The organism is Acidocella sp. C78 (genome assembly GCF_907164655.1).
In genome coordinates this window covers 1-53,668 of sequence record NZ_CAJQZK010000004.1, presented here as the reverse complement: position 1 = coordinate 53,668, position 53,668 = coordinate 1, and the positions used below count along the sequence as shown (strand labels likewise).

At 66.3% G+C, this 53,668-nt stretch carries 57 protein-coding genes and 2 pseudogenes (1 of these 59 cut by a window edge); 22 read left to right on the top strand and 37 right to left on the bottom strand.

Annotated features, from left to right (window positions below; genetic code table 11):
• On the bottom strand, positions 1 to 35 hold the beginning of the coding sequence (soxC, locus tag ACIDOCELLA78_RS000000100830; RefSeq protein WP_201727972.1) for a sulfite dehydrogenase. The gene continues 1,216 nt to the left of window position 1, outside the view; the window shows 35 of its 1,251 coding nt (coding positions 1-35); its start codon is at positions 33 to 35; its stop codon lies beyond the left edge, outside the window.
• 115 nt (positions 36 to 150) lie between these two features.
• Here soxC and ACIDOCELLA78_RS000000100825 point away from each other — a divergent pair, with 115 nt between their 5' ends.
• Both ACIDOCELLA78_RS000000100825 and ACIDOCELLA78_RS000000100820 read left to right on the top strand, forming a co-directional pair.
• Entirely contained in the window at positions 151 to 744 is a 594-nt protein-coding gene (locus ACIDOCELLA78_RS000000100825; RefSeq protein WP_201727971.1) for an isoprenylcysteine carboxylmethyltransferase family protein, read from the top strand.
• Between the two features lie 59 nt (positions 745 to 803).
• Positions 804 to 1,583 carry a class II aldolase/adducin family protein gene (locus tag ACIDOCELLA78_RS000000100820; RefSeq protein ID WP_201727970.1) on the top strand — a complete coding sequence of 260 codons (780 nt, stop codon included), beginning with the start codon at positions 804 to 806 and terminating at the stop codon, positions 1,581 to 1,583.
• A 197-nt stretch (positions 1,584 to 1,780) separates the two neighbouring features.
• On the opposite strand, the gene ACIDOCELLA78_RS000000100815 is transcribed toward ACIDOCELLA78_RS000000100820, so the two are convergent.
• From ACIDOCELLA78_RS000000100815 to ACIDOCELLA78_RS000000100775, 9 genes are all read right to left on the bottom strand, one after another.
• Positions 1,781 to 1,990, bottom strand: coding sequence for a hypothetical protein (locus ACIDOCELLA78_RS000000100815; protein WP_201727969.1), 210 nt, complete (start codon positions 1,988 to 1,990; stop codon positions 1,781 to 1,783).
• A 60-nt stretch (positions 1,991 to 2,050) separates the two neighbouring features.
• Positions 2,051 to 3,472: a cytosine permease gene (locus ACIDOCELLA78_RS000000100810; RefSeq protein WP_249675179.1), complete on the bottom strand. Its 1,422-nt coding sequence runs from the start codon at positions 3,470 to 3,472 to the stop codon at positions 2,051 to 2,053.
• A gap of 38 nt (positions 3,473 to 3,510) precedes the next feature.
• The gene (locus ACIDOCELLA78_RS000000100805) at positions 3,511 to 4,014 is read right to left on the bottom strand and encodes a prepilin peptidase (RefSeq protein ID WP_201727968.1); all 504 of its coding nucleotides are present in this window, start codon (positions 4,012 to 4,014) and stop codon (positions 3,511 to 3,513) included.
• A 71-nt stretch (positions 4,015 to 4,085) separates the two neighbouring features.
• The gene (locus ACIDOCELLA78_RS000000100800) at positions 4,086 to 4,436 is read right to left on the bottom strand and encodes a carboxymuconolactone decarboxylase family protein (protein WP_201727967.1); all 351 of its coding nucleotides are present in this window, start codon (positions 4,434 to 4,436) and stop codon (positions 4,086 to 4,088) included.
• A gap of 14 nt (positions 4,437 to 4,450) precedes the next feature.
• Positions 4,451 to 5,866, bottom strand: coding sequence for a bifunctional enoyl-CoA hydratase/phosphate acetyltransferase (locus ACIDOCELLA78_RS000000100795; protein ID WP_201727966.1), 1,416 nt, complete (start codon positions 5,864 to 5,866; stop codon positions 4,451 to 4,453).
• A 12-nt stretch (positions 5,867 to 5,878) separates the two neighbouring features.
• Positions 5,879 to 7,312 carry an alpha/beta hydrolase gene (locus ACIDOCELLA78_RS000000100790; protein ID WP_249675176.1) on the bottom strand — a complete coding sequence of 478 codons (1,434 nt, stop codon included), beginning with the start codon at positions 7,310 to 7,312 and terminating at the stop codon, positions 5,879 to 5,881.
• Complete coding sequence (locus tag ACIDOCELLA78_RS000000100785; RefSeq protein ID WP_249675174.1) at positions 7,198 to 7,692, bottom strand: poly-beta-hydroxybutyrate polymerase N-terminal domain-containing protein; 495 nt, start codon at positions 7,690 to 7,692, stop codon at positions 7,198 to 7,200. Before ACIDOCELLA78_RS000000100785 ends, ACIDOCELLA78_RS000000100790 begins: the two co-directional genes overlap by 115 nt.
• Before the next feature lie 34 nt (positions 7,693 to 7,726).
• Positions 7,727 to 8,503: an enoyl-ACP reductase FabI gene (fabI, locus tag ACIDOCELLA78_RS000000100780; protein WP_201727965.1), complete on the bottom strand. Its 777-nt coding sequence runs from the start codon at positions 8,501 to 8,503 to the stop codon at positions 7,727 to 7,729.
• Positions 8,504 to 8,507: 4 nt separating this feature from the next.
• Complete coding sequence (locus ACIDOCELLA78_RS000000100775) at positions 8,508 to 8,759, bottom strand: hypothetical protein (protein WP_201727964.1); 252 nt, start codon at positions 8,757 to 8,759, stop codon at positions 8,508 to 8,510.
• A gap of 158 nt (positions 8,760 to 8,917) precedes the next feature.
• Here ACIDOCELLA78_RS000000100775 and ACIDOCELLA78_RS000000100770 point away from each other — a divergent pair, with 158 nt between their 5' ends.
• Positions 8,918 to 10,750 (top strand): heavy metal translocating P-type ATPase, encoded by a 1,833-nt coding sequence (locus ACIDOCELLA78_RS000000100770; RefSeq protein WP_201727963.1) that lies wholly within the window; start codon positions 8,918 to 8,920, stop codon positions 10,748 to 10,750.
• 114 nt (positions 10,751 to 10,864) lie between these two features.
• On the opposite strand, the gene ACIDOCELLA78_RS000000100765 is transcribed toward ACIDOCELLA78_RS000000100770, so the two are convergent.
• The 3 genes from ACIDOCELLA78_RS000000100765 to ACIDOCELLA78_RS000000100755 form a co-directional block, all read right to left on the bottom strand.
• The gene (locus ACIDOCELLA78_RS000000100765; protein ID WP_201727962.1) at positions 10,865 to 11,368 is read right to left on the bottom strand and encodes a DsrE family protein; all 504 of its coding nucleotides are present in this window, start codon (positions 11,366 to 11,368) and stop codon (positions 10,865 to 10,867) included.
• Positions 11,369 to 11,488: 120 nt separating this feature from the next.
• Entirely contained in the window at positions 11,489 to 12,073 is a 585-nt protein-coding gene (locus ACIDOCELLA78_RS000000100760; protein WP_201727961.1) for a Spy/CpxP family protein refolding chaperone, read from the bottom strand.
• 87 nt (positions 12,074 to 12,160) lie between these two features.
• On the bottom strand, positions 12,161 to 13,489 hold the full coding sequence (locus ACIDOCELLA78_RS000000100755; RefSeq protein WP_201727960.1) for a Zn-dependent hydrolase: 1,329 nt from the start codon (positions 13,487 to 13,489) through the stop codon (positions 12,161 to 12,163).
• Between the two features lie 29 nt (positions 13,490 to 13,518).
• On the opposite strand from ACIDOCELLA78_RS000000100755, the gene ACIDOCELLA78_RS000000100750 reads away from it, so the two are divergent.
• On the top strand, positions 13,519 to 15,012 hold the full coding sequence (locus ACIDOCELLA78_RS000000100750; protein WP_201727959.1) for a CoA-acylating methylmalonate-semialdehyde dehydrogenase: 1,494 nt from the start codon (positions 13,519 to 13,521) through the stop codon (positions 15,010 to 15,012).
• A 66-nt stretch (positions 15,013 to 15,078) separates the two neighbouring features.
• Here the strand turns inward: ACIDOCELLA78_RS000000100750 and ACIDOCELLA78_RS000000100745 are convergent, their stop codons facing one another.
• On the bottom strand, positions 15,079 to 15,798 hold the full coding sequence (locus tag ACIDOCELLA78_RS000000100745) for an NRDE family protein (protein WP_201727958.1): 720 nt from the start codon (positions 15,796 to 15,798) through the stop codon (positions 15,079 to 15,081).
• 13 nt (positions 15,799 to 15,811) lie between these two features.
• Complete coding sequence (purB, locus tag ACIDOCELLA78_RS000000100740) at positions 15,812 to 17,149, bottom strand: adenylosuccinate lyase (protein WP_201727957.1); 1,338 nt, start codon at positions 17,147 to 17,149, stop codon at positions 15,812 to 15,814.
• Between the two features lie 96 nt (positions 17,150 to 17,245).
• Here purB and ACIDOCELLA78_RS000000100735 point away from each other — a divergent pair, with 96 nt between their 5' ends.
• Genes ACIDOCELLA78_RS000000100735 through ACIDOCELLA78_RS000000100715 form a run of 5 tightly spaced genes read left to right on the top strand, consistent with a single transcriptional unit; the run spans position 17,246 to position 21,302 of the window.
• Positions 17,246 to 17,860: a YjbE family putative metal transport protein gene (locus ACIDOCELLA78_RS000000100735; protein WP_201727956.1), complete on the top strand. Its 615-nt coding sequence runs from the start codon at positions 17,246 to 17,248 to the stop codon at positions 17,858 to 17,860.
• On the top strand, positions 17,857 to 18,942 hold the full coding sequence (locus ACIDOCELLA78_RS000000100730) for an ABC transporter permease (protein ID WP_201727955.1): 1,086 nt from the start codon (positions 17,857 to 17,859) through the stop codon (positions 18,940 to 18,942). Before ACIDOCELLA78_RS000000100735 ends, ACIDOCELLA78_RS000000100730 begins: the two co-directional genes overlap by 4 nt.
• Positions 18,939 to 19,688: an ABC transporter ATP-binding protein gene (locus ACIDOCELLA78_RS000000100725; protein WP_201727954.1), complete on the top strand. Its 750-nt coding sequence runs from the start codon at positions 18,939 to 18,941 to the stop codon at positions 19,686 to 19,688. The genes ACIDOCELLA78_RS000000100730 and ACIDOCELLA78_RS000000100725 overlap by 4 nt, the downstream gene beginning before the upstream one ends.
• 22 nt (positions 19,689 to 19,710) lie before the next feature.
• The gene (locus ACIDOCELLA78_RS000000100720; protein WP_201727953.1) at positions 19,711 to 20,700 is read left to right on the top strand and encodes an MlaD family protein; all 990 of its coding nucleotides are present in this window, start codon (positions 19,711 to 19,713) and stop codon (positions 20,698 to 20,700) included.
• The gene (locus ACIDOCELLA78_RS000000100715; protein ID WP_201727952.1) at positions 20,697 to 21,302 is read left to right on the top strand and encodes an ABC-type transport auxiliary lipoprotein family protein; all 606 of its coding nucleotides are present in this window, start codon (positions 20,697 to 20,699) and stop codon (positions 21,300 to 21,302) included. The genes ACIDOCELLA78_RS000000100720 and ACIDOCELLA78_RS000000100715 overlap by 4 nt, the downstream gene beginning before the upstream one ends.
• Before the next feature lie 10 nt (positions 21,303 to 21,312).
• On the opposite strand, the gene ACIDOCELLA78_RS000000100710 is transcribed toward ACIDOCELLA78_RS000000100715, so the two are convergent.
• The 6 genes from ACIDOCELLA78_RS000000100710 to ectA form a co-directional block, all read right to left on the bottom strand.
• On the bottom strand, positions 21,313 to 22,542 hold the full coding sequence (locus tag ACIDOCELLA78_RS000000100710; protein ID WP_201727951.1) for an MFS transporter: 1,230 nt from the start codon (positions 22,540 to 22,542) through the stop codon (positions 21,313 to 21,315).
• 142 nt (positions 22,543 to 22,684) lie between these two features.
• Positions 22,685 to 24,151 carry an aspartate kinase gene (locus tag ACIDOCELLA78_RS000000100705; RefSeq protein WP_201727950.1) on the bottom strand — a complete coding sequence of 489 codons (1,467 nt, stop codon included), beginning with the start codon at positions 24,149 to 24,151 and terminating at the stop codon, positions 22,685 to 22,687.
• Positions 24,148 to 25,083, bottom strand: coding sequence for an ectoine hydroxylase (gene thpD / locus ACIDOCELLA78_RS000000100700; protein WP_249675172.1), 936 nt, complete (start codon positions 25,081 to 25,083; stop codon positions 24,148 to 24,150). The genes ACIDOCELLA78_RS000000100705 and thpD overlap by 4 nt, the downstream gene beginning before the upstream one ends.
• A gap of 25 nt (positions 25,084 to 25,108) precedes the next feature.
• Positions 25,109 to 25,507: an ectoine synthase gene (locus ACIDOCELLA78_RS000000100695; RefSeq protein ID WP_201727949.1), complete on the bottom strand. Its 399-nt coding sequence runs from the start codon at positions 25,505 to 25,507 to the stop codon at positions 25,109 to 25,111.
• A 30-nt stretch (positions 25,508 to 25,537) separates the two neighbouring features.
• On the bottom strand, positions 25,538 to 26,842 hold the full coding sequence (ectB, locus tag ACIDOCELLA78_RS000000100690; RefSeq protein ID WP_201727948.1) for a diaminobutyrate--2-oxoglutarate transaminase: 1,305 nt from the start codon (positions 26,840 to 26,842) through the stop codon (positions 25,538 to 25,540).
• 11 nt (positions 26,843 to 26,853) lie between these two features.
• Positions 26,854 to 27,348, bottom strand: coding sequence for a diaminobutyrate acetyltransferase (gene ectA / locus ACIDOCELLA78_RS000000100685; RefSeq protein ID WP_201728055.1), 495 nt, complete (start codon positions 27,346 to 27,348; stop codon positions 26,854 to 26,856).
• A gap of 247 nt (positions 27,349 to 27,595) precedes the next feature.
• Between ectA and ACIDOCELLA78_RS000000100680 the strand changes: the two genes are divergently transcribed.
• Positions 27,596 to 28,093, top strand: coding sequence for a MarR family winged helix-turn-helix transcriptional regulator (locus ACIDOCELLA78_RS000000100680; protein ID WP_249675168.1), 498 nt, complete (start codon positions 27,596 to 27,598; stop codon positions 28,091 to 28,093).
• A 71-nt stretch (positions 28,094 to 28,164) separates the two neighbouring features.
• Here the strand turns inward: ACIDOCELLA78_RS000000100680 and pcaC are convergent, their stop codons facing one another.
• Both pcaC and ACIDOCELLA78_RS000000100670 read right to left on the bottom strand, forming a co-directional pair.
• Positions 28,165 to 28,569: a 4-carboxymuconolactone decarboxylase gene (pcaC, locus tag ACIDOCELLA78_RS000000100675; RefSeq protein ID WP_374223234.1), complete on the bottom strand. Its 405-nt coding sequence runs from the start codon at positions 28,567 to 28,569 to the stop codon at positions 28,165 to 28,167.
• Positions 28,567 to 29,334 (bottom strand): annotated as a pseudogene (locus tag ACIDOCELLA78_RS000000100670) (alpha/beta fold hydrolase); the annotation flags it as partial. The pseudogene ACIDOCELLA78_RS000000100670 and the gene pcaC, both read right to left, overlap by 3 nt.
• Positions 29,335 to 29,523: 189 nt before the next feature.
• Here ACIDOCELLA78_RS000000100670 and ACIDOCELLA78_RS000000100665 point away from each other — a divergent pair.
• The 4 genes from ACIDOCELLA78_RS000000100665 to ACIDOCELLA78_RS000000100650 are packed head-to-tail and all read left to right on the top strand — an operon-like array spanning position 29,524 to position 33,647.
• A complete protein-coding gene (locus ACIDOCELLA78_RS000000100665; protein WP_201727946.1) occupies positions 29,524 to 30,852 on the top strand; it encodes an extracellular solute-binding protein in 1,329 nt (442 codons plus the stop codon).
• Between the two features lie 13 nt (positions 30,853 to 30,865).
• Entirely contained in the window at positions 30,866 to 31,744 is an 879-nt protein-coding gene (locus ACIDOCELLA78_RS000000100660) for an ABC transporter permease subunit (RefSeq protein WP_201727945.1), read from the top strand.
• Positions 31,741 to 32,577: a sn-glycerol-3-phosphate ABC transporter permease UgpE gene (gene ugpE, locus ACIDOCELLA78_RS000000100655; RefSeq protein ID WP_201727944.1), complete on the top strand. Its 837-nt coding sequence runs from the start codon at positions 31,741 to 31,743 to the stop codon at positions 32,575 to 32,577. The genes ACIDOCELLA78_RS000000100660 and ugpE overlap by 4 nt, the downstream gene beginning before the upstream one ends.
• Positions 32,577 to 33,647 carry an ABC transporter ATP-binding protein gene (locus ACIDOCELLA78_RS000000100650; RefSeq protein ID WP_201727943.1) on the top strand — a complete coding sequence of 357 codons (1,071 nt, stop codon included), beginning with the start codon at positions 32,577 to 32,579 and terminating at the stop codon, positions 33,645 to 33,647. The genes ugpE and ACIDOCELLA78_RS000000100650 overlap by 1 nt, the downstream gene beginning before the upstream one ends.
• Before the next feature lie 4 nt (positions 33,648 to 33,651).
• Here ACIDOCELLA78_RS000000100650 and ACIDOCELLA78_RS000000100645 read toward each other — a convergent pair whose 3' ends face one another.
• Positions 33,652 to 33,825 carry a hypothetical protein gene (locus tag ACIDOCELLA78_RS000000100645; RefSeq protein WP_249675166.1) on the bottom strand — a complete coding sequence of 58 codons (174 nt, stop codon included), beginning with the start codon at positions 33,823 to 33,825 and terminating at the stop codon, positions 33,652 to 33,654.
• Positions 33,826 to 34,003: 178 nt separating this feature from the next.
• On the opposite strand from ACIDOCELLA78_RS000000100645, the gene ACIDOCELLA78_RS000000100640 reads away from it, so the two are divergent.
• Positions 34,004 to 35,680 carry an IS1634 family transposase gene (locus tag ACIDOCELLA78_RS000000100640; protein ID WP_201727475.1) on the top strand — a complete coding sequence of 559 codons (1,677 nt, stop codon included), beginning with the start codon at positions 34,004 to 34,006 and terminating at the stop codon, positions 35,678 to 35,680.
• A gap of 94 nt (positions 35,681 to 35,774) precedes the next feature.
• On the opposite strand, the gene ACIDOCELLA78_RS000000100635 is transcribed toward ACIDOCELLA78_RS000000100640, so the two are convergent.
• The 5 genes from ACIDOCELLA78_RS000000100635 to ACIDOCELLA78_RS000000100615 all read right to left on the bottom strand — a co-directional run bounded on the left by ACIDOCELLA78_RS000000100635 (position 35,775) and on the right by ACIDOCELLA78_RS000000100615 (position 38,100).
• Positions 35,775 to 36,200 carry a peroxidase-related enzyme gene (locus ACIDOCELLA78_RS000000100635; protein ID WP_249675164.1) on the bottom strand — a complete coding sequence of 142 codons (426 nt, stop codon included), beginning with the start codon at positions 36,198 to 36,200 and terminating at the stop codon, positions 35,775 to 35,777.
• Positions 36,201 to 36,285: 85 nt separating this feature from the next.
• Complete coding sequence (locus ACIDOCELLA78_RS000000100630) at positions 36,286 to 37,155, bottom strand: LysR family transcriptional regulator (protein ID WP_201727942.1); 870 nt, start codon at positions 37,153 to 37,155, stop codon at positions 36,286 to 36,288.
• A 5-nt stretch (positions 37,156 to 37,160) separates the two neighbouring features.
• Entirely contained in the window at positions 37,161 to 37,601 is a 441-nt protein-coding gene (locus ACIDOCELLA78_RS000000100625) for a peroxiredoxin-like family protein (protein WP_249675162.1), read from the bottom strand.
• Positions 37,559 to 37,816 (bottom strand): hypothetical protein, encoded by a 258-nt coding sequence (locus ACIDOCELLA78_RS000000100620; protein WP_249675159.1) that lies wholly within the window; start codon positions 37,814 to 37,816, stop codon positions 37,559 to 37,561. The genes ACIDOCELLA78_RS000000100625 and ACIDOCELLA78_RS000000100620 overlap by 43 nt, the downstream gene beginning before the upstream one ends.
• A gap of 134 nt (positions 37,817 to 37,950) precedes the next feature.
• Entirely contained in the window at positions 37,951 to 38,100 is a 150-nt protein-coding gene (locus ACIDOCELLA78_RS000000100615) for a hypothetical protein (protein WP_249675157.1), read from the bottom strand.
• A 284-nt stretch (positions 38,101 to 38,384) separates the two neighbouring features.
• On the opposite strand from ACIDOCELLA78_RS000000100615, the gene ACIDOCELLA78_RS000000100610 reads away from it, so the two are divergent.
• Entirely contained in the window at positions 38,385 to 39,017 is a 633-nt protein-coding gene (locus ACIDOCELLA78_RS000000100610; protein ID WP_201727941.1) for a cytochrome b/b6 domain-containing protein, read from the top strand.
• A 5-nt stretch (positions 39,018 to 39,022) separates the two neighbouring features.
• Positions 39,023 to 39,742 carry a molybdopterin-dependent oxidoreductase gene (locus tag ACIDOCELLA78_RS000000100605; RefSeq protein WP_201727940.1) on the top strand — a complete coding sequence of 240 codons (720 nt, stop codon included), beginning with the start codon at positions 39,023 to 39,025 and terminating at the stop codon, positions 39,740 to 39,742.
• Here the strand turns inward: ACIDOCELLA78_RS000000100605 and ACIDOCELLA78_RS000000100600 are convergent.
• The 3 genes from ACIDOCELLA78_RS000000100600 to ACIDOCELLA78_RS000000100590 all read right to left on the bottom strand — a co-directional run bounded on the left by ACIDOCELLA78_RS000000100600 (position 39,718) and on the right by ACIDOCELLA78_RS000000100590 (position 41,608).
• Entirely contained in the window at positions 39,718 to 40,068 is a 351-nt protein-coding gene (locus ACIDOCELLA78_RS000000100600; protein WP_201727939.1) for a chaperone modulator CbpM, read from the bottom strand. The two genes, ACIDOCELLA78_RS000000100605 and ACIDOCELLA78_RS000000100600, sit on opposite strands and share 25 nt — an antisense overlap.
• Entirely contained in the window at positions 40,065 to 40,985 is a 921-nt protein-coding gene (locus ACIDOCELLA78_RS000000100595; protein WP_201727938.1) for a DnaJ C-terminal domain-containing protein, read from the bottom strand. The genes ACIDOCELLA78_RS000000100600 and ACIDOCELLA78_RS000000100595 overlap by 4 nt, the downstream gene beginning before the upstream one ends.
• Positions 40,986 to 41,053: 68 nt before the next feature.
• Positions 41,054 to 41,608 carry an HPF/RaiA family ribosome-associated protein gene (locus tag ACIDOCELLA78_RS000000100590; protein ID WP_201727937.1) on the bottom strand — a complete coding sequence of 185 codons (555 nt, stop codon included), beginning with the start codon at positions 41,606 to 41,608 and terminating at the stop codon, positions 41,054 to 41,056.
• A 245-nt stretch (positions 41,609 to 41,853) separates the two neighbouring features.
• On the opposite strand from ACIDOCELLA78_RS000000100590, the gene ACIDOCELLA78_RS000000100585 reads away from it, so the two are divergent.
• From ACIDOCELLA78_RS000000100585 to ACIDOCELLA78_RS000000100570, 4 genes are all read left to right on the top strand, one after another.
• Entirely contained in the window at positions 41,854 to 43,740 is a 1,887-nt protein-coding gene (locus tag ACIDOCELLA78_RS000000100585; protein ID WP_249675154.1) for a methyl-accepting chemotaxis protein, read from the top strand.
• A 352-nt stretch (positions 43,741 to 44,092) separates the two neighbouring features.
• Positions 44,093 to 45,343, top strand: coding sequence for a TadE/TadG family type IV pilus assembly protein (locus ACIDOCELLA78_RS000000100580; RefSeq protein WP_249675153.1), 1,251 nt, complete (start codon positions 44,093 to 44,095; stop codon positions 45,341 to 45,343).
• Positions 45,344 to 45,394: 51 nt separating this feature from the next.
• Complete coding sequence (locus ACIDOCELLA78_RS000000100575) at positions 45,395 to 45,895, top strand: TadE/TadG family type IV pilus assembly protein (protein WP_249675151.1); 501 nt, start codon at positions 45,395 to 45,397, stop codon at positions 45,893 to 45,895.
• An 82-nt stretch (positions 45,896 to 45,977) separates the two neighbouring features.
• A complete protein-coding gene (locus ACIDOCELLA78_RS000000100570) occupies positions 45,978 to 46,460 on the top strand; it encodes a TadE/TadG family type IV pilus assembly protein (RefSeq protein WP_249675147.1) in 483 nt (160 codons plus the stop codon).
• A gap of 27 nt (positions 46,461 to 46,487) precedes the next feature.
• Here ACIDOCELLA78_RS000000100570 and ACIDOCELLA78_RS000000100565 read toward each other — a convergent pair whose 3' ends face one another.
• From ACIDOCELLA78_RS000000100565 to pcaF, 3 genes are read right to left on the bottom strand one after another with little or no spacing between them, the layout of a single operon-like run.
• Positions 46,488 to 47,144, bottom strand: a complete 657-nt coding sequence (locus ACIDOCELLA78_RS000000100565; RefSeq protein ID WP_201727934.1) for a 3-oxoacid CoA-transferase subunit B — start codon at positions 47,142 to 47,144, stop codon at positions 46,488 to 46,490.
• Entirely contained in the window at positions 47,144 to 47,830 is a 687-nt protein-coding gene (locus tag ACIDOCELLA78_RS000000100560) for a 3-oxoacid CoA-transferase subunit A (protein ID WP_201727933.1), read from the bottom strand. Before ACIDOCELLA78_RS000000100560 ends, ACIDOCELLA78_RS000000100565 begins: the two co-directional genes overlap by 1 nt.
• A 4-nt stretch (positions 47,831 to 47,834) precedes the next feature.
• Complete coding sequence (pcaF, locus tag ACIDOCELLA78_RS000000100555) at positions 47,835 to 49,037, bottom strand: 3-oxoadipyl-CoA thiolase (protein ID WP_201727932.1); 1,203 nt, start codon at positions 49,035 to 49,037, stop codon at positions 47,835 to 47,837.
• A 295-nt stretch (positions 49,038 to 49,332) separates the two neighbouring features.
• On the opposite strand from pcaF, the gene katG reads away from it, so the two are divergent.
• Positions 49,333 to 51,519 (top strand): catalase/peroxidase HPI, encoded by a 2,187-nt coding sequence (gene katG, locus ACIDOCELLA78_RS000000100550; protein ID WP_201727931.1) that lies wholly within the window; start codon positions 49,333 to 49,335, stop codon positions 51,517 to 51,519.
• A 51-nt stretch (positions 51,520 to 51,570) separates the two neighbouring features.
• Here katG and ACIDOCELLA78_RS000000100545 read toward each other — a convergent pair whose 3' ends face one another.
• Positions 51,571 to 52,563: an ABC transporter permease gene (locus ACIDOCELLA78_RS000000100545; protein WP_201727930.1), complete on the bottom strand. Its 993-nt coding sequence runs from the start codon at positions 52,561 to 52,563 to the stop codon at positions 51,571 to 51,573.
• Between the two features lie 16 nt (positions 52,564 to 52,579).
• Positions 52,580 to 53,526 (bottom strand): annotated as a pseudogene (locus ACIDOCELLA78_RS000000100540) (substrate-binding domain-containing protein).
• Positions 53,527 to 53,668 lie beyond the last annotated feature (142 nt).

The following is a 53,668-nucleotide window of genomic DNA, read 5'->3' as shown; positions in this document are numbered from 1 at the left end:
AGCCTGAAAAGGCTCCTTCGATCGGTTTTGGACATTTCCCCTCGCAGCAGCAAAATTCTTCCCGATACGTGTCAGGAGCGATATTTTTCTGTCTTCCTCACATTCATATAGTAAATTGAATATGTCAAACAGAAAATATGTTGCCGGATCATGATCGCCATTCTTCTCTACACGCTGCTTTGGGCAAGCTTCGGCGCGGGGCATAGCTACCTTGCAACGCCGGGTGGGCAGGCGTTGCTGTCGCGCCTCGCGGGGCCGGGCGACCGCCTGGTTTATAACGCGATCGCTGCGGCGCATCTCGCGGTGGTGCTGGGGATCGGCCAATCCTTGTTCCCCGGTCATGGCTTCAACCTGCCGCGCGGGATCATCGTTCTCGGCTGGATCGCGGCAAGTGCGGGGGCCATTGTTCTGGGTCTGGCCGGCCGGAATTACGATCTCGCCCGCTTCACCGGCCTCGCCCAGTTCCGCGCCGGCAAACCCGACCGCGATTCTCCACCCGAGCCGCTCGCAACCGGCGGCATGAATGCGCTGATACGCCACCCGCTCTATCTTGGCCTCGTTTTGATTCTCTGGGGCCTTGCGACGTCGCCATTCCGCCTCGTCACTGCCACCGCCGCAACGGCCTATCTGCTCATCGGCATCCGCTTCGAGGAACGAAACCTGCTGCGCCTCTACGGCGACGCCTATCGAAGCTACCGCGCCAGGGTGCCGATGCTGTTGCCGCTCCGCTGGAAGCGGCGCTGAATTTACTTGACGCAAACGGCAATAGCCACGACCCTGCCCGGAGAGGGAGGACCACCAGCATGAACGTGACGACAAAGATCAATCCGCCTGATGGCATATCGGCCGAAGAATGGCAGATCCGCTGCGACCTTGCCGCTCTGTACCGGCTGGTCGCACATTTCCGGATGACCGATTTCATCTACACCCATATCAGCGCGCGTGTGCCCGGGCCTGAACATCATTTCCTCATCAACGATTACGGCGTGATGTTTCACGAGATGCGGGCTTCCGACCTCGTCAAGATCGACCTTCACGGCAACCGCATCGAAACGCCCGGCATTTCCGCACAACGCGTCAACCAGGCCGGCTTCACCATCCATTCCGCCATTCATATCGCCCGGCCCGACCTTGTCTGTGTCGTGCATACCCACACCGCCGCCGGCATCGCGGTCGCAGCGCAGGAACAGGGGCTGCTGCCGATCAGCCAGCACGCGATGAAATTCTATGGCCGCCTGTCCTATCATGGCTACGAAGGCATTGCGCTCGACCTCGACGAGCGCGAGCGCATCGTCCACGATCTCGGCCAGAACAAGGCGATGATCCTGCGCAATCACGGCCTGCTGGTCGGCGGCCGCAGCATTCCCGAGGCGTTCCACGAGATCTATTTCCTCGAGCGCGCCTGCCAGGCGCAGGTCGCCGCCATGTCGGGCGGCGCGAAGCTGGTGATCCCGCCGCGCGAGGTCTGCGAGCATACCGCCGCCCAGTTCAACAAGGACGAGGCAAACCGCATGGCGCATTACGAGATGGCATGGCAATCCGCCCTCCGCCTCATCGAGGGAAACGGCGACTACCGGAGCTAGTGTCCTGCTTCCGAAATTCATGGGTGAATTTCAGAAACGAGCAGGACATTAAATGATTGATTTTCCTAGTGTCCCGAATCTGAAATCCGGTGGATTTCAGATTCGGGACACTAGAGCATCATCCGATCAGATGATGATACTCTGATTGCCAATACGATAGACCACGACTTCCGATCCGGACGGATCAGATGTCGTGGTCAAAACCCGACGATTTCGGTCCTGATCTCGCGGCTGTGCCGGTCGAACAGCGCAAGCCCGAGGTCCTTCTCCCGCGCCGCCCGCGTCGCTTCCAGGTAGAGTGCGAGCGCCTTGCGGATCAACAGCGCCTTGTCGTCAGGCGTGGCCGCGCATTGCTCGATCTGTGCATGCAAATCTTCTGACAGGATCAGATTCAAGCGGACGGCCATCCATGGTTCCTTGCGGCATAAAGTTTCCGTTTCAGGAACTTAGACTACGCAGATTCGAAATCAAGCGGCAGCAATCCTTACTCTTGCTGTCAGTGCGAGATACACGACACCCGAAACCACGGCGGAAACCAGGAAGGAGATATCGCCAAACCCGGGATGCGCCGCGGCGAAACTTCCGACGAAGAGCGGATACTGGTTGAAGAAGGGAACGCTCGCCGCAATGCCCGCGATCCAGGCGATGAAAGCGGCATTCGCCCCGCTTATCCGGCTGTGCCGGCGCGAATAATGCGCCAGCATCGTGACGGCAATCCACGGGGCGGTCCAGTATCCAAGGAAAAAAAGAAAACTCTCGTAACTCTTGATGAAATGGGTGGCGGCGAGAACCGAGATCGCGGTGCCGATCGCGCCGCTCAGCAGCGCGGCCTGGTATTGCTTGAGCCGGAAACCGAGAGCCAGGGATGAGAGGGTTGCGGAATAGATGTTGATGATGTTGGCACTGATCGTGCCGACCACGATGGCGATGATCAGCGGCGCATGGAACCAATGCGGCATCCATGGGGTGAACAGGTCCGAGGGTTTCGAGAGTGCGACGGTTGCGCCGATCAGCGCCCCCAGCACCTCCATCCAGACGCAGGAGAGGAACGTGGCCAGGAATGCGTTGGTGAAAACGGCCCGCCCGGTCGCCGAGCGGTCGCCCGTGTGGTGAAGATAGCGGGTGTAGTCAGACGAATAGGGAATCCACCCGAGAACGTAGGCAACGATGATGGAGGTGGTCAGAATGAAGGCGCCCGACGTGCCGCCGACAGTCTTCAGCATTTTCGGGTTGGCGGGGGGCAGATGGCCGACATGGGCGGCAGCGAACGCGGTGAGCACCAGAAAGATCGCCACCAGCAGGAAAAAGAAATATTTCTCCGCCGCATGGATCAGGTCGTGACCGATTGCGGCAATCGCGACCTGGATCACGCACAGCGCAATGATGTTCGGGATGAGCCCGGTGCCGAGCATGTATTCGAGCGCATAGCCGCCGATGATCGTGTTGACGCCGAACCACGAGAAGCCGCCGAAGAAGTTCAGGAATGACGGCAACCGGTTGCCCAGCCGACCAAACCAGGCAGCGCCCTGGATCATCTGGGGCAATCCGTATTCCACCCCGAATGTCGAGAACAGCCCCAACAATACCGAGCCGATCAGATTGCCGAGCAGGATTGCGGCGATCGCGTCGACCGCGGACAGGCCGAATACGCCGGTTGCCAGCGCGCCGGTGGTAATGGTTGCGAACTCCACGTTCGCGGCCATCCAGAGCCCGAACAGCGCACGCGGACTGCCGCGGGTCTCTTCCGGGGTGACCTTGTCGATCCCTTTTGTCTCAACCGTGATTGTGCCCGCCTCGGCCATTCCCGCCTTGCCCCTGTTGTTTGTCCCCGATCTTTCCGATGCAGCAAAAACCGTGCCTGTGTAAATAGCCTGCGGCAGGTCAAGCATGAGCAGTATCGAGGCGAGTCTGCCCATTTCGGCAGCAGTCAAAGCCTCGCGGCGGGCAGCAGCACCCAGGCGGCACCTGCGGCAATGGCAATGCCATAGGGCAAGACCGCCTTCCGGGCACGCCAGCGCTCGGCCGCCCACAGCCGGCGAAGCAGTCCGGCGCCATGCGGGACCGGTAACAAGGGCCGCCGCGCCAGGCGCAGCGCCAGATAGGCCAGCGCCAGAACGCCGCCGGCGAGGGCCGTCGCGAAGAGGAAACCCGCAAGGGCCAGGGGTGGGAAGCCAATGGCGAGCGCCACAATCAGCTTCACATCGCCGCCACCGACCAGCCGCCGCAAATAGAGCGCAAACAGCGCCAGAAACAGCACCGCGGCCATGGCGAGGCTCACACCGAGAGGCTGGATGCCATCGCGAAGCCGCAGCGCCACCCCGGCAAGGGCGAGCACCAGCGAGACGCCATCAGGAATGCGGCGCAGCAGCAGATCCTGCCAGCAGGCGACCGCCAGCGGCACGAGCATCGCGATCTGCACCACATGATCCATCCAGGCTTCCAAGGCTTGCGCCCCGCCGGGGCTCGTCCGACGCAAACTGACAGACCCGGACCAAGGAATGGTTAACGCGGCGATCCGGCCAGCTGGTCGAACGCTTCAAGCGCCTCGGCCGCATACATCGCCGATGGGCCGGCACCCATATAGACAGCCATGCCCAGCGTCTCGGCGATTTCGGCACGGGTGGCGCCCGCGCTCGCGGCACCCTGCGCGTGATAGGCGATGCAGGGCTGGCAGCGCGTCGCCACCCCGATCGCCAGCGCGATCAGCTCCTTCGTCTTGCGGTCGAGCGCGCCACTGGCGCAGGCGGCCTTCGCCAGGGCGGAAAAGCCGGCCATCGCCTCCGGCGCCGCCTTGCGCAGGTCGGCGACGCCACCATTCATCGCGCCGATCAGCGCTTGCCAGTCCTCGATCATCGAATCTCCCCCCTTCAGCCGGGCGTGCCGGCCAGCATCAGCGCCACAGCACAGGAAGCGAGACGGGTGCGGGCATCATCCGCCCGGCTGGTCAGCACAATCGGTATGCGCGCGCCGACGACGACGCCGGCCGCATCCGCCCCGGCCAGGAAGGTAAGCTGTTTCGCGACCATGTTTCCCGCCTCGATATCCGGCACCAGCAGGATGTCCGCCCGGCCGGCGACCGGCGACTCGATCCCCTTCTCCGCCGCCGCGCGCGCGCTCACCGCATTGTCGAAGGCAAGCGGGCCATCGATGATGCCGCCGGTGATCTGGCCGCGCTGGCCCATCTTGCAGAGTGCGGCGGCATCGAGGGTCGAGGGCATTGCGGGGTTCACCGTTTCCACCGCCGACAGTACGGCGAGGCGCGGCGTCTCGATTCCGATAGCGCGCGCAAGATCGATCGCGTTCTGGGCAATGTCGCGCTTGGTCGCGAGATCGGGGGCGATGTTGATCGCCGCGTCGGTCACCAGCAGCGGGCGCGGATAGCTCGGCACGTCCATGACATAGACATGCGACAGGCGCCGCCCGGTGCGCAGGCCGTTCTCGGCCAGCATCACCTCGTGCATCAGTTCGTCGGTGTGCAAAGCGCCCTTCATCAGCAGCTTCGCCGTACCGTCGCGGACCAGTTCAACACCGCGCGCGGCGGCGGCGTGGCTGTGCGGAACCGGCTCGATCCGCAGATCTCCCAGATCGAGCCCGGCCTTTTCGGCGGCGGCGCGAATCTTCGCCTCGGGCCCGACCAGGATGGGCACGATCAGCCCGGCACGGGCGGCATCGAGCGCGCCGCGCAGGCTGACATCGTCGCAGGGATGCACCACTGCGGTGACCAGCGGGCCGCGCGCCCGGGCCTCGCCCAGCAAGGCGTTGAACCGCTCGTGCCGGCTGAGGCGAACCTCCGGCAGCGGCATCGCCGGCCGCCGCACCTTCTCGGTCGGCGCGGCGACGAGGGCGGTGCCGCGCAGAACCTCGGTGCCCGACTGGTTGACCGCCGTGCAGGCAAGCGTGACCCGATGCCGTGCCGGCTCAAGTTCGGTGACCGTCACCGTCGCGGTAATCTCGTCCCCCGGCCCGACCGGGGCGCGGAACTGCAAGCTCTGATCGAGATAGATCGTGCCGGGGCCAGGCAGCTTCGTGCCCAGCACCGCCGAAATAAGGCCCGCCGTCCACATGCCATGGACGATGATATGGTGGAACATGTCACCGCGGGCATATTCGGGGTCGAGATGCGCCGGATTGATGTCCCCGGAAATATAGGCGAACAGGGCAATGTCATCGGCCCGCAGGATGCGCCGCACGCTCGCGGAGTCGCCCACTTTCAGTTCGTCGAACACGCGGTTCTCGATCATCGGCGCCGCGAGGGGGGCGGGCGCCGGCCCGATATCGTTCATGTCGGTCTCCGGTCAGCGTTCGTGGATGTAATGCCCAGGCGCTGCGTCGAGCACCGGATATCCGGCCTCCTCGCGGCCGAGCGGCGGCGGCGCGGCCGGCGGACTGGAATGCGCGCCGAGGAAGGCGACCCATTCCGGCCACCACGAACCGTCATGCTTCGGCGCCTCGTCCTGCCACGCCTCCGGCGCGAGATAGGGCTCGCCCGGAAGACGCTGGAGACTGGCGTAATGACGGTGCGGATGACCCGGCTCGCTGACAATGCCGGCATTATGCCCGCCGGACGTCAGCACGAAGGTGATGGGGCCACGGTTGAGCAGGTGCAGCTTGTAGACCGAATGCCAGGGCGCGATATGGTCCCGCTCGGTGCCGACGACGAAGAATGGCACATCGATATCGCCAATGGCGACCGGCCGGCCGCCGGCCGAAAGCCGCCCCTCGGCGAGGTCGTTATGCAGGAACAGATGACGCAGATATTCGGCGTGCATCCGATAGGGCATGCGCGTCGCGTCCATGTTCCAGGACATGAGATCGTTCGGATGCTCCTGCTCGCCGATGAAGTAGCGGCGGATCATCCGCGACCAGATCAGGTCGTTCGAGCGCAGCATCTGGAAGGCGCCGGCCATCTGCTTGGTATCGAGATAGCCATGTTGCCACATCAGGTCTTCAAGGAAGGCGAGTTGCGCCTCGGTGATGAAGAGCTGGAGTTCGCCAGCCTCGGTGAAATCGGTCTGCGCGGCAAAGAGCGTGACGGAGGCGAGGCGGCTGTCATGATCGCGGGCCATCGCGGCGGCGGCGATGGAGAGCAGTGTGCCGCCCAGGCAATATCCCGTGGCGTGAATCTTGAGCGCGCCGGTGATGGCGCTGACGGCATCGAGCGCGGCCATCACGCCATCGGCACGGTAGTCATCGAGGGTCAGATCGCGATCGCCCTTGTCCGGATTGTGCCAGGACATCATGAACACCGTATAGCCTTGGCCAACGAGATAACGGACCAGCGAGTTCTCCGGCGAGAGATCGAGGATATAATATTTCATGATCCAGGCCGGGACGATCAGCACCGGTTCGGGCCGCACTTCACCCGTCGTCGGGGAATACTGGATCAGCTCGATCAGCCGGTTGCGGTAGACCACTTTCCCCGGGGTGATCGCAACATCGCGTCCCGGCGCGAGCGGCAGCCGATTCTCATGGTTCAGGGCGATTTCCGTATCCTTGAGCAGGTTACGCAGCCCGGCCCGGATCGACTCGCCGTGGCTTTCGCGGGCCGCGTGCTCCACCTCCGGGTTGAGCATCGGCAGGTTGGCGGGTGCGATCGCATCCAACGACTGGCGGATCATGAAATCGACGATACGCTCATGGGCGGCATCGACCCCGGCGATGCCGGTCGCCGCATCGTGCCACCAGCGTTCGACTCGGAGAAAGTATTCCTTGTAGAGCCGATACGGCATGTCCTGCCAGCGGGATGATCGAAACGATGATCATTGTCGCAGGGCGGTGTGACGGCCTCCTCAAGGCCGAGCGCCACACGCCAGACCGCCGCCCAATCCTCCATGGCGCGCCGGGCCAGGTCCATCCGCCGCGTGGGCTGGTTCGCCAGATGCACGGCCCAGTCGCGCCAGGCCAGCGCGATGCCGGCGGGCGCCAGACCAGCGGTGAGCCGCGCCTCCGCCGCATGCAGCGACCGGTCCAGCGCATCCGTCGTCGAAACAGGCTCATGCGGCGCGATCGAGGCGGGCAGCACTGGCGGCGGCAGGGGTGACGGCTTGAGTGCCTCGGCGGGCGGTTTCGGTCGGGCGCCTGATCGGCTGCGGCTGGTTTCGGTGCTCACGGGTCTGATTATCCTTGCAGGTATCCGGGTCATGTCACGCCATGATGTGCTGTCCGCCATCCACAGGCACAACCGCGCCGGTGATCCTGGTGGCGGCAGGAGAGGCCAGAAAGGCGGCAAGCGCGCCGACATCCTCGATCGTTACCAGATGGCGCTCCGGCGCAAGTCGCGCCGCTTCGGCCAGAAGGTCGTCGAAATGGTCGATTCCGCTTGCCGCCCGCGTGGCGATCGGTCCGGGCGAGAGGGCGTTGACACGAATTCCGCGCGGGCCGAGTTCGGCGGCGAGATAGCGCACGCTCGATTCCAGCGCCGCCTTCACCGGCCCCATCAGGTCGTAATGCTCGACCACGCGGACCGATCCCTCGTAGGACACACAGAGCAGCGCCCCGCCGGCGCGCATCAGCGGCTCGGCCAGCCGCGCGCAGCGGATGAAGGAATGGCACGAAACATCCATCGCCTGGGCAAAGCCGGCGGCGGAGGAGTCGGCAAGCCGGGCGCGCAAATCGGCCTTCGGCGCGAAGGCAATGGAATGGAGAACGAAATCGAGTTTGCCCCAGCGGCGGGCGATCGTGTCGAACACGGTCTCCAGCGCCCCCTCCTGCTGGACGTCGCAAGGAAGCAACATCTCGCAGGGCATGTCACGCGTGACGGGCTCGACGAAGGGTTTCGCCTTCTCATTCAAATACGTGGCGCAGAATCGTCCGCCGGCGGCGGCGAAAGCGCGGGCGCAGCCCGTGGCGATCGAATGCTCATTGGCAATGCCGAGCACAAGCCCGACCTTGCCTGAGAGATCAACAACGGCTTCCGCCATCGGCTCAGGCCGCCGCCCGGCCACTCTCCCGCCCGGCTGCGCGCCCCACCCGCTCTCCGGCAGGAACGCCCATGCGGAACATGGCCTCCATCATGCCGAACTGCGCCTGCATTATGGCCTGCATCAGCGCGAATTCCGCCTCGGCCACGCGCATCATGCTGCCGGCGATCGTCTCGAACATTACCGGCGAGAGGCTCGACACAAGGAACACATCGGCTCCCTTGCCCATCCGATGCGCCTCGAAAGTGCTGGTCATCGTACCCTCCGTTTTTTCAGGCGTCTCGTGATCTCATGCAGAGTCGCCGGCGTCCTTGATGCAGGTCAAGCCGGGGACGACATTGTCCCGATATGTTCATCATGTCGCGGAGGGAATCCCGGCGCAGCCCCGGCACCGCCGGGTGAACAGGAGACGGCATGGGATGGCGCGCGGCGCTGCGGCGGTCTGCGCCGATCGCAGTCGGGGCGGGGTTCACGCTTGGCCTTGCAGCGCGTGCCGCCGGGTTCGATCAACTCGCCGCCGGGTTGTGGATCGCGCCGGCACTGCTGGTGGCGGCCGAGGTTGCCACCGATTTCGCCATCGGCGTGCTTCGCGGCATGCTGGGGGTCGATCTGATCGCCCTCCTCGCCATCCTGGGCTCGGTGCTTCTCGGGCAGCACCTCGCCGGCGTGATCATCGCCGGCATGGTGGCGGGCGGCGCGGCGCTCGAGGATTATGCGGGGGCGCGTGCCCGGCGCGAACTCTCGGCACTGGTCAAGCGCACCCCGACAACGGCGCACCGCCACACCGATGGCGCGATCGAGGACATTCCCGCCGGAGTTGTCGCCATTGGCGACAACCTTCTGGTCAAGCCCGGCGAGGTGGTCCCGGTCGATGGCACGCTGCAGGGCGCCGCCACGCTCGACGAGTCGGCCCTGACCGGAGAACCGCTGCCGGTGTCACGGCAGGCAGGCGGAGCGGTGCGGAGTGGTGTGCTGAACGCCGGCGGACCGATCGCCCTGCGCGCCACGGCGACCGCCGAGGCGAGCACCTATGCCGCGGTGATCAGGCTGGTTGCCGCTGCCGAACGGGAGCGCCCGCCGATGGCCCGCCTCGCCGATCGCTGGGCGCTCGGGTTTCTCACCCTCACGCTTACGGTCTGCGCCGCCGCCTGGCTGGCCAGCGGCGACCCGCTGCGCGCCCTTGCCGTGCTGGTGGTCGCCACACCGTGCCCGCTGATCCTGGCGACGCCCGTCGCGCTGATCTGCGGCATTTCGCGGGCGGCCGGGCGCGGGGTGATCGTCAAGGGCGGCGGCGCGCTGGAACGCCTGGCGCGCGCCGACATCGCCCTGTTCGACAAGACGGGCACACTCACCGCCGGCACCCCGTCGCTCACCGGCGTCGCGGCACTCGACGGTTTCGCCCCAACGGACTTGCTGCGCCTCGCCGCCTCGCTCGAACAGGTCTCCCAACACGGCGTGGCCGGGGCGATCGTCGCCGCCGGGCGAGCGGCTGGCCGGCTGGCCACGCCCGCTGACGTGACCGAAATGCCCGGTCTCGGCCTGTCCGGCCAGGTCGGCGCCGATCTCGTCATGGTGGGCGGCGCCAGGATGTTCGAGATCGCGGGAATACAACTGCCGCGCGACAATCACGTCGCCGAACAGGCCAATGGCGCGGCGGCAACCGCTTGGGTCGCCGTCAACGGCGTGCCGGCGGGCGCGATCATGCTGACCGACGCGATCAGGCCGGACGCGAAACCGTTGATCGCATCGCTTCGCCAGCTTGGCTTCCACCGCATCGTGATGCTGAGCGGCGACCGCGCCGAACCGGCGGCGCGGGCCGGCGCCGAATTGGGTCTTGACGCGGTCCATGCCGGACTGTCGCCCGCTGAAAAGATCGAGCGCGCCCGAGAGGAACGCGCGCATGGCACGACGATGATGGTCGGCGACGGGATCAACGACGCTCCGGCGCTGGCGGCGGCGGATGTCGGCATTGCCATGGGCGCCCGCGGCACCGCTGCCGCAGCCGAGGCCGCCGAGGTGGTGCTGATGCTCGACCGGCTCGACCGCATCGCCGAGGCTGTAGCCATCGCGCGCCGCGCCCGGCTCATCGCGCTGCAGTCGATCGTCGCGGGCATGGGGCTCTCATTGCTTGCGATGGCCGCTGCCGCCGCCGGCTATCTTCCGCCGGTTGCCGGCGCCCTGTTGCAGGAGGCCATCGACGTCGCGGTGATCCTCAACGCGCTGCGCGCGCTGGGATCGGGAAGCTGAACCCGGCCCGAAATCCACGCGCAAGCTCCAGGGGCGGGCAGCCGGGACATCTGCCGGTGCGGTCGCGCGACAAGCCATCGCCGCCGACAGATGCCGCGGATCGCAAGCGTTCGCCTATGGCTTGAGGTAAGCGAAGCCATGGGCTTCGAGCTGGACGATACGCTCCGCGCCCGCCGGGACGATCACCGCCTGCGGCACCAGCTTCGGCATATGGCCGAGATGGCGGGCCATCGCCGCCATCGTGTTGTGGCACGCGTCGAACTCGACCCCTTCCGCATCGAGTGCCGCCACCCGCCGCGCCACGGGCGAACCGGCCAGGAGCATCTTTACCCCCGGCCCGAACGCCACCACGACGATCTGCACCTTTCGCGCCCCCAGCGCCGCGAGGAGGTTCTGCGCGTTGTTCAGCGCCATCAGCCAATGGCCCGGCGCCGCTGCGCTGACCTGGATCACCACGTGACGGGTTGCCGCCGGGTTCGCGTGCAGAAACGCCGGATGATCGAAATCGAAGGTGCCGAGCATCGAGGGATTGGCGCGGGCCATACCGCCGGAGACGGCCAGCGCCAGCACCGTGGCCAGAACCGCCACGGCGCGTGACGCGATACGCTTGATCCGCATCGGCAGATCCTCCTCTGATGTGATCACCCGAAATGGTGCCGGTCAGCATATCGGCCGTCAGGGTGGCGAAGACAACAGAAAAGCGGGAGATCTGGCGAACGCGCGGAAGGCCTCGCGCCCTTATGGCCGGCCTGGCCCGAAACCCGTCATCCCCGGGCCGCCCCCGCCGCCAAATCCGCCCATCATGCCCCAGCCGCCGAAGCGATGGCGACCATACCCGAGACCATAGCCGGCCGGCGCCAGACCCGGCAGAACCATGCTCGCCTGGCCCTGCTGAAATTCGCTCAAATGGGGCAGCAGGGCCTGGGCAGCCGACTTCTCGCTTTCGAACGTCTTTTTCCGAAGATCGAGCATGTCCTGCATGAAGGCGAAGCGCTGGTCGGGCGTGAGATTCATGATCGCGCCCGGCTGCATCGCCGATCGCATGCCGTTCCAGGCCTGCTCGTGCGCATCCATCACGGCCTTGACGTAGTGATCCCAGGCGGGGCGCTGGGCTGTGGTGATCTTCAGGGTCTGCCGCAGCCCATCGAGCCGCGCGGCGGAAAATCGCCGCCCCGCCCCGCCGCTCCAGGCACCGGGGCCCGGCCCATTTCCCCACATCATGCCAGGCCCATAGCCACCGGGTCCGGGCCCCTGCGCCACCGCCAGCCCGGTTCCCGCGGCCAGCAGGACAGAGGCTGCCGCCAGTTTCCATTTCATCGCCATCGGCGTGCTCCTTTCGTCTGCGGAGGCATGCCGCCCCCGTAACGTCGGAAAGCTAGCCGCCGGCCTCGCCGGGGTCGTTGACCTTAATCAAGCGACCGTGATCTGCCGGTTGGCGCGGGCCAGCACCACGTCGAACAGGATCTGCGCGCCGGCCTCGGCTTCGGCCTCGGTGATCGACTCCGCCTCATTGTGCGACAGCCCGTCCTTGCAGGGCGTGAAGATCATGGCGCTCGGGACCACGCGGGCGAGATGCACGGCGTCATGCCCCGCGCCGGAGACCATTTCCCGTGCTGCCAGCCCGCGTTGCCGGCAGGCTGCGCGCACAAGGTCGACACAAGCGGGATCAAACGGCGTCGCCTCGACCCGGAAGACGGGCGTGATCACGATTTCGAGGCCGCGGGCCCCGGCGAGGGCCGCCGCCTGTTCGGGGAATTCCCGTGCGAGGCGGACGATCTCGGCATCCGACGGATTGCGGAACTCGGCGGCGAAACACACCTCGCCGGGAACCACATTGGGCGAGTTCGGATGAACGCTCAGCCGCCCGACCGTGCCGCGCCCCTGCTCGCCGCAGTCGCGCATCAACCGTTCGACCAGGAGAATGATCTCGGCGGCGCCGGCCAGCGCGTCGCGGCGGGCGGCGGGCGGGGTGGTGCCGGCATGGGAGTCGCGGCCGGTCAGCACAATGTCGAACCAGACCTGCGCCTGCGCGCCGGTCACGATGCCGATCGCCTCGCCCCCGGCCTCAAGCAGCGGCCCCTGCTCGATATGCAGTTCGAAGAACGCATCCGCCGGGCGATGGGTCGCTGGCTCGTCTCCCTCGGCGCCGATCGCGGCCAGGGCCTCGGCGACGGTAACGCCCGACGCGTCGCGCAGGGCGCGGATCGCCGCCTCGGGCTGCACGCCCGCCCAGACCGCGCTGCCCATCATGGCACGGCCAAAGCGGCAGCCTTCCTCGTCGGTCCAGTTGACCAGTTCGAGCGGCGCCTCGGTGACGATGCCGAGTTCGTCGAGCGTGCGCATCACCTCCAGCCCAGCAAGAACGCCGAGCGCGCCGTCGAACTTGCCGCCGGTGGGCTGGCTGTCGAGATGCGAGCCGAACATCACCGGCAAGCGGTCGGGGTCGCGCCCCTCGCGGCGGGCGAACATGTTGCCCATCGTATCGGTGCGAAGGCCGAGTCCGGCGGCGGCGCACCATTCGGCGAAGCGGGCGCGGCCCGCGCGGTCCACCTCGGTCAGCGTCACGCGGTTGACCCCGCCTTTCGGCGTCGCGCCGATCTCGGCCATGTCCATCAGCGCGTGCCACAGGCGAGCGCCATTGATCCGGTAATTCGTGTTCTGCGTCATGCCGGCATGATGGCCTCCGGCCCCACCCGCGCGCAAGACCGCCCCTTGCGCCGCTGCGCCGACGCGGAACATTATGACGCAACAGAAAACGGGGATACGCCATGAAGACAATCGGTCATTTCATCAACAACGAGAGCATTGCGGGTGCCGGGGCGGAGCGCCTGCCGGTGTTCAACCCGGCGACCGGCGCGCAGAGCGGCGCGGTTGCGGTCGCGACGGCGGCGGAAATCGAGGCGGCCATCGCCACGGCGCGCGCCGCCTTCCCCGCCTGGGCCGCGACCCCGCCGCTGCGCCGCGCGCGGATCATGTTCCGCTTCAAGGAACTCGTCGAGCAGCACAAGGACGAACTGGCCAAGGCGATCACGCTCGAACACGGCAAGGTCATTTCCGACGCCGCCGGCGAGGTCGTGCGCGGGCTCGAGGTGGTGGAATTCGCCTGCGGCATTCCCGAGCTGCTGAAGGGCGATTATTCGCGCAATGTCGGCACCAATATCGACAGCTACTCGTTCCGCGCGCCGCTCGGCGTCGTCGCCGGCATCACGCCGTTCAACTTCCCGGTGATGGTGCCGATGTGGATGTTCCCGATGGCGATCGCCTGCGGCAACAGCTTCATCCTCAAGCCCTCGGAAAAGGACCCGTCACCCGGCCTGCTGCTCGCCGAACTGCTGAAGGAAGCCGGCCTGCCCGCCGGCGTGTTCAACGTGATCAACGGCGACCGCACCGCCGTCGACGCGCTGCTGACCGATCCGCGCATCGCCGCCGTCAGCTTCGTCGGCTCGACGCCGATCGCCGAGCACATCTACCGCACCGCCTCGCATCACGGAAAGCGCGTGCAGGCGCTGGGCGGCGCCAAGAACCACATGATCGTCATGCCCGACGCCGATCTCGACCAGGCGGTGGACGCGCTGATCGGCGCCGCCTACGGCTCGGCCGGCGAGCGCTGCATGGCGATCTCGGTCGCGATCGCGGTGGGTTGCATTGCCGACCCGCTGGTCGAGCGCATCGCCAGCCGGGCACGCAGCCTGAAAGTCGGCCCCGGGCTCGACCCCGAGGCCGAGATGGGGCCGCTGATCACCAGGGACCACAAGGCCAAGGTCGAATCCTATATCGAGGCAGGGGTGGCGGAAGGCGCGCGCCTCGTCGTCGATGGCCGGGGGCTGAAACTGCAAGGCCACGAGGACGGCCATTTCGTCGGCCCCACCCTGTTCGACAACGTCCGGCCGGGGATGAAGATCCACCGCGAGGAAATCTTCGGCCCGGTGCTCTCGGTCGTGCGCGAAGCGAATTTCGATGGCGCGGTGAAGATCATCAACGAGCACGAATTCGGCAACGGCACCTCGATCTTCACCCGCGACGGCGACGCCGCGCGCAGCTTCGCCGACCAGATCGAGGTCGGCATGGTCGGCATCAACGTGCCGATCCCGGTGCCGATGGCGTTCCATTCCTTCGGCGGCTGGAAGCGCTCGGCCTTCGGCGATCACGGCATGCACGGCCATGAAGGCGTGCATTTCTACACCAAGCTGAAGACCATGACCTCGCGCTGGCCGACCGGCATCCGCGCCGGTGCTGAATTCGCGATCCCGACCATGAGGTAGGCAGGGTCATCGATCCGAGTGTCGAAGGGCCGGCCCGGTGCCGGCCCTTCCCCGGCCCGGCGGGCCTCAGATTACCGGCGCGAACGCTGCGTGGTCAGGCGGCCCCGCGGCAAAAAGGAAGCGGGGCGTTGCGTTGCCCAGGGCGATCAGCGCCGAGGATACGGTGCCGAACCCGCCGCGCGGGCCGACATTGAGCGCGGTGTCGGCCGGCGCGGCGCGGTCCGCCAGCAACACCCGCCAGGCCTCCCACGCATCGGCGGCGGGATCGGGGCGGGAAGCGGCTTCGAACGCGCCGCGATAGCGGGCGATGCGCGGGCTGTCCGGATCGTTCGGGTCGTGCGCGGTGATCATGGTGATGCCGGGCGCAAGCCGCATCGCCTCCGGTGCGCCGCGCTCCAGGCCGCGCAGCACGAACCCGCCGGCCGCATCGGCGACAAGCAGGTTGAAACTGCGGTAGCGCCCGGCATCCAGCCGGGCGAGCCGCGCCGCTGCCGCCGAAGCCGAGGCTTCCTCCAGCGCCATCAACGGCAGCGCGCCCCGGCTCGCCTTGTCCGGCGCGGGGCCGAGGCTGCCGGTACGGTTGAGCAGGGCGGCGACCACGCCGTGACGGTTCAGGCCGAGCCAGGTGCCGCCGGCGGTGCGATCCCGCCCGGCGATCACGCCCGGGCGGTCGGGCCAGTGCGCGGCCGGCGGGTCCCACGGCCGCGCCAGCATCTCGTCGCGATTGGCGCCGATCACCACCGGCCAGGCATCCCCCGGCAGGAACGAGAGGATCAGCGAGCACATCGCGCGCCGCCGGTCAGTGCGATCCGAACACCCGGTCGAAAATGGCATCGACCCGGGCGAGATGCAGGCGCGGGTCCATCGCCGCGTCGATCGCTTCCGGGCTGATCCGGCCGGCCACTTCCGGGTCGGCCAGCAGATGGTCGCGGAAGCGGCGGAAATCGGGCTGGCCGAGCGCGGTCCAGGTCGCCATCGCGTTGCGCTGGATGATCCGGTAGGCATCCTCGCGCGAGATTCCGGCGCGGGCGAGCAGCAGCAGCACCTCGCCCGAATGCACGACGCCGCCGAGCGATTCGATGTTTTCGGTCATCCGCTCCGGATAGACGGTAAGCTTCTCGATCATGCCGGCCAGCCGGTGCAGGGCGAAATCGAGCGTGATCGTCGCATCCGGCCCGATCACCCGCTCGACCGAGGAGTGGCTGATGTCGCGCTCGTGCCAGAGAGCGACGTTCTCCATCGCCGGCACCACGTAGCCGCGCACGATGCGGGCGAGGCCGGTGAGATTTTCCGACAGCACCGGGTTGCGCTTGTGCGGCATCGCCGACGAGCCCTTCTGCCCGGGATGGAAGAATTCCTCGGCCTCGCGCACCTCGCTGCGCTGCAGGTGGCGCACCTCGGTCGCCAGCCGCTCGATGCCGGAGGCGATCACGCCGAGGGCGGCGAAGAAGGCGGCGTGGCGATCGCGCGGGATCACCTGGGTCGAGACCGGCTCGGGTCGCAGGCCGAGCTTCTGGGCCACATGCGCCTCGATCGAGAGGTCGAGATGCGCGAAGGTGCCGACGGCGCCGGAGATCGCGCAGGTCGCGATCTCCTCGCGTGCGGCGAGCAGGCGGGCGCGGTTGCGGGCGAATTCGGCATAGTGGCCGGCGAGCTTGAGGCCGAAGCTGGTCGGCTCGGCATGGATGCCATGGCTGCGGCCGATGGTCGGCGTCAGCTTGTGCTCGATCGCCCGGCGCTTGAGTGCCGCCATCACCGCGTCGATCCCCTCCAGCAGCAGATCGCTCGCCTGGGTGAGCTGCACGGCGAGGCAGGTATCCAGCACATCCGACGAGGTCATGCCGAGATGGACGAAGCGGGAGTCCGGCCCCACCCCCTCGGCCAGCCAGGTGAGGAAGGCGATGACGTCGTGCCGGGTCTCGCGCTCGATTTCGGCGATACGCTCGACATCGGCCTCGGTCATCGCGGCGATGCGCGCGCCGCCCTTCTCGCGGATGGTGCGCGCGGCCTCGGCCGGCACGTCGCCGGTGGCGGCCATCGCCTCGGCGGCCAGCGCCTCGATCTCGAACCAGATCCGGTAGCGGTTCAATTCCTGCCAGATCGCGACCATCTGCGGGCGGGCGTAACGCGGAACCATCGAAATTCTCCCATCTTCCAGGCCGGCGGCCGGCGCGGCGCCGTTTTGGGCCGGGGCCGTCCGGTTGACAAGACCGGCCGGCTCCGCGAACCCGACATGATGGAATTGATGCTCGCCGATGCGCTGGTGCTCGCGCAGGTTCTGATGATCGACCTCGTCCTCGCGGGCGACAACGCGATCGTCATCGGCCTGGCCGTGGCGCGGCTACCCAAGGCGCAGCAGAAACAGGCGATCCTGATCGGCGTCGCGGCGGCAACCGTGATCCGCATCGCCCTCGCGCTGGTCGCGCTCCGGCTACTGGCGATCATCGGGCTGACGCTCGCGGGCGGCATCCTGCTGCTCTACGTGGTCTGGAAATCCTGGCGGGAGTTCAACCGCCGGCCGGATGAGGCGGCAAGCGAAGCCCCTGGCAAGCTGCGCGACGCGGCGCTACGGATCATCATCGCCGACATCTCGATGAGCCTCGACAACGTTCTGGCGGTCGCGGGGGCGGCGCGCGACCACCCCGCCCTGCTCGCCGCCGGCCTGCTGGTTTCGGTGGTGCTGATGGGCATCGCGGCCAACTTCGTCGCACGTCTGCTCACGAAACGGCGCTGGCTGGTCTGGGTCGGGCTCGCGATCGTCCTATATGTCGCACTTGAGATGATCCATGGCGGCATCCTTCAGGTAGCGACGCATCTGGGCTGGCACCTTCCGGGCTGGTTCGGATGAGCGAGGCCGCGGTCGAGATTTCCAGCGGCGCGGACGGACCGGTGATTGCCCTGACCGGGCCGCTCACCGCCTCCGCGCTGACCGAGGCCTGGCCCCGCGCCATTGCCGTCGCCCGCGCGGCACAGGGGGTGATGACGCTCGACCTCTCGCGCGCGGCACGGATCGACACATCGGGTGCGGCCCTGCTGCTCGCCCTCGAACGCGGCCATGCGGGAGAAACCCGCTGGCAGGGGGTGACGCCGGCGGCCGAGGGCCTGATCGCCCGGCTGCGCGCCGCCCTGCCCGAGACCGGCACGCCACCCTCACCGCGCGCGATACAAACGCGGGGACCGCTGCGGACTCTCGGCGTGCGCATCGCCTTTTTCGGCGAAACCATTCTTGCCACGGCTGGCCTGCCGGGGCGGCGGCGCTTCCTGCGCGGCGGCAATTTCTATCGCATCACCGAGCGCGCCGGCGCGCAGGCGCTGCCACTGGTGATCATGCTCGGCTTTCTCATCGGCATGATCCTCGCCTTCCAGTCAGCGATCCCGATGCGCCAGTTCGGCGCCGATATCTACGTCGCCGCCCTGGTCTCGCTCTCGCTGTTCCGCGAACTCGGCCCGCTGCTCGCCGCCGTCATTCTCGCCGGGCGCACCGGCTCGGCCTTCGCCGCCGAACTCGGCACGATGATGGTGAACGAGGAGGTCGCGGCGCTGACCACGATGGGGATCGACCCCGGCACCATGCTCGTCATTCCCCGGATGGCGGCGGCGATGCTGGTGATGCCGGCGCTCGCCCTCGGGATCGACGTGTCTGGCGTGCTCGGCATGGGCTTCGTGATGGGCATTCTCGGCTTTCCGCCCTCGGCGATCGTCGCGCAGATGCAGATGGCGACCAGCCCGCACGACGTGCTGCTCGGGCTGATGAAATCGGTTGTCTTCGGCGCCGCGGTCGGGCTGATCGGCTGCCGCGCCGGGCTGACCGCCGGGGGCGGGCCGCGCGCGGTGGGCGAGGCCGCGACCTCGGCGGTGGTGGGCGGCATCGTCGCGACCATCCTGCTCGACGGGCTGTTCGCGGTGATCCTTTACAGGCTCGGCCAGTGAACGCCGACGCGCCGGCCATCCGCGTCGAAGGTGTGGCGCAGAGCTTCGATGCGCGGGTGATCTTCCAGAACGTAAGTTTCGAGGTCGCGCGCGGCGAGGTATTCGTCGTGCTCGGCGGCTCGGGCTGCGGCAAGTCCACCCTGTTCAAGCAGATGATCGGGCTGCTCCGCCCAACCGAAGGGCGGATCAGCGTCGCCGGGCACGACACGGTGACGGAGGTTGAAGCCGTCCGCCGCGAGATCGGGGTGATGTTCCAGTCCGGCGCGCTGTTCGGCTCGATGACGCTGCTGGAGAACGTGATGCTGCCGCTCACCGTCTTCACCGACCTGCCGGCCGCCGCCCGCGCCGAAATCGCACGGGTGAAACTCGCGCTGGTCGGCCTCGCGGAGGCGGCGAACCGGCTGCCGGCGGAGATTTCCGGCGGCATGGCCAAGCGCGCCGCAATCGCCCGCGCGCTCGCGCTCGACCCGCCGATCCTGTTTCTGGATGAGCCCTCCGCCGGGCTCGACCCCATTACCGGCGCCGGGCTCGACCGGCTGATTCTCGACCTGCGCGCCGCCCTCGGATGCACCTTCGTCGTGATCACCCACGAACTCGCCTCGATCTTCGCGATCGCCGACCGCTGCCTGATGCTCGATCGGGACGCGCGCGGCATGATCGCGCTCGGCGTGCCGCGCGAGCTCCGGACCGAGGCCGCGCATCCGCGCGTGCGCGCATTTTTTAACCGCGAGGAGGATCCCGCATGAGCCGGATCACGGGAGAACGCTGATGGAACCCAGAGGCGCCGCGCTGCGCACCGGCCTGTTCGTGATCGGCGCCGTCGTCGTGCTGATCGGGCTGGTCTTCCTGCTGTCTGGCAACATGTTCCAGCGCGGAGCCGTCTACGAATCCTATTTCCGGGAATCGGTCCAGGGGCTCGATGTCGGCTCGGCGGTAAAGTTCCGCGGCGTGACCATCGGCAAGGTGACCGCCATAGCACTTGTCGCCGCCGAATATCCGCCGCCCGATCAGAAGAACCTCAACCGCAAGGTCTATCATCAGGTGGTGGTCCAGTACCGGATCGACCCGAGCAAGCTCGGCCGCGATGCCGACATCCGCGAGGCGATCCGGCACGGGCTGCGCGTGCAGGTCGCACCGCAGGGCATCACCGGCCTTGCCTATCTCGAACTCAGCTTCGTCAACGCTCAGACCAATCCGCCGCAAACCGTGCCGTGGACGCCGCATCACCTTGTCATCCCCTCGGTGCCGAGCACGCTGACCGAGGTGCAGGACGCGGTTCAGGGCCTGCTCAACAACATGCGCAACGTGAAGCTCGGCCAGACGATCGATACCCTCACCTCGATGATCAGCACGGTGAACCGCGAACTGACCACCGGCAGCGCTCATGACGCGCTCGTCAATGCCAACGGCCTGCTGGTCGAGTTGCAGCAGCAGGTCAAGCTGGCCGACCTGCCGGCGACGACCCGCTCGATGCGCACCCTGGCCGACGGCACGCAGACCCGCGAAATCCTGCAGCAGCTCGAAGCCACCAGCACGGCACTTGCAAAGGCAAGTGCGGCGATGCCGGCGCTGGTTGCCCAGTCGGAGGCAACGATCCGCCACGCCAACGAGGCGACAGCGACGGTCGAGCGGCAGATGCTGCCGATCCTGCAATCGCTGAAGCAGGCATCGGCGAATCTCGAAGACCTGTCCGATACGCTGAAACGCAATCCCGCCGCCGTGCTGCGCGGCCGGGAACCCCCGAGAGAGACGCCATGACCCCGATCTCCCGCCGCCTCGCCCTCGCAGCCCCGCTGGCGCTTGCCGGCTGTGGCACGGTGCTGTCGGAACAACCCTACCGCCCGCGCATCGACTGGCCGCTCGCTCCGCCTCCGGATCTCCGGGCGGCATCCCGCCCTTCGCGCAGTGTGGTGAAGGTGCATGGCCTCGATGCCGGCCCGGTGCTGACCGATCGCGGGCTGATCACGCTCGAAGCCAATGGCAGCATCCATCGTGGCTACTACAATCGCTGGGCCACGGCGCCGGCGGATGCGGCGACCGCCGCGCTGATCGCCTGGCTCCAGGCCTCGGGCGATTTCGCCGCGGTGGTCGGGGATGGATCATCGGTGACGGCGGACCTGACCGTGGGCGGCACGCTCGATACGCTGCTCGCCGCGCCCGCGCGAGGCGAGGCCCGCGCGGCGCTGACCCTTGTCATCGCAAAGCCGGTCGGCATCGGCGACAGGCCGCTGGCGCAGCGGCGCCTTGCCGCCTCGGCGCCGCTCGTTGGCATAACGCCGGAAGACCTGGTTGCGGCGCAGCGCGGCGCCCTCGCCAGCGTGCTGCGTCAGGCAGTCACCCTGGTCGGGCGGTTCCGGTAATCGCGGCCGCTCAACCCTCTTCCGGCGTGTTCGGATCAAGAGTGGCGACGATCGGCGTGGTGCGCGTGAGGATTTGATAAGGCTGCTGCTGCTCGTTCGGAACCGGCTCACGCACCCGCTGCCGCCAGACGCCGAAGCCGACGGCGGCAAGTGCGGCGAGCGCGAGAAAGATGAACAATCCGCCCGGGCCGGTCCGTGTCATCGCAATGGCTGCGATCACCGGCCCGATCGCGGCACCGATTGAATAGACCAGCACAAGACCGCCGCTTGCGCCCACGCGCTGCTCGGGGTCCAGAAAGTCGTTGGTATGGGCGACGCAAAGCGGATAGAGGGTGAAGACAAGCCCGCCGAACAGCAACCCCAGCGCATCCACCACCCCGGGCGGCCATATCGGCGCGCCGAGTATCACGCTGACGATCCCTGCCCCGGCGAAGGTGCCGATGATGACCTTGCGGCGGTCGAACCGGTCGGAGAGGCGACCTATGGGAACCTGTAGCACGACGCCTCCCATGATCACCACGCTCATGAACAGCGCGGTTTGCGACCGGGCCATGCCGAGCCCATGGGCGTAGATCGCGCCGAGCGCGTAGAAGCCGCCCAGCATCACCCCGGTCATCGCCGCCCCGAAGATGCCGAGCGGGGAAATCCGGTAGAGCCTGAGGAAGGAAAGCGGCGTCGAAACGCCCAGTACCGGCCCGGGAAGCCGGGTCAGCGCGATCGGGATCACGGCGAGCGACAACAGGATCGAAGCTGCGATGAACGGCAGCGCCGGGGCGCGATTGCCGAGGTCGAGCAGGAATTGCCCGGCCCCCTGCCCGGCATAGAGCGCCACCATGTAGAAGGCGAGAATGGCGCCGCGGGTCTGCGGCGTCGCTCTTTCGTTCAGCCAGCTTTCGATGCAGATGAACACGCCGGCGAGGGATATGCCCTCGACGAAGCGCAGCACCGCCCAGAAGCTGAAATCCTGCCAGATCGTGCATGCCAGCGTGCTCGCAGAGAACAGCGATACGAAGGCGGTGAAGGCGCGAATGTGACCGACCCGCTCGATGATCCGCCCCGCGCGGAGCGCGCCGAGTGTGAGCCCGGCGAAATAGGCGGTGCCGATCAGGCCGATCAGCAACTGTGTCGTCCCGGTCGCCTCGAGCCGCAGGCTCATCAGCGTCGAGAGAAAGCCGCTGCCGGCCATCAGCATGAAGATGGAAAGAAGCAGGCTGCGGACGGAAACCAGCGAAGCAACCATCAGATCTTACCTTCCTGCCTCGCAGCGCCGCGGATTCGCGACGGAAAACGATGCTCCGTCCCGAAAGCTGAACTTCGGCCTAGGCGCGGATTTTGCCGTGGTCAATGCCGCGTGCGCGGGTCAGATTCGCACGGATACGCGATCAGGCAGCCGCACGAAGCTTCCGACCTTCGCCATCCTCCACCGCTCGACATTCCACCAACTCCCCATGCAGGGCACGGATCGCGTCATCGAACCGGTCGGCATCCAGAATGAACTGGATATCGACATTGCGCATCTGATGCTGCATCGCCTTCACCCCGATTCCCGCCGCGCCGAGCGCGCCCAGCGCGCGGGCGACACAGCCCTCCTCGCTGAGATCGCTGCCGATCAGCGCGACCATGGCCAGGCGTGGCGCCGAGACCTCGGCATTCGGGAAGCGCGCCTCAAGATCGGCAATCACCCGCCGAACCGTCGGCCCGCCGGCGGCGAGGTAGTGGGTGATGGTGTTGGCGTTGGACGACTTGCTGACGATACGCGCGCGGTGTTTCGTCAACGTGTCGAGGATTGCGGCGTCATAGCCCTTCTTGCCGACCATGTCCTGCTCGAAGAACTGCAGCGCGCGGACCTCGCGGATGCCGGTGACGATCTCGATGCGCGGCGCGGCAGAGACGTAGTCGGCGCAGATCAGCGTACCCTCGTCGTGCCGGTCGAACGTATTGCGCACCCGCAGCGGGATGCCCGCCTGGCGCAGGCCACGCGCCGCCCCCGGGTGAATGGCCTCGACGCCGAGATTGGCGAGCTGGTCGGCCACGTCATAATTGGTGCGGCCGATCTTGCGCGCCTTGCCGACGCCGACGACCTTCGGATCGGCGCTGGAGAGATGAAACTCCTTGTGGATGATCGCCTCGCGCGCGCCGGTGAGCACGGCGAGCCGGGCAAAGGTCATCTCCGTATAGCCGCGGTCGTATTTGCGGACCATGCCATCCGCGCATTTCGCGTAGCCGGTGACGATCGGCAGGGTGGTCGCGAGATCGAGCCCGTCCAGCCCGGTGCGGATCCGCTCCTCGAGGTCGAAATTGCGCCCGTCCTGCCAGCCGGTCAGGTCGACGAAGGCTGCGTTGACGCCACGGGCGCGCAGCAGCAGGGCGGTATTGTGCGCGCTATGCGCCTCGCCAAGCCCGGCGAGCAGCTCGCGCAGGGTGGCGAGCGGTTCGTCGAGCCGGAAATGCCCGTGGCCGCGCAGGCTGTCGAGATCGTCGAGGCAGGCGCGGGTCTCGCTCATGCGGGAAGCGACGAAATCGTCGGCGACGGCGCGCTCCGCCGTCGTGCCGAATACCTCCTCGTTGCGGGCGCGCATCGCGGCGGCGACCGCTTCCAGCGCGTCGCGCCAGTCGCCCTTGTCGCCATCGGCGGCGAAGCTCGCAAAGAGCCCCGGCGGCTTCGCGGCATCGGTCTTCTTCTTCGGCTCCAGCAGCAGATCGGTGATCCCGCCATAGGCCGAGACCACGAAGATCCGCTGGTAGAGATCGCGGCCGGCGCGGCCGGCGATCAATACGTTGCCGACAACCGCGTCCGTCGCCGTGATCGACGTGCCGCCGATCTTCTCGACACTCGGGGCAATGCTCATGCCGCGCGCTCGCGCCGCACCAGCGGACCCGCCACGATATCCACAGTCCGAAAATCGCGATCGGCGATGAATTCAGGCCGCCGCGTCTTCGGGCCGAACGGCTCGACCAGGCTGTTCGCCTTCGCGTTGAACACGAAAAACGCGTTCGAGCGCGGGAAGGGCGTGATGTTGCCGTTCGAGCCATGCATCGTGTTGCAGTCGAACAGCACCACGGTGCCGGCCTTGCCGGTCGGCGCGACGATGCCATGATCGCTGGCGAGCGCCGTCAGCATCTCGCGGTCGGGCACGCCATATTCCTGCTTCTTGAGCGAGGCGCGGTAATGGTTCTCCGGCGTCTCGCCGACGCAGGTGAGATATTTGCGGTGCGAGCCGGGAATGACCATCAGCGGGCCGTTATTCGCGGTGTTCTCGGCCAGCAGGATCGACATCGACAGAGCGCGCATCCGCGGCATGCCGTCCTCGACATGCCAGGTCTCGAAATCGGAGTGCCAGTAGAATTCCTTGCCATCGAAACCCGGCTTGTAGTTCAGCCGCGACTGATGAATGTAGACATCGTCATCCAGCAGGAAGCGCGCCACCCCGGCAATCCGCGAATCCGCGGCGAGACGGCCGAGCAGTTCGTTCTGCGCGTGGATCGCGAAGATCGAGCGCACCTCGTCGCTGCCGCGCTCGGTGATGATGGTCTCGCGGTCGAGCCCGGCGGGATCGGCCAGCAGGTCCATCGACCCGGATTGCAACAGCGCGATCTCGGCCGGATCGAACACGTTCTCCAGCACGAGATAGCCGTTGATGTCGTAGAACCCCGTCTGTTCGTCGCTCAACGGGGCACCGGGCGCCCAGCGCCCATGCACCACCGGATCATAGCGCGGCAGCAGCGAGGGGGTGGGTTCGCGGCGCGACGGGTAGAGATCGTCCATTGTCTGTTCTCCCACGTTTCGTTCGTTGCGGACCAGGATCTCAGGCGGCCTTGCCGACCGGGGCGGGCGGATAGGCGCCGGATGCGTCATGCACTTCCTGGCCGGTAACCGGCGGGTTGAACACGCAGGCGGTGACGATATCGGTCTTGGGCCGGACCACGTGGCGGTCGTGCTTGTTGAGCACGTAGAGCACGCCCGGCTTCAGCTCGTGCGTCTCGCCGGCGTCGAGATCCTCGATCGTCCCTTCCCCGCTCAGCACGAAGACCGATTCGAGATGATGCTTGTAATGCATCCGCAATTCCTTGCCCGCGTACATCGTGGTGATGTGGAACGAGAAACCCATGCCGTCGTCGCGCAGCAGCATGCGCACGCTGTCCCAGCCATCGGTGACGACCTTTCGCTCGGAGGCCTGCGCCTCCTTCAGAGTCCGGATGATCATGTTCTGCTCCTTGCTTGCTGTCGCCTGGCGTTATTCGGCGGCAATGCTGTAGGTGGGCGCGGCGGCCTCATCGACGGCGGTTTCGAGAATGTCGAGCCCGGCCGCCAGAAGGTCGTCATCGATGGTGAGCGGCGCCAGCACCTTGACGATCTCGCCATCGGCGCCGCTGGTCTCGATCACCAGCCCCTCGCGGAAGGCGATGCCGGTGATGCGGTCGGCCATCTCGCCGGTGCCGACATTGATGCCCCGCATCATGCCGCGACCGCGCGTGCTCATCCCGTGCCGCGCCGCGATCGCATCAAGCCGGCGGCCAAGCAGGTCACCGCGCCTCGTGATGTCGGCGGCAAAGGCGCCGTCGCTCCAGAAATGGCGGATCGCGGCGGCGGCGGTGACGAAGGCGTGGTTGTTGCCGCGGAAGGTGCCGTTATGCTCGCCGGGCTTCCACTGGTCGAGTTCCGGGCGGAACAGGGTCAGCGCGAAGGGCGACCCGATGCCGGAGAGCGACTTCGCGAGGGTGATGATGTCGGGGCGGATGCCCATTTCCTCGAAACTGAAAAAGCGCCCGGTGCGGCCGCAGCCGGCCTGGATGTCGTCCACGATCAGCAGCGCGCCGTGGCGCTTCGCGAGGGCGGCGATCTTGCGCAGCCATCCGGCGGAGGCGGCGTTCAGCCCGCCCTCGCCCTGCACCGTCTCGACGAGGAACGCCGCCGGCGCATCGAGGCCGGAGGAGCCGTCGGCAAGGCGCTGCTCGATCAGGTCGGCGGTATCGATCTCCGGGCCGTAATACCCGTCATAGGGCTCGTGGCTGACATGAGCGAGCGGCACGCCGGCGCCGCCGCGCTTGCCCTCGTTGCCGGTGCAGGCGAGCGCGCCGAGCGTCATGCCGTGGAAGCCGTTGGTGAAGGCGATCACGGTCTGCCGTCCGGTCACCTTGCGGGCAAGCTTTAGCGCGGCCTCGACCGCGTTGGTCCCGGTCGGGCCGACGAACATGGCGCGATAGTCCATGCCGCGTGGCTTCAGGATCACGGTCTCCAGCGCGTCGAGGAAATCGGCCTTGGCGTCGGTATGGAAATCGAGGCCGTGAGCAATGCCGTCGCGGGCGATGTAGTCGATCAGGGCCTGTTTCAGCACCGGATGGTTGTGGCCATAATTCAGCGACGAGCAGCCGGCGAGGAAGTCGAGATATCTTCCGCCCTGACTGTCATGCAGCCAGGCGCCTTCGGCCCGCGTGAACTGCCGCGGGATCGCGGTGCAGTAGCTCCGCACCCGCGACTCCATGCGCTCATAGATCGCGGTATCCGGCTTGCGCCGGGAAGGGCGCGGCAGGTCGGTCATATGATGTCCTTTCATGCTTGGTCGCTGGCGGGTCGGGGCAGGCCGATCGTCACCTCGAACTCTGAGTCGTGGCGGCCGGCGAAATGCGTGGCGCGGTCGAACCGCACCGCGCGGACGAAGGAAGCGCCGCGCCGTCGGGCGAGGCTCTCGAACAGCCGCCACGAGGCCGTATTCCCTTCGGTAATGGTCGTCGCAAGGGCGCGGACGCCGGCCATCGCCGGGCGATCGAGCAGCGCGTCGAGCATCTGCCCGCCAAGGCCGATGCCGCGCGCAGCGGCCGACACCGCGACTTGCCAGACGAAGATACGCGATGGGTCGGAGGGCGGCAGATATCCCGAAATCCACCCCACCACCGTCGCCTCGCGTTCCGCGATCACGCAGGTTTCGGCGAAGTCCGTGCATTGCAGGAGGTTGCAATACGCCGAGTTGAGATCGAGCGGCGGGCAGTCCGCAATCAATGCGGTCACCGCCGGACCATCGGCAGCGGTTGGCCGACGCAACGACACCGCGCTGCCGCACGGTGCCGCAAGATGATCGATATGGCCCAAAATTATTTTAACCTCCGAAGCAGTATTATGTCGTATGATGCCGCGCTCGGCGACCCTGCTTGCGATAGGATAAGAAATCTTGCGCCTTTTTCAAGTTTTTTATGAATTCGTTCAACCGGAGGTCGTCAGAATCCCAGAAATATTCTTCGCATAATGAAATATATTGCGGTTGCAAATGTCAGGCTTCTGGGGCTCCATCAGCCGCATGGACGAAGTTCTCACCAGCGCGACCTTGCGTGCGATCCGCCGCATCCTGCGTGCCACCGACCAGGGCAGCCACCGCCTCTATGCGGCAACGGGGCTGACCACCTCGCAGTTTCTTGTGTTGCAGGAAATCGACCGCCGGGGCGATGCGACGCCGGGGGCCATCGCCGCGGCGCTTCAATTCGGCCAGGCGACCATCACCAATATCGCCGACCGGCTCGTTGCCGCCGGGCTGATCTCCCGCCGCCGCGGCGAGCGGGACAAACGCCAGGTGATCATGGCCGCGACCGAGGCGGGCCGCGCCGCTCTCGCCCGGGCGCCGGACCTGTTGCAGGAACGTTTCCGCGATCGGTTCGAGACGCTGCCGCTCTGGGAACAGGCGATGATCCTCGCCGCGCTCGAACGCGTCGGAACGCTGCTCGATGCGGCGGAAATCGATGCCGCGCCGCTGATCGCCGCCGGCGCCATCGACCGTGCCGCCGGCCCGTCACCAGGCTGACGCCCGGCCGGCGACACGGTTCAAAAATGCGGGCGATGGACCCGGTCGGCCGCCGAGCGGCAGCGGGAACCCTATCCCGCCTCTTCCTCGCGGAAGATCGCCTTGGCCATGCGGAAGGCGGAATTCGCCGCCGGCACCCCGGCATAGACGGCGACCTGCATCAGCGCTTCGGCGATTTCCTCCCGCGTCGCCCCGGTGTTGCGGGTCGCGCGCAGATGGAGCTTGAACTCTTCCTCGCGCCCGAGTGACGCGGTGATCGCCAGCACCAGCAGCGAGCGCATCGCCCGCGGCAGGCCTGGACGGGTCCAGACCTTGCCCCAGGCGGTTTCGGTGATGAAGCGCTGGAAGTCGCGGTCGAATTCCGTCGCCCCGTCCAGCGAGCGGGCGACATGGGCGGGGCCGAGCACCGCCCGGCGCACGCCGAGCCCGGCCTCATAGGTATCGCCGCCGCTGCGGGCGGCGAGGAAATCCAGCATCGCGCGGGTAACCTCGGCGGGCTTCTCCACGGTGGGGATATGCGCGGCATTCTCGATGACCACGAAACGCACATCCGGCGCGCCGCCCTCGGCCAGCGCCGTCATCAGCGCCTGCGCGCTGGCCACCGGCGTCGAAACATCGCCATCGCCGACCAGCACCAAGGCCGGCACCTTGAGCCGGCGGGTCGACGGCGCGAGATCGGCCATCGCGATCGCCATGGCGCAGCCGGCATAGCCATCGACGCTGGTGCCGCGCAGCATCGCGCGCAGGCCGCGCGCCGGCGGCGCGTCGATGAAGCCTGGCGTCACCCAGCGCGCCAGCACGCCGTCCTCGATGGCGCCCATCCCGTGCGCGCGCAGGTTCGTCACCCGCTCACGCCAGGATTCCAGCGAGGGGATCGCCATCGCGGTGTCGCAGAGCATCAGCGCCTCGGTGCGGCCGGGATGTCGCGCCGCAAACTCCTGCGCGATCATCCCGCCTATCGAGATACCGCCGATCACCGCAGCCCCGACACCAAGCGCATCGAGCACCGCGGCGACATCACCGGCCAACAGCGCCATCGTGTAGTCGCCCGGCGTCGATTCGGTGAGGCCGTGGCCGCGCATGTCGGGGCGAATGACCCGGAAGCTGCGGGCAAGCGCCGCCACCTGGTCGTCCCACACCCTGTGATCGGTCCCGAGCGAATGCAGCAGCACCAGCGGCGGCGATCCATCCCGCCCATCGATCCTGACATGAACGTTGATGTCACCCGCCGTCACGAACATCGCCTGCTCCCTTCGTCGCCTCGTTGCAGCGCGGACCATAGGACCGGCGCGCGGCATCCGGCAACCGTCAGCACCCCTTGATCGGCGCACCGACCCACGATCTTGTCATCAATGTGTCACGATACTGTCATCGCCACGCCATGCAGTCGCGTTAACTGGCTACGCCAACTTCAGCCAAAGGGACTTCTCATGAAACGTCGCACCCTGATCGCCTCGGCCCCGGCCACGGCGCTGGTCGCCGCCACCGCGCGCGCCGCCGCCCCCACACGGGTCGTACTCTGGCACGCCATGGGCGGCGCGCTCGGCGACAAGCTGCAGTCGATCGTCGACGCCTTCAACAAGAGCCAGACCGATTTCGCGGTCGAGGCCGTCTACAAGGGTTCCTACCCGCAGGTGCTGACAGCCACCATCGCCGCCTGGCGCGCCGGCAAGGCGCCCTCGATCGCCCAGGTGTTCGATGTCGGCACCGCCGACATGCTCGGCGCCGGCCGCGCGGTGGTCGATGTCTACAAGCTCGCCGAAATGACGGGCGTCGGCATCGAACCCTCGACCTACATTCCCGCCGTGCGGGGCTATTACAGCCTGAATGACGGCAAGATGGGAGCCGCTCCGTTCAACTCCTCGACCGCGCTGATGTGGATCAACGAGGACGCCTTCGAGAAGGCCGGGCTCGACCCGAAGGCCCCGCTCGAGACCTGGGACGACGTGATCAAGGCCGCCCGCGCGATCAAGGCGAAGGGTGCCGCGGAAATCCCGGTGATGACCTCATGGCCGACCTGGGTGCATTTCGAGCAGTTCGCCGCCATCCACAATGTCGAATACGCCACGCTGAATGACGGCTTCGGCGGCCCGAACCCGAAACTGCGGCTCGACTCGCATCCCTTCGTGCGCAATCTCGACACGCTGCTGACGATGCAGAAGGACGGCCTGTTTCACTATGAGGGCCGCGACGGCAAGCCGAGCCCGATCTTCTACGCCGGCAAGGCCGCGATCACCTTCGACAGCTCCTCGATCTACGGCCAGCTGGTGAAGAGCGCCAAGTTCCGCTTCGCCAACGCCTACCTTCCCTATCATCAGTCGATCATCAAGAGCCCGATCAACTCGATCATCGGCGGTGCCGCCTTCTGGGCGATGACCGCGCCGGGGCGCGGCAAGGCGGAATACGAGGCCGTGGCGCGCTTCTTCAAGTTCATCTCCGAGCCGCAGAACGATGCCAGCTGGGCCGAGGCCACCGGCTATGTGCCGGTGACGCTGGCGGGGAACGACTACATCGCCAAGCAGGGCTTTTACGCAAAGCAGCCGGGCGGCGACCTCGCGGTCAAGCAGCTCACCCGCACGGAGCCGACGAAGTATTCGCGCGGCATCCGCCTGGGCGGCATGCCGGAAGTCCGCGTGATCATCGAGGAAGAATGGGAAAGCGCGATCCAGAACGGCACGCCGGCCCACAAGGCGCTGGCGCGCGCCCAGCAGCGCAGCCAGGCGGTGGTCAACCGCTTCGCCCGCGCCCTGCACGGCTGATCCAGCCGGCGCGATGGAGAGACGCACCCTGTTCGACGGCCGGCTGCTGCCGGCCGTCCTGGTGGCCCCACAGCTCGCCATCACGATCCTTTTCTTCCTGCTTCCCGCCTGGCGCGCTTTCTCCGAAAGCGTCCAGGCGACGGACGCCTTCGGGCTGAACACCACCTTCGTCGGCCTCGCCAATTTCGGCTCGCTGCTGGGCTCGCCGGTCTATCAGGCGGCGCTGCTGCGGACCGTCGTGTTCTGTGCGGCGGTCACCGTGCTGTCGATGGCGGGCGGCCTTGTGCTGGCCTGTTTCGCCAATCGCGGCATCCGCGGCCAGGCGGTCTATCGCGTCCTGCTGATCTGGCCCTACGCGATCGCACCGGCGCTGGCCTCGGTGATTTTCGTCTTCCTGCTCCAGCCGCAGATCGGGCTGCTCTCCAACGCGCTTACCCGGCTCGGCATCGATTTCAACTACGCCACCAACGGCAACGATGCGTTCGGCCTGATCGTGCTGATCGCCGCCTGGAAGCAGGTGAGCTACAATTTCATCTTCTACCTCGCGGGCCTGCAATCGGTGCCCGCCTCGGTGATCGAGGCGGCGACGCTCGACGGCGCGCGGGGGTTCTACCGGTTCCGCACCGTGATCTGGCCGCTGCTCGCCCCCACCACCTTCTTCCTGCTGGTGATCAACACCGTCTACGCTGCCTTCGACGCCTTCGCCCTGATCTTCGCACTCACCGGCGGCGGCCCCGGCAGCGCGACGACGACGCTGGTGGTCAAGGTCTATCGCGACGGGGTGATCAATCTCGACCTCGGCGGCTCGGCCGCGCAATCGGTCATCCTGATGGCGCTGATCGTGGTCCTCACCACGGTCCAGTTCCGCTACACCGGCAAGCGCGCCACATGAACCGCAGGCCCGACTATCTTGCCCATGCCGTGCTCATTGTCGGCGTGCTTATCTTCATCTTCCCGATCTGGGTCGCCTTCGCCGGCGCCACCCAGTCGGCCGGGGCGATCAACCGCGGCGACCTGTCGCTGATCCCGCGCCTCTCGGGCCTGCCCGTCTTCATAAATGCGCTCGGCTTCGGCAACACCGCAAAGGGCGGCGTGCCGATCTGGCACATGATGATGGTCAGCGCGCTGATGGCGCTCGGCATCGCCATCGGCAAGATCGCGATCTCCTCGATCTCGGCCTTCGCCATCGCCTTCTTCCGCTTTCCCTTCCGCATGGTCGCCTTCTGGCTGATCTTCATCACCCTGATGCTGCCGGTCGAGGTGCGGATCATCCCGACCTATTCGGTGATGTCGGATTTCCACCTGATCAACACCTTCACCGGCCTGACCATGCCGCTGATCGCCTCGGCAACGGCGACGCTGCTGTTCCGCCAGGTTTTTCTCGCGGTGCCGGATGAACTGGTCGAGGCGGCGAAGCTCGACGGCGCCGGGCCGATGCGCTTCTTCTTCGACATCCTGCTGCCGGTTTCCGGCGCCAATCTCGCCGCCCTGTTCGTGATCCTGTTCGTCTATGGCTGGAACCAGTATCTCTGGCCGCTGCTGGTCGCGACCAACGGGCGGCTCGACACGATCGTGCTCGGCATCGTGCAGATGATCACCTCGGACCAGCTCACGCCCTGGAACCTCGTCATGGCGGCGACCATCCTCGCCATCGTGCCGCCGGTCTTCGTCGTGGTGGCGATGCAGCGCTGGTTCGTCGCCGGCCTCACCGAAGTGGACAAGTAATGGCAACGCTGGAACTGCAGGGACTGACCAAGAGCTTCGGCAGAACAACCGTGCTGCACGGCATCGACCTGCGCCTCGCGGATGGCGAGATGCTGGTCATCGTCGGCGCGTCGGGCTGCGGCAAATCCACCCTGCTGCGCCTCGTCGCCGGGCTTGAGGCGCCGAGCGGCGGCCGCATCCTGCTCGACGGGCGCGACATCACCGCTGTCGATCCCTCGAAGCGCGACATCGCCATGGTGTTCCAGAACTACGCGCTCTATCCGCACATGAGCGTGTTCGACAACATGGCCTACGGGCTGAAGCTGAAGGGCATGGCGAAGGCCGAGATCGCCCGCCGGGTGGAGGATGCCGCCGACACGCTCGGGCTTTCGGAACTGCTCGGCCGCAAGCCTCGCGCTCTCTCCGGCGGCCAGCGCCAGCGCGTCGCGATGGGGCGCGCCATCGTGCGCGAGCCGAAACTGTTCCTGTTCGACGAGCCGCTCTCCAATCTCGACGCCAGGCTGCGCGTGCAGGTGCGCGCCGATATCCGCAAGCTGCAGAAGCGCCTCAACGTCACCAGCCTCTACGTCACCCACGACCAGATCGAGGCGATGACGCTCGCCGACCGGCTGATCGTGATGCACCAGGGCCGTGCGGCGCAGATCGCCCCGCCGGTCGAGGTCTTCGCCCATCCGGCCGATACCTATGTCGCCGGTTTCATCGGCGAGCCGGCGATGAATTTCTGCGCCGCCCGCCTCGGGCCCGAGGGCCGCAGCGCCCGGCTGGATGCCGGGCCGGAAATCGCGCTGCCCGCCGGCTCGTGGGGGAACGAGGGCGCGGGTGTGACGATCGGCATCCGCCCGCAGCACGTGGCCCTCTCCACATCGCCCGACGCAATGCGCGTGGCGATCGACCTCGTCGAGCCGCTTGGCTCGGAAACCCTGCTGCACGGCCATCTCGCCAATGGCGAAGCTTTCGCGATCCGCGTCAGCGGGCCGGCGCCGGACGCCGCCGAACTCGGCGCCGACCTGCCCGCAGAACAGCTCCATGTTTTTGACGGCGAGTCCGGCCGGCGCCTCGCGCCAGGCTGACCGTTCAGGCTTTCGGCAGCCGGCCCATCGCGAAGAATTCCGGGTTGGGCTGCATCCCGGCCATGTTGGCGAGCCGGTTCGACATGGCAAAAAACGCCGCAATCGCGCCGATATCCCAGATCTCGTCGGCGTCGAACCCCTGTTCGTGGAGTGCGGCGTGATCGTCCGGCCCAACCATGTCCGACCCGACTTAAACAGTCAAACCCGGAACGATACGGTATCGTAAGTTGAGATCTTTGATTTCACTCGAGATTTTCGTAGGCACGTCGGGATTTTGCAAAAACGTGGTGCTAAATAATTGCGTAAATTGCTTCTTTTAACTTGATTTATGATTGGTTTTCGGCTGCCAATTCGGCATGTTCGTGCGCGAGAAGCGAATCAACGGCTACAGCTACCTTTATCTGGTCGAGAGCGTCCGTGAGGACGGGCGCAGCAAGCAGCGCATCATCAAGAACCTGGGCCGGAAGGAAGTCGTCCTGGCCGATGGAGGTCTCGACCGCCTCGCCGCCTCGATCGCGCGCTATGCCGACCGTGCCTCGGTCCTGGCCCAGCTGGCGGCAGGCAATCCGGACGGGCTGAGCTGCAAGCGGATCGGCGCGCCGCTGTTGTTCGGCCGACTGTGGCAGGAGAGCGGGATCGCTGCTGTGTTCGAGGAGCTGCTGGCCGGGCGGCAGTTCGAGTTCCCGGTCGAGCGCGCGGTGTTCGCCACCGTGCTCCACCGGATCATGGTCTCGGGCTCGGATCGCGCCTGCGACAAATGGCTCGAGGATTACGACATTCCCGGCACCGAGGAGCTCGGCCTGCATCACCTCTACCGCGCCATGGCCTGGCTCGGCGAAGAGCTGCCGGACGAGGAACAGGGGGATGCCACGCCCTTTGCGCCACGGACGGTGAAGGATCTGGTGGAAGAGCGTCTCTTCGCCCGACGGCATGATCTGTTCACCGACCTCTCGGTCGTGTTCATGGACACCACCTCGCTGTATTTCGAAGGTGCCGGCGGCGAGACGCTGGGCGCGCGGGGCCACTCCAAGGATTACCGCCCACAGCTCGCGCAGATGATCCTCGGCGTGGTGATCGATCAGGACGGAAGGCCAATCTGCACCGAGATGTGGCCAGGAAACACCGCCGATGTCTCGGTGCTGGTGCCGGTGATCGACCGCCTGCGGTCGCGCTTCGGCATCGGCCGGGTCTGCGTCGTCGCCGATCGCGGCATGATCAGTGCCGCGACGATCGCCGCGCTGGAGGAGCGCGGGCTGGAATACGTGCTCGGCGCAAGGGAACGCACCGACCGCATCGTCCGCGAGGTGGTGCTGGCCGATGAGCGCCCCTACACCCCGCTCTGCCTCGAGCGCGCCGGTGGCGACGAGACCCAGCTCTTCATCAAGGAGGTCAAGGTCGCGGGCAAGCGCTATATCGTCTGCCGCAACGAGGCGGTGGCCATCGAAGAGGCCGAGACCAGGCGCAAGGTGGTCGCCGCCCTCGATCGTCAGCTGACGCGCGGCGATAAGGCGCTGATCGGCAACTCCGCCTATCGCCGCTTCCTGCGCCCGGTCAGTGACGCAAAGCCCGGCCGCAAGCACAAGCTGTTCGAGATCGACGCCGGCAAGCTCGCCGAGGAAGCCCGCTTCGACGGCGTCTTCGTGCTGCGCTCCAACGCCCGGATTTCACCGCTGCAGGCGGTGATCCGCTACCGGGACCTGCAGAATGTCGAACGGCTGTTCCGTGTCGCGAAGGCGACAATGCGCACCCGGCCAATCTACCATTCCTCCGACGCCGCCATCCGCGGCCACGTCTTCTGCTCGTTCCTCGCGCTGATCCTGCACCAGGCGCTCGACGAAAAACTCCGCCGGGCCGGCAAGCGCGTCGAATGGGCCGATCTCCTGCGTGATCTCGACCGCCTCCAGGAGGTCACCATCAGCAAGCGCGGGCAGCAGATCGTCCTGCGCACCCCAGCAACCAACTCGATCGGGCCGATCTTCAAGGCCGCCGGCGTCGCCCTGCCAGCCAACGTGCGAGACGCATCCGCTTCCTGATCCAAATCCTCCCGAAAGCCGCAGGGTGTGGTGCTAAGAAACCACGCGCCCACAATACATGGCTGTTTTCATTGGACTATTTTCAGGTCGCTGTTCAAGTCGGGTCCGAGGCAGTCGCGACCTTCATCGCGTAATCGATCATCGCGCGCTGGCGCGGGGCGAGCCGCGCCTTGCCCGGATTGACCGCGAGCCGGTCGGCGATTTCCGGATCCTTCGCATAAATCCGCAGGATCGCCCCGTGCGCCACCACGCAATAGAGGCAGTGATTGGCGCCCGAGGTTGCGACCACGATCATCTCGCGCTCGGCCTTGCTCAGCCCGGCCGGGCGGAGCATCAGCGCATCGTGATAGGCGAAGAAGGCGCGGAACTCGTCGGGCCGGTGCGCGAGGGCGAGGAACACGTTGGGCACGAAGCCCGCCTTTTCCTGCACCGCGAGGATCTTCTCACGGATATCAGCGGGAAGCGCGGCGAGGTCGGGCACCGGGAACCGGCTGATCGCGTCATGCTGCATGTCGTTCATCGGCATTGCCCCCTTCGGCGGATTGGGTCCGCTTCCCCCGGCACATTCGGCGCGCGGGGTTGGAAAATCAACCTTGCCGCGTGGCTCAGAGGCCTCGTCCGGCGCGGCAGAGCTTGATGAACCCCGACACCGCCGGGCCCTGCGGCCGGCCGGCAATCGCGGCGAGGCGCACCTCGCGGCTCAGCGGCGGCTCGGCCAGGCGGCAGGTCACCAGCGGCGAGGGCACCGCCATCCGTTCCGAAAGAATGGCGATGCCAAGCCCCGCCGCGACGAGATCGAGCATGTGCCCGGTGCCGCCATCGCAACGGCGCAAACGGAACGCCCCGTCGCAGGCCGCGCACAGCGCCTGGGCGAAGCCGCCGCAGCGTTCGCCATGCAGCAGCACCTCGCCGTTCAGGTCGGAGGCGGTCACACTTTCGGCATTCGCCAGCCGGTGCTGCGGCGGAATCACCGCGACCACGCCCTCGTCGTAGAGTTTCCAGTGGTTGAAACGTTCCGGCAAGGCGCAGTCGGCCGGGAGCACCGCGCAATCCAGCATGTCGGAGAGCATCGATTCGACCAGCATCGCCGCGGCCGCTTCCTCGAAACGGACCATCAGATCGGGCATCAGCGTCGCGATCTCGCGCACAGCGCCGGCGATCGCCGCGGCGCCGACGCCGGGGCCGAGGCCGATCTTCAGGCTGGCCGCCGGTTGCCGCCGCCGCGCCTCGGCCAGCGCCACGGCGTTGTCGGCCGCTTCCAGCATCGCATCGAGATGCGGCAGCATGGCACGGCCGAGTTCGGTCAGTTGCGTGAGGTTGCGCTCGCGATAGAGGAGCGGACCGCCAAGCTCGTCCTCCAGCCGCTGGATCGCGCGCGTCAGCGCGGGCTGGCTCACATTGCAGGCCTCCGCGGCGCGGGTGAAATTGAGAAGCCGGCTCAGCGCGACGAAGTAGCGCACCTGGGTCAGCTCCACCGCGCCTACTCCCGTTCCGGCCTGGCGAGGCAGCGCAGCGCGCCCAGAATACGATCGGGCGCCGCACGGCGGGTAAAATCAACATTGACGAAGCGCCACGCTACCCGCCCGCCGCCATCGAGCAGGAACACCGCGGGAATCGGCAGGAACTGGGAGCCGTTGCCATGCCGGTCGGCGAAATCGATCCCTGCCCTCATGAGGCGTGACCGATAGATCGCCGGAATCCGGAACACGACCCCGGCGGCGAGGCCAACCCCGCAATCCACATCCGACAGAACTTCGAAGGTGGCGCCGTGATTCTGTTTGGCCTGCCGCGCCCAGGGGCCCATGTCGGGCGTCAGCGCGAGGAGCGACGCTCCGGCCGCCTCGATCTCGGGCAAGGCAGTCACCAGCGCGTCGAGCATCAACCGGCAGAAGGGGCACCACTCGCCACGAAAGAACTGCACGACAACCGGCCCTCGGCGAGACGGCTGGCAAGCGAGACCAGCCGCCCCTCGACATTGGGCAATACGAAATCCGGAAACGCCGCATCTTCCGGCAGCACGCCGGAGAGAAACCCGTTATGGCTCAGCGTGGTGAAGACATCCTCATAAGCAAGGCGCACCGCCTCATCCGCGGTGCGGCGCTGGCGTTCCGCCTGAAGCTGCTCGTCGAGGCCCATGGCCGATACGTCTCCGTGATGTACGGACAATACCAAAGCCGCCATCCCGATCAATTCCCGGCCAAAACCGGGACGATCGGGCGGCGGCTGCGATGCGTCGGGGCATCGACCGATCCGGCAGGATCGGGGGCGCCCTACGAGGCGGAGTGCCCCATCTTGTCTTTGCCGGTTTTGTCGTGGCTCATGGCGGTGCCATGGCCCATGGCATTGTGGCCCATGGTATCGTGGCCCATCGCGTCGTGACCCATAGCGGTCTTGTGGCCCATCGCGGTCGTGTGGCTCATCGTGTCGTGCCCATCGTGCTGGTGGTCTGCGCCTGGGCAACGCCGGCGACGAGGCCGAGGGCAAGGGCGGTGGTGGCGAGAATGCGGATCATGGTGGTCTCCTCTGTCTGGGGGCGGTGCCCCGGTCTGCTTCCTGCGGACCGGTCATCGTGGCCCGCCCCGCAAACATGACCGGCCACGCGCGGCCGATCCAATGCCGTTTGGTCATCGTTTCGATACCTCGACGCGGGCGCCGCGGCGGGCGCATCACGGCTGCATCGCACCAACTGGCGAGGAAACCGACAATGCGCCGAAATCGCCCCATCCACCCCCTGCCGCTGCGCATCACGCACTGGCTGAACGCGATCGCCATCATCACGCTGATCGGCAGCGGCTGGGAGATCTACGATGCCTCTCCCTTCCTGCCCTTCACCTTCCCGCAATGGGCGACGATCGGGCAATGGCTGGGCGGGGCGATCGCCTGGCATCTCGCCGCGATCTGGCTGCTGATGCTCAACGGACTCGCCTATCTCGTCTGGGGCACGGCAAGCGGCCATTTCCGCCGCAAGCTCCTGCCGGTGACGCCCCGCGCCGTGCTGCGCGATGTCTGGGCCGCGCTGCGCCTGCGCCTGCCGCACGAGGTCGGCGCCTACAATGCGGTGCAGCGGCTGCTTTATCTCGGCGTCATCGCGCTCGGCCTTCTCGCCGTATTGTCGGGGCTGGCGGTCTGGAAGCCGGTGCAGCTCTGGCTTCTGTCGGATCTGTTCGGTGGATTCTTCGATTCCCGCGTCGTCCACTTCGTCGCGATGGCCGGAATTTCCGCCTTCCTGATCGTCCACGTCCTGCTGGTCGCCCTGGTGCCGCGCGTCCTCCCCGCGATGATCACCGGCGGCCGCCTTCCCGCCCCCCTTACCCAAACGACCGAAGCCGCGGAGTAAGACCCATGAACACGCTTCTCAACCGCCGCGCCCTGCTCGGCCGCAGCCTCGCCTTCGGCGCCGCCGCCAGCCTCACCGGCTGCGACTACGACAACCTGAAACACCCCGACCTTGCCGACCGCGCTCTCACCGCGATGTCCCGCTGGAACGACGAGGTGCAAGCCGCCCTGTTCGACCGGCACACGCTGGCGCCGACCTTCCCGGCCTCCGCCATCACGAACCCACCGCGCTTCAACGCCTTCTACAGCATCGACCAGGCGCCCCGCGTCGATCTCGCCGCCTGGCGCCTCGGCCTCACCGGCCGCATCGGCGACAAGCGGCCCTGGCGCCTCGCCGAACTGCGCGCCCTGCCGCAGGAAAGCCAGATCACCCGCTTCGTCTGCGTCGAGGGCTGGCGGGTGGTGGGCCAGTGGAGCGGCGTGCCGCTCGGCCACTTCCTGCGACGGGTGAATGCCGACCTCAAGGCACGCTATGTCTCGTTCCACTGCGCCGACGGGTATTACGAGAGCATCGACATGGCCTCCGCCCTGCACCCGCAGACGATCCTGGCACTCGACTTTCTCGGCGCGCCGCTGACCGCCCCGTTCGGCGCGCCGGTGCGGCTGCGGATTCCAACCAAGCTCGGCTACAAGAACCCGAAATCGATCGTCGCCCTCGGCGTCACCAACACCTTCCCCAGCGGCTACTGGGTTCGGCAGGGCTATAACTGGTTCGGCGGCTCCTGAGCGGCGGCGATGCGTTCGAGCACCGCGCGCCGCGGTTCCTCCGGAACCGCGGCGATCGCCTCGGCCAGCGCGCGCATCCGCCGGCGCGCATCGTAAAGCTGGTCGAGCAGCGACAGCACCACCGGCATCGCCTCCTCGTCCACCCGCAGATCGGCGGCGAGCTCGTGGATCAGCCGCACCCGCGCGATGTCGATACCCTGGAACAGCCAGACTCCCTCCGCCCGCGCCGGCCGCACCCATTCCAGCGCCACCCAGCGTTCGAGATCGGCCCGGGCCAGCCCCGCCACCTCGGCGATCACGACCTCGATCGTCACCCCATCGCTCATGACGGTACCTCCGCCTCCGTCATCCCGGCGCGCGGATCCGGCGTCTCATCCGGCGTCCAGCCGCGCAGGAAGGCTTCCAGCGCCGGGTCCGGCTTGCCGATGACGATGCGCAGCGTGGCATAGAGATCGCCCGCTGCGGAGCCACCATGCATCGGCACGCCGCGGCCGCGCAGCCGTAGCACCGTGCCGCTGTCCGACCCTGCGGGAATCCGCATCCGCACCGCGCCACCCGGCGTCGGCACCTCGACCTGCCCGCCCAGCACCGCCTCGGCCAGCGTCACCGGGAGGTCGAGCCGGATATCCTGACCCTCGCGGGTGAAGAAGCGATGCGGCGCCACGCTGACACGGATCAGCGCATCGCCGGCCGGCCCGCCATTCCACCCCACCCCGCCCTTGCCGCGCAGGCGGAGCATCTGCCCATCCTCGGTGCCGGGTGGAATCCGCACGTCGAGCGTGCCGCCATCGGGCAGCGACAGCCGCCGCGTGCCGCCGACCACCGCCTCGACGAAGCCGATCGTCAGCGTGTAGTGCCGATCCTGCCCGCGCCCCGGCCCGCCGCGCCCCGCGCCGCCACCGCCGAACATCGAACCGAACATCGCCTCGAGATCGTCGGTGGTCCAGGGGCCGCCGCCTCCGTAACGCGCGCCCTCGCCAGTGTCGGCATAGTCCCGCCAGCCGCCGCGCCGCGCGCGTTCCTGCCCCTCGGCATCGATCTCGCCGCGGTCGAACCGCGCGCGCTGATCGGCGTCGGACAGCAGGTGATAGGCCGCCGAGACCTCCTTGAACCTGGCCTCCGCCGCCGCGTTGCCGGGATTGAGGTCGGGATGATGGTCCTTCGCCAGCCGGCGATAGGCCCGCCTGATGTCATCCTGGCCCGCATCGCGCGCCACACCCAGAACGTCGTAAGGATCCTTCACTCTGCCTCATCCCGGAACAATGTCATCGGAGGCGATCAAAGCACGCCGCACGGCAACTGTCAGCCGGCTCACCGCCCGGCGGCGCGCACGAGGCTCGCCTGCGGCCCGTCCTGTCCCTCCGCCACCGCGAGGCGGACGCCATCGCCGACCCGCAACCGCCCGAACCCGTCGCCGCTCACGCTGTTGCGGTGGAAATACACCTCACGCCCATCATCCGTGGCGATGAAGCCGTAGTCCGCATCGGCCACGAACCGGACCACCTGGCCATGTACCAGCGCCTCATCGTGGTGCTTCACCGCGTTGTCGAGCCGCCGCGCATGGTCCTCCAGCTTGCGGACCGCAGCATCGAACGCATCGCGAACCGCGACATACGGGTCCTCGTGCGCGTGGTTCTCCGGACTTTCCCGGTTGATCACGATATTGCCACGCGGCACCACGATCTCGATCCGCGCATGATAAAGTTTGCCTTTGTGATGATGCCGGTGCGGTGCCTCGATGACAACATGGCAGCGCAGAATCCGCGCCTCGAACCGCTCCAGCACCGCCGCCTTCTCGCGGATGCGCGCTTCGAGCGCGGGGGAACGATCGATATCCTTGAAAGTGATCTGCAGCGGCACGGTCATGACGGCAATCCCTGTCTGGTGTTCCAGACCCTGATGGTCCGGACCCAAAGCCTAGGCGCACGGCTCGCTCACGCCTTGACCAGGATCAAGACACACTGCGCCCGCGCCGCTTGATCATGGGCGCGGCGACGGGAGGCGACATTAAAGACCAATCATTCATTAAGTATTTTCTGCTTTCCTCAAGCAGTTCACGAAATTGAGGATTTTCCGTGCTGCAGAAACTCTCGATCCGCCATCAATTCGCATTGATCGGCCTGTTCGGCATCACGATGGCGGCGGCTGCCCTTGCCATCAGCCTGCTCGGCGCCTACCGCCTCGAACTCGCAGACCGCAAGGCGGAAGTGCGCACACTGGTGAACAATGCCGTCGCCATCGCCTCCTCGTTCGCCCGTCTCGCGAAATATGGCGCCATGCCGGAAGATCGCGCCCAAGCGATTGCACTTGAAATCATCGGCGCCACGCGCTTCGATCACGGAAACTATTACTTCGTGGACGACAAGGACGGTACGATCATCCAGCATGCCAACAAGGCGATGCTCGGCAAGAACCGGATCAACAGCAAGGACGCCTACGGCCACTACATCATCCGCCCGATGCTGGAGGGCGCGCTGGCGGGCCATCCGGTATTCAACGAATATTACATCCCCAAAGCTGGCGGCAAAAAGCCTTTCGCCAAGATTTCCTACATGGCGAAAGTCCCCGGATGGGACTGGGTCATCGGCACCGGCGTCTATGTCAGCGAGATCCGCGCCGCGCTGTGGAGCGATACGACCCGCATAGCGGAAATCTTTGTCCCGGTATTTCTGTTGTTTTTGCTGGCGATGTATTTCATCCAGCGGAACATCACGGTCATCCTGCGCGCGATGACCGGAGCCATGGCACGGCTGTCGAAAGGCGACACGGCCACGCCCGTCCCCTATATCGAGCGCAGCGATGAGATCGGCGGCATGGCCCGCGCGGTCGAGGTCTTCAAGGCCGCAGGGATCGAGAAGGGGCGGCTCGAAGCCGAGGCCAGCGCCGCGCGGGCGGCGCGTGAGGCCGAGGCCGCCAGAGCCGCGGCGGAACGCGATCAGGCAGCACAGGAGCTTGCCCTCGTCGTTGAGTCTCTCGCAACCGGCCTGGAACACCTCGCAGCAGGGCGGATCAGCTTCCGCCTGACGACCGCCTTCGCCGCCGGATATGAACGCCTGCGCACCGACTTCAACGCCGCGATGGAGCATTTGCAGGAACTCCTCCAGGTCATTGCCGCCAATGCCTCGGCGATCCGTTCCGGCACCGGCGAAATCGCTACCGCGGCGGACGATCTCGCCCGGCGAACCGAACAGCAGGCCGCCACTATCGAGGAGGCCGCCGCCACGCTGGCTGAAATCACCGAAACCGTCAGCGGCACCGCTGCCAATGCGGCGCATGCCCGCGAGGCGGTCAGCACCGCGATGAAAGATGCGGAAAGCGGTGGTGCGGTCGTCTCCCGCGCCGTTGCGGCAATGGGCGAGATCGAGGCCTCTGCCGACCAGATCGGCAACATCATCGGCGTCATCAACGAAATCGCCTTCCAGACCAATCTCCTTGCGCTGAACGCTGGCGTCGAGGCGGCTCGTGCCGGCGAGGCCGGGCGGGGTTTCGCCGTCGTTGCATCGGAAGTCCGGGCGCTGGCGCAACGCTCGGCGGATGCGGCGAAAGAGATCAGGACACTGATCTCGACGTCCAACCAGCAGGTCTCCGCCGGCGTTGATCAAGTGGCGGAGACCGGCAAGGCCCTCGATCGCATCGTTGCCCAGATCACCGAAATTAACCAGGTCGTCAGCGCTATCGCGACTGGCGCACAGGGCAACTCGGCGCGGCTTATCCAGGTCAATGATGCGGTCGGCCAGATGGATCGCGCGACACAGCAGAACGCGGCGATGGTGGAACAATCGACCGCCGCGAGCCATAGCCTCGCGCAAGAGGTCGAACAGCTCGCAACCCTGATCCAGCGGTTCGATTTCGGTGACATCGCAGCGCCGGCGCCCTCACGTCCCACGCCAGCGAGGGCCACTCATCGCCACTCCGCTCGCCCTTCCGCCCAGCCCGCGGTCTCGGCACTTCGTGCGTCCGCACTGCAGACGTCCGCGGACAGCTGGGAGGATTTCTGATCAGGGCCAGTGCCGCATGACGGCAAGGCCGAATTAATTCTTTTTTCATATCTCTAGCCTACTGTTCCACTTTCGAGAGAAATTCTCGATTTCGCGACTAATAACCGCAATCCGATACCCAACGATCTGGTCAGGATGTATTTTCCATATGGCCATATCGATCGTGAGGTCCCGGATTCGATAACTGGCTATGAGTGAGAGGATCATCCGATCGGATCGAGCCATCTGATCGGATAAAGATGCTCAAATTATCAATATCATAGAGTACTCCATCCGACCTTGATGAATCGGAAAGTGCTCTAAAGATGGATTCGTTTGCATGCGGGCCAGTCGAAACATCTTGAGTCCCCTGTTGGGTGATCGGCGAGGCAATATCGCGATCATCACGGCACTGGTCTCCCTGATCCTCGTATTCGTTCTGGGTGTCGGGGTGGATTATGGCCTCGCCGTCGACCGTAAGGCGCAACTCGAAACCTATGCAGATGCCGCCGCCCTTGCTGCCGTGACACCTGCCATGGTCGCTGCGGGTCAGGCCGCGGCCATCACGAAGGCCGAAGACGTGTTCAACGCGCAGGCTTTGTCGCTCGGCGGCATCGACTACAATGCCAGCGGCGTGACCGTGAACATCGCTACGAGCGGCAACCAGCAGACGGCCACGGTGCAATACCAGGCAAAATCGAACTCGATTCTGCCGGGTATCATGGGTTCAAGCGGCATCGAGATCGGCGGCCAGGCCACTGCGACAACAACTCTCGCGCCGAATATCGACTTCTACCTCCTGCTCGATGATTCTCCTTCGATGGCCATCGCCGCGACCCAGTCCGGCATCAACACGATGGTCGCCAACACGGCATCGCAGGGTGGCTGCGCCTTCGGTTGCCACGAACAGGCACCCTGGGAAGACGGCCTTAATGAGGATAATTACGCGCTCGCCCGCAGTCTCGGCGTGACCCTGCGGATCGACGTCCTGCGTCAGGCTACACAAGATCTGATGACGACTGCACAAAGCACCGAAAGCCAGAATGGCAGCACCTACCGGATGGCCATCTATACTTTCGATGTTGGGCTGAACACGATCGAACCGTTAACCTCCGATCTATCGCAGGCGCAAACCGAGGCATCGAACATCCAGCAGCTCGAGGTCTATTCGAACAATCGACTGACATCCAGTGACTACAATAACGACGAAGATACGGACTACGACACGGCACTGAACGGTATCAATGCGATCATGCCCAACCCGGGTAACGGGACCAAAACCTACGGCGACACCCCGCAGGAAGTGCTGTTCTTCGTTACGGATGGAGTCGAGGATGAGAACGTCAATGGCGGGCGCCAGCAGTCAGTTCTGAATGCCGATCTATGCTCGAACATCAAAAGCCGCGGCATCAGGATTGCCGTTCTGTATACCGAATACCTGCCTCTTCCGACAAATTCCTGGTACAATACTTATATTGCACCTTTCCAGAGCAATATCGGTCCTACCCTGCAGGAATGCGCCTCGCCTGGGCTTTATTTCGAGGTGCAGACCGGCGGCGACATTTCTGCCGCGATGTCGGCACTGTTCAAGACTGCCGTCCAATCGTCCTATCTGTCGAAATAGCGTGACAGTTTCGTGGTCCGCAACATGATACAACCGAGGCGGGCGGCACGAATGGGCCGCCTGGCGGGCGACAGGAAAGGCGCTGCGGCCGTTGAATTCGCGCTGGTCGCCCTGCCCTATTTCGCGCTGATCTTCGCCATCATTCAGTCCGGCCTGATCTTCTTTACGCAGGAAGTGCTGCAGAACGCCACACAGCAAACCGCCAGGCTGATCATGACCGGTCAGGCCCAGACATCGGGCATGACAGCGCAGCAATTCCTCCAGGATGTCTGCACTGATGGCAACCCGTTGCTCACTTGCGCGAATCTCAACGTCAATGTGCAGACCTTCCCCTCCTTCAGCGCGATCACGCAGGTCAACCCCGTTGTCAACGGCAGCTTCAACACGTCAAAACTTGCCTACAGCCTTGGAGGCCCCGGCGACATCGTGCTGGTGCAGGTCTTCTACCAGCTACCGGTCTTCGCCGGTCCGCTGAATTTGAGCTTCGCGACAGTGAATGGCAGCCAGCGTCTCCTGCAGGCAACCGCAGTGTTCCGCAATGAGCCTTACTGACCCGCCTATCGGCGCACCGGCACCGCGGCGTCTACGCCGGCGCCTCGCGAGACTGTGCCGCAGCCGCGCGGGCGGGGCCGCGGTGGAATTCGCACTCATCCTGCCGGCGCTACTCCTGTTCTTCTTCGCGACAACGGAAATCGAACAGGCCGTGATCGTCTATCAGCTCGTCGGGCAGACCAACTCGACGATCACGAACATCGTCTCCCAATACACAAGCATCAGCGCCAGTTCGCAACTGCAGGACATTTTCGCGGCGGCATCGAACATCCTCGCCCCCTATCCCGCGGCACCAGTCGAAATCGTGATCTCCAGCATCGCGATCGATGGGAATGGCAACGCCACGGTCGCATGGAGCCAAGGCTACAACGCCTCCGCGCTGGCGGTCGGTCAGACGATCAACATTCCGGTCTCGCTCGACCAGCCAAACACGTCGGTACTGCTCGGCCAGGTCGATTATCCGTTCACCCCGACAATCGATTTCCTCAAGCTTGGACCGTTTGACATGACGTCGACAGTCTACATGCTGCCGCGGAACTCAAGCAGCATCAGCCTCACACCGTGACGGACCTTGTCCGGCAGGCGCAGCCCCTCACCCTACGGCAAGCGGCGCGCCCGTGCGTGCACGCACCTGATCAGCGGAGATTCCCGGCGCCAGATCGCGCAGCACGAAGCCATGCGAGGTGATGTCGATCACGGCGAGATCGGTATAGACGCGAGTGATCGAGCCCAGCGCGGTGAGCGGATAAGTGCAACGCCCCACCAGCCGTGGCTCGCCCTCCCTGGTGCCATGCTCCATCAGCACCCAGACCCGCGCGGCGCCGGCGCCCAGATCCATGGCCCCGCCAACCGCCGGCGCCACGCCCTTGCGCCCGACCGACCAGTTGGCGAGATCGCCGTTCGCCGCAACTTGATACCCGCCGAGCACGCACAGATCGAGATGCCGCCCGCGAATGATCGCGAAACTGTCCGCCTGGCCGACAATCGACGCGCCCGGCCGCAATGTTACCGGCTGCTTTCCCGCGTTGATCAAGAACGGGTCCTCAGCCCCCTCGCCCGGAGCCGGCCCCATCCCCAAAATCCCGTTCTCGGAGTGAAAGATCACCTCCCGATCGACGGGGACATGGTTCGCAACCTGCGTCGGCAGCCCGATGCCGAGATTGACCACCCAGCCCTCGGGAATGTCGATCGCGACACGCGCGGCCATTTCGGCGCGCGACCAGCCCTGCCGCATCATCGTCTCCGCCATCACACCACCTCGCCTTCCATGGGCTCCGGCACCATCACCACCCGGTTGACGAACACGCCCGGCGTGACGATCCGGTCCGGATCGAGAGCGCCAAGTTCGACCCGTCGGTGCACGCTCGCCACCGTCACCTTCGCCGCTCCCGCCATGATCTGATTGAAATTCCGCCCCGCCCGCCGGAACGTCAGGTTCCCCCATCGGTCCGCCGCCCAGGCCTCGATCAGCGCGAAATCGGCCTCGATCGCGTATTCCAGCACGCAATCCCGTCCATTGATGTGTCGGGTCTCCTTGCCGGTCGCCAATTCGGTCCCCGCCGAGGTGGGGGTGAAGAAAGCCGGAATTCCGGCATTTGCAGCGCGTATCCGTTCTGCCAGGGTGCCCTGGGGCACCAGTTCAAGCTCGATCTTGCCCGCCTCGTAGAGTTCGTCGAATGCCGTCCGCCGGCTCGCACGCGGATAGGAGCAGATCACCTTCGCAATCGCCCCCCGCTCGATCAGCTTCGGCATGCCGCCGAAATCGCCACCAGCGTTGTTGGCGATCAGCGTCAGCCCCCGCAGGTTACGAGCCGCCAGCGCGTCGATCAGCGCATTCGGCTGCCCCACGGCGCCGAACCCGCCCACCATGATCGCGGCGCCATCGCCGATCCCCTCCAGCGCCGCCTCGATCGAGGGGACGAACTTGTCGATCATCGTCTCACACCCGCTCGATCAGAACCGCAATGCCCTGGCCCACGCCGACGCACATCGTTGCGATCGCCAGCCGGCCGTCCCGGGCCTCCAGCGCCCGCAGCGCGGTGCCCGCCAGCCGTGCCCCAGAGGCGCCAAGCGGATGGCCGAGCGCGATCGCACCGCCATGCGGGTTGACGCGGGGATCGCCATCGGCGAGCCCAAGGTCGCGCGTCACCGCCAGCGCCTGCGAGGCGAAGGCCTCGTTCAACTCGATCACATCGATCTGTTCCAGCGCCACCCCGGTGCGGGCCAGAAGTTTCCTCACCGCAGGGGCAGGCCCCATACCCATGATGCGCGGCGGCACACCCGCCGTTGCCATGCCGACCACCCGCCCGCGAGGCGTCAGCCCATGCGCCTTTGCCGCCGCTTCCGACGCGAGGATCAGCGCCGCCGCCCCGTCATTCACACCCGACGCATTCCCGGCCGTCACCGTGCCGGGGTCGCGGAATGGTGTTTTCAGCTTCGCCAGCCCTTCAAGCGTTGTCTCCGGACGCGGATGCTCGTCGGTATCGATCACCGAGTCTCCCTTGCGCCCCTTGATCGTCACAGGCGTGATCTCGCCGGCGAAGAAGCCTGCCGCCGCCGCGGCCTGACATTTTTGCTGGCTGGAGAGGGCGAAACGGTCCTGGTCTTCGCGCGAGACATTGAAATCCGCTGCGACGTTCTCGCCGGTCTCCGGCATCGATTCGGCGCCAAACCGCGCCTTCATCAGCGGATTGACGAAACGCCAGCCGATCGTGGTGTCGTAGACCGCGTTCGAACGGTCGAACGCCGCGGTCGCCTTCGGCATCACGAAGGGCGCGCGGCTCATGTTCTCCACCCCGCCAGCGATGGCGACGGCCGCCTCGCCAAGCCGTATCGCTCGTGCCGCACTCCCCACCGCATCCAGCCCGGAGCCGCAGAGGCGGTTGACGGTTGCACCCGGCACGCTCTCCGGCAACCCGGCGAGCAAGAGGGCCATACGCGCCACATTCCGGTTATCCTCGCCGGCCTGGTTCGCGCACCCGAACAGCACCTCGTCGATCGCCGCCGGATCAAGCTCCGCCACCCGCGCAAGAACGCCGCGGATCGCCACCGCCGCCAGATCGTCCGCCCGCACCGCGGACAGCGCGCCCCCATACCGGCCAAACGGTGTGCGGACATACTCGCAAATAAAGGCTTCGGACATGGACGCGATATCTCCCTTCAAAACGCGGCGCAGGTGCGGCGGACTTCCTCAGTTTGTGCGACTGTCGCACACACGATACCTGGACGCACATTTCGTATCTCGCTCCGCTGCATGTCTGCAAGCGGTTTTCCGTGCTGCGGCGCACCAATTCGACATCTGGCTGAATTCCACAGTGTTACCATGATGTTTCAATAGGCAAAACCTATTCACATATTCCATAAAATGGATTGGACCGATCGATTCCTTGTCGCTAGGGCCATTGTCGCGGCAGTCCAACAATCCCAAGGAGGATCCCTTGTCAGCAGAAGCGAAATGCCCCTTCACCGGTGGCGTCCGCCAACACACCCAGGCCGGCAACCATTCGAACGCCGGTTGGTGGCCAAACCAGATCAATCTCAAGATTCTGCACCAGCATTCCGCGCTCTCGAACCCGATGACACCGGCGTTCGAATACGCCACCGAGTTCAAGAGCCTCGACCTGGAGGCACTGGTCACCGACCTCAAGGCATTGATGACGGACTCGCAGGATTGGTGGCCGGCAGATTTCGGCCATTACGGGCCGCTTTTCGTGCGCATGGCCTGGCATGCCGCGGGCACCTACCGCATTGGCGACGGCCGTGGCGGCGCCGGCACCGGCCAGCAGCGCTTCGCCCCGCTCAACAGCTGGCCCGACAACACCAATCTCGACAAGGCGCGCCGCCTGCTCTGGCCGATCAAGCAGAAATACGGCCGCAAGATCTCTTGGGCCGACCTGATGGTGCTTGCCGGCAACGTCGCGCTCGAGACGATGGGCTTCAAGACCTTCGGCTTCGGCGGCGGGCGCGCCGATACCTGGGAACCCGAAGAGGACGTCTACTGGGGACCTGAGAAGGCCTGGCTCGGCGATGAACGCTACAGTGGCGATCGCGACCTCGAAAACCCGCTCGCCGCCGTGCAGATGGGCCTGATCTACGTCAATCCCGAAGGCCCGAACGGGCAGCCCGATCCGGTGGCCGCGGCACGCGACATTCGCGAAACCTTCGCCCGCATGGCGATGAATGACGAGGAAACCGTTGCCCTGATCGCCGGCGGCCATACGTTCGGCAAATGCCACGGCGCGGGCGATGCCGCCCTGGTCGGGCCTGAGCCGGAAGCCGCGCCGATCGAGCAGCAGGGCCTCGGCTGGATCAGCAGCTTCGGTTCGGGCAAGGGCGGCGATGCCATCACCGGCGGGCCGGAAGTCACCTGGACGCAGACGCCCACGCAATGGAGCAATTATTATTTCGACAACCTGTTCAACTACGAATGGGAACTGACGAAGAGCCCCGCCGGTGCCTGGCAATGGGTTGCGAAGAACGCCGGCGAAGTGATTCCGGATGCGTTCGATGCCGCGAAGAAGCACCGCCCGACCATGCTCACCACCGACCTCTCGCTGCGCATGGACCCGGCCTATGAGAAGATATCCCGCCGGTTCCACCAGAACCCGGACGAGTTCGCCGATGCCTTCGCCCGCGCCTGGTTCAAGCTCACCCATCGCGACATGGGCCCGGTCTCGCGCTACCTCGGCAAGCTCGTCCCGTCCGAAACGCTCATCTGGCAGGACCCCGTCCCGGCGGTGGACCACAAGCTGATCGACGCAGCGGACGTCGCGGCGCTGAAGGCGAAGCTTCTCGCCACCGCCATCGCACCGACCCGCCTCGCGCTCACCGCCTGGGCCTCGGCGGCAACCTTCCGCGGCTCGGACAAGCGCGGCGGCGCCAACGGCGCGCGCATCCGCCTCGCCCCGCAGAAGGACTGGGCGGCGAACGAGCCGGCCGAACTCGCCAAGGTGCTCGCCGCACTCGAAAAAGTGCAAGCCGAGTTCAACGCGGCGGCGACCGGCGGCAAGAAGGTCTCGCTGGCCGATCTGATCGTGCTCGGCGGCTGCGCCGCGATCGAGGCGGCGGCGAAGGCGGCGGGGCATGACATCGCGGTGCCCTTCACCCCTGGCCGCACCGACGCGACCGAGGCGCAGACCGACGCCGCCTCCTTCGCGGTGCTGGAGCCGAAAGCCGATGGCTTCCGCAACTATCTCGGCAAGGGCGATCCGCGCGCGCCGGAGGAACAGCTGATCGACCGCGCCCAACTGATGACGCTGACGGCTCCGGAAATGACCGCGCTGATCGGCGGCATGCGCGCTCTCGGCGCCAATGCGGATGGGTCGAACCACGGCGTCTTCACCACCCGCCCCGGCGCGCTGACGAACGACTTCTTCGTCAACCTGCTCGACATGGGCATGAGCTGGCACCCCGGCAGCGAAGACGGCGTCTACGAGCTGCGCGACCGCAAGAGCGGCGCGGTGAAATGGACGGCGACACGGGTCGATCTCGTGTTCGGCTCGAATTCCCAGCTTCGCGCGCTCGCCGAGGTCTATGGCACGCAGGACGGCGAGGCCGCCTTCGTGAAGGACTTCGTCGCCGCTTGGACCAAGGTCATGGAGCTCGACCGCTTCGATCTCGCCTGACCACGACGACCGACCGGCCGGGTGCCCCGCATCCGGCCGGCGGCTTTCAGCTCAGCGAAGCCGCCGCCGCAGATTGTCGACATAGACGGCGCCGACCACCACGATCCCGAGAATCACCTGCTCGACATAGGGCGAAATCCCCGCCAGCTGCGTGCCGTTCTTCAGGATGGTCATCAGCAGCGCGCCGAGGATGCTGCCGAGGATCGTCCCCACCCCGCCGAACAGCGACCCGCCGCCGATCACCACCGCGGCGATCGCATAGAGTTCGTAATTCGCCCCCGAGGTCGGCTGCGCCGCCGCCGTATAGGCGAGATAGATCACGCCGGCGAGCGAGGAGACGATCCCGCCGAACACATAGACCAGCAGCAGATGCCGCGGCACGTTGATGCCGACCCGCCGCGCCGCCTCGGCATTGCTGCCGATCGCCAGCGTGTAGCGGCCAAACCGCGTCTTGTTCAGCAGATAGGCCGAGAACAGAGCCAGCAGCACCGCGATCCACGCCATGTTGGGAAAGCCCATCACTGTGCCTTGCGAAATCTCCTGGAACCCGTTCGGCAGGCCGAACACCGGCGTACCGTTGGTGGTCAACAGCGCCGCCCCGAGTGCCACCGCGAGCATACCCAGAGTCGCGATGAAGGGTGGTACGCCGAGTGCTACCACCGAGAGCCCGATGATCGCGCCGATCACCGCCCCCAGCGCCAGCGTCAGCACGATCGCGACTGCCGCCGGCATGTGCGCATCGACGATCGCGATCGCGCAGATCATCGACGACAGCGCGACCACCGAGCCCTGCGAGATATCGATCCCGGCGGTCGCGATGATGAAGGTCTGCCCGGTTGCGAGGATTGCGATCACCGCGACCTGCTGGGCGATGTGGAACCAGTTCCCCCCGCTCAGGAAACGGGGGTTCAACACGCCGAACACGACGACGAGCACGGCGATGCTGATCAGCGCGAAGGCGATCTGGCGGACGAAGCGCCACAGCATGCGCCCGCGCGGAATGGACTCGACGTCGAGCGCGGCCGTGCGTGCCTGCTGGTCCATCGTCCGCCAGTCTCCCTCAGCCCGCGGGGTTATATTTGGGCGCGTACTGGCGGATGGCCGCCGTCGCCTGGCTGGAGCCGAGATTCTTTGGCGTCAGCAGGAAATACGGCGTGTTGATCCGCTTCGGCAGGGTCTTGCCGTCGAGCTTGTCGAGCAGTGCGACCACCGCGTAATAGCCCATGTCGTACGGCGATTGCAGGATCGAGGCCTGGATGATCCCCGACTTGACCAGCGCGATCTCGCCAAGGTCGGCATCGAAACCCACCACCTTCACCTTGGCGTGAGCGCGCTGCACCGCCTCGGCCGGGCCGAGTGCCGCGCGGTCATTCGCGCCGAAGATCACCTTCAGATGCGGGTATTGCGTGAGCATTGTCGTCGCGATCCGCAGCCCGGCGCTGACATCGTTGTTCGAATACTGGATCGGTCCCATCTTCCTGATATGCGGATAGGACTTCATGCCGAGCATGAACCCTTTCGGCCGGGCGATTCCGGTCGAGGCGGTATGGTTGAAATCGACGATCGCATACTCCCCTTGCCGCCCATCAGGTGGTCGGCCGTATATTTCGCGAGCGCCGCCGCGGCGCCGACATTCGAGGTCGCGAGGAAGCAGTCCGAAATATTGGGGGACAGGCCGGAATCCACCGTCACCACCGGAATGTGGTGTGCCAGCGCCGACTTGACCGGCTTGAGCAGCGCCTGCGGATTCTGCGCGGCGAGGATGATGCCGTTTGTGCCGCCCGTCACCGCGTTATTGACCATGCCGATCTGCCCGGCGAGGTCGGTGCCGCTGGCCGGCGCCTCGAAAGCGACCGACACGCCGAACTTCTTCGCCGCCGCGTCCGCCCCCTCGCGCACCGCGAGCCAGTAGGGCGAGGCGTTGGATTTCGTGATGAGCGTGAAATGATAATGCTTCGCCGGCTTGGCCGGCACCGGCAGCGAATGAACGGTGGGCGCGGCCGCCATGGCCGGCGCCATACCCATGCCGCCGAGCAGCGCGACCGCCGCGGCACCGAGCAGTGTCTTGCGTAAGTTCATGGATGTTCCCTTTCGGCTTCGTTGGTTTCAGCATCCGCATAGCCGGTCATGTAGCGGATCAGTTCGGTCT

Bases quoted from the DNA above. Each gene is read 5' to 3' on its own strand.
- ACIDOCELLA78_RS000000100735 (WP_201727956.1), top strand. From the start codon at position 17,246: ATGATGGAATTGATGCTCGCCGATGCGCTGGTGCTCGCGCAGGTTCTG.
- ACIDOCELLA78_RS000000100560 (WP_201727933.1), bottom strand. From the start codon at position 47,830: ATGATCGACAAGTTCGTCCCCTCGATCGAGGCGGCGCTGGAGGGGATC.
- ACIDOCELLA78_RS000000100575 (WP_249675151.1), top strand. From the start codon at position 45,395: ATGGGCCGCCTGGCGGGCGACAGGAAAGGCGCTGCGGCCGTTGAATTC.
- ACIDOCELLA78_RS000000100645 (WP_249675166.1), bottom strand. From the start codon at position 33,825: ATGGTTGGGCCGGACGATCACGCCGCACTCCACGAACAGGGGTTCGAC.
- ACIDOCELLA78_RS000000100635 (WP_249675164.1), bottom strand. From the start codon at position 36,200: ATGAACGACATGCAGCATGACGCGATCAGCCGGTTCCCGGTGCCCGAC.
- ACIDOCELLA78_RS000000100760 (WP_201727961.1), bottom strand. From the start codon at position 12,073: ATGGCGATGAAATGGAAACTGGCGGCAGCCTCTGTCCTGCTGGCCGCG.
- ACIDOCELLA78_RS000000100825 (WP_201727971.1), top strand. From the start codon at position 151: ATGATCGCCATTCTTCTCTACACGCTGCTTTGGGCAAGCTTCGGCGCG.
- ACIDOCELLA78_RS000000100665 (WP_201727946.1), top strand. From the start codon at position 29,524: ATGAAACGTCGCACCCTGATCGCCTCGGCCCCGGCCACGGCGCTGGTC.
- ACIDOCELLA78_RS000000100610 (WP_201727941.1), top strand. From the start codon at position 38,385: ATGCGCCGAAATCGCCCCATCCACCCCCTGCCGCTGCGCATCACGCAC.
- ACIDOCELLA78_RS000000100775 (WP_201727964.1), bottom strand. From the start codon at position 8,759: ATGACCAGCACTTTCGAGGCGCATCGGATGGGCAAGGGAGCCGATGTG.
- ACIDOCELLA78_RS000000100715 (WP_201727952.1), top strand. From the start codon at position 20,697: ATGACCCCGATCTCCCGCCGCCTCGCCCTCGCAGCCCCGCTGGCGCTT.
- purB (WP_201727957.1), bottom strand. From the start codon at position 17,149: ATGGTTCCGCGTTACGCCCGCCCGCAGATGGTCGCGATCTGGCAGGAA.
- ACIDOCELLA78_RS000000100750 (WP_201727959.1), top strand. From the start codon at position 13,519: ATGAAGACAATCGGTCATTTCATCAACAACGAGAGCATTGCGGGTGCC.
- ACIDOCELLA78_RS000000100730 (WP_201727955.1), top strand. From the start codon at position 17,857: ATGAGCGAGGCCGCGGTCGAGATTTCCAGCGGCGCGGACGGACCGGTG.
- fabI (WP_201727965.1), bottom strand. From the start codon at position 8,503: ATGGCGGAAGCCGTTGTTGATCTCTCAGGCAAGGTCGGGCTTGTGCTC.
- ACIDOCELLA78_RS000000100680 (WP_249675168.1), top strand. From the start codon at position 27,596: ATGGACGAAGTTCTCACCAGCGCGACCTTGCGTGCGATCCGCCGCATC.
- ACIDOCELLA78_RS000000100605 (WP_201727940.1), top strand. From the start codon at position 39,023: ATGAACACGCTTCTCAACCGCCGCGCCCTGCTCGGCCGCAGCCTCGCC.
- pcaF (WP_201727932.1), bottom strand. From the start codon at position 49,037: ATGTCCGAAGCCTTTATTTGCGAGTATGTCCGCACACCGTTTGGCCGG.
- ACIDOCELLA78_RS000000100800 (WP_201727967.1), bottom strand. From the start codon at position 4,436: ATGATCGAGGACTGGCAAGCGCTGATCGGCGCGATGAATGGTGGCGTC.
- ACIDOCELLA78_RS000000100795 (WP_201727966.1), bottom strand. From the start codon at position 5,866: ATGAACGATATCGGGCCGGCGCCCGCCCCCCTCGCGGCGCCGATGATC.
- ectB (WP_201727948.1), bottom strand. From the start codon at position 26,842: ATGACCGACCTGCCGCGCCCTTCCCGGCGCAAGCCGGATACCGCGATC.
- ACIDOCELLA78_RS000000100640 (WP_201727475.1), top strand. From the start codon at position 34,004: ATGTTCGTGCGCGAGAAGCGAATCAACGGCTACAGCTACCTTTATCTG.
- ACIDOCELLA78_RS000000100650 (WP_201727943.1), top strand. From the start codon at position 32,577: ATGGCAACGCTGGAACTGCAGGGACTGACCAAGAGCTTCGGCAGAACA.
- ugpE (WP_201727944.1), top strand. From the start codon at position 31,741: ATGAACCGCAGGCCCGACTATCTTGCCCATGCCGTGCTCATTGTCGGC.
- ACIDOCELLA78_RS000000100620 (WP_249675159.1), bottom strand. From the start codon at position 37,816: ATGGGCCTCGACGAGCAGCTTCAGGCGGAACGCCAGCGCCGCACCGCG.
- ACIDOCELLA78_RS000000100810 (WP_249675179.1), bottom strand. From the start codon at position 3,472: ATGCTTGACCTGCCGCAGGCTATTTACACAGGCACGGTTTTTGCTGCA.
- ACIDOCELLA78_RS000000100815 (WP_201727969.1), bottom strand. From the start codon at position 1,990: ATGGCCGTCCGCTTGAATCTGATCCTGTCAGAAGATTTGCATGCACAG.
- ACIDOCELLA78_RS000000100805 (WP_201727968.1), bottom strand. From the start codon at position 4,014: ATGGATCATGTGGTGCAGATCGCGATGCTCGTGCCGCTGGCGGTCGCC.
- ACIDOCELLA78_RS000000100600 (WP_201727939.1), bottom strand. From the start codon at position 40,068: ATGAGCGATGGGGTGACGATCGAGGTCGTGATCGCCGAGGTGGCGGGG.
- ACIDOCELLA78_RS000000100660 (WP_201727945.1), top strand. From the start codon at position 30,866: ATGGAGAGACGCACCCTGTTCGACGGCCGGCTGCTGCCGGCCGTCCTG.
- ACIDOCELLA78_RS000000100615 (WP_249675157.1), bottom strand. From the start codon at position 38,100: ATGAGCCACACGACCGCGATGGGCCACAAGACCGCTATGGGTCACGAC.
- ACIDOCELLA78_RS000000100695 (WP_201727949.1), bottom strand. From the start codon at position 25,507: ATGATCATCCGGACTCTGAAGGAGGCGCAGGCCTCCGAGCGAAAGGTC.
- ACIDOCELLA78_RS000000100765 (WP_201727962.1), bottom strand. From the start codon at position 11,368: ATGCGGATCAAGCGTATCGCGTCACGCGCCGTGGCGGTTCTGGCCACG.
- ACIDOCELLA78_RS000000100790 (WP_249675176.1), bottom strand. From the start codon at position 7,312: ATGCCGTATCGGCTCTACAAGGAATACTTTCTCCGAGTCGAACGCTGG.
- ACIDOCELLA78_RS000000100755 (WP_201727960.1), bottom strand. From the start codon at position 13,489: ATGTTCCGCGTCGGCGCAGCGGCGCAAGGGGCGGTCTTGCGCGCGGGT.
- ACIDOCELLA78_RS000000100565 (WP_201727934.1), bottom strand. From the start codon at position 47,144: ATGGCGGAGACGATGATGCGGCAGGGCTGGTCGCGCGCCGAAATGGCC.
- ACIDOCELLA78_RS000000100710 (WP_201727951.1), bottom strand. From the start codon at position 22,542: ATGGTTGCTTCGCTGGTTTCCGTCCGCAGCCTGCTTCTTTCCATCTTC.
- ACIDOCELLA78_RS000000100705 (WP_201727950.1), bottom strand. From the start codon at position 24,151: ATGAGCATTGCCCCGAGTGTCGAGAAGATCGGCGGCACGTCGATCACG.
- ACIDOCELLA78_RS000000100820 (WP_201727970.1), top strand. From the start codon at position 804: ATGAACGTGACGACAAAGATCAATCCGCCTGATGGCATATCGGCCGAA.
- ACIDOCELLA78_RS000000100770 (WP_201727963.1), top strand. From the start codon at position 8,918: ATGGGATGGCGCGCGGCGCTGCGGCGGTCTGCGCCGATCGCAGTCGGG.
- ACIDOCELLA78_RS000000100545 (WP_201727930.1), bottom strand. From the start codon at position 52,563: ATGGACCAGCAGGCACGCACGGCCGCGCTCGACGTCGAGTCCATTCCG.
- ACIDOCELLA78_RS000000100590 (WP_201727937.1), bottom strand. From the start codon at position 41,608: ATGACCGTGCCGCTGCAGATCACTTTCAAGGATATCGATCGTTCCCCC.
- pcaC (WP_374223234.1), bottom strand. From the start codon at position 28,569: ATGCTGGATTTCCTCGCCGCCCGCAGCGGCGGCGATACCTATGAGGCC.
- ACIDOCELLA78_RS000000100745 (WP_201727958.1), bottom strand. From the start codon at position 15,798: ATGTGCTCGCTGATCCTCTCGTTCCTGCCGGGGGATGCCTGGCCGGTG.
- ACIDOCELLA78_RS000000100720 (WP_201727953.1), top strand. From the start codon at position 19,711: ATGGAACCCAGAGGCGCCGCGCTGCGCACCGGCCTGTTCGTGATCGGC.